The 56,807-nt window shown below is 69.6% G+C and carries 51 protein-coding genes and 1 pseudogene (1 of these 52 running past the window's edge); 21 read left to right on the top strand and 31 right to left on the bottom strand.

Annotation, left to right across the window (positions count from 1 at the left end; genetic code table 11):
- Positions 1–300, top strand: a pseudogene (locus KY572_RS00005) (hypothetical protein); the annotation flags it as partial.
- A gap of 33 nt (positions 301–333) precedes the next feature.
- On the opposite strand, the gene KY572_RS47670 reads toward KY572_RS00005, so the two are convergent.
- The 3 genes from KY572_RS47670 to KY572_RS00020 all read right to left on the bottom strand — a co-directional run bounded on the left by KY572_RS47670 (position 334) and on the right by KY572_RS00020 (position 4,699).
- Entirely contained in the window at positions 334–3,036 is a 2,703-nt protein-coding gene (locus tag KY572_RS47670; RefSeq protein WP_317987778.1) for a type IV pilus twitching motility protein PilT, read from the bottom strand.
- Positions 3,037–3,040: 4 nt separating this feature from the next.
- Complete coding sequence (locus KY572_RS00015; RefSeq protein ID WP_224240054.1) at positions 3,041–3,436, bottom strand: DUF6812 domain-containing protein; 396 nt, start codon at positions 3,434–3,436, stop codon at positions 3,041–3,043.
- A gap of 177 nt (positions 3,437–3,613) precedes the next feature.
- On the bottom strand, positions 3,614–4,699 hold the full coding sequence (locus tag KY572_RS00020) for a putative NPN-dependent ornithine cyclodeaminase (RefSeq protein WP_224240055.1): 1,086 nt from the start codon (positions 4,697–4,699) through the stop codon (positions 3,614–3,616).
- A 202-nt stretch (positions 4,700–4,901) separates the two neighbouring features.
- On the opposite strand from KY572_RS00020, the gene KY572_RS00025 reads away from it, so the two are divergent.
- A complete protein-coding gene (locus KY572_RS00025) occupies positions 4,902–5,216 on the top strand; it encodes a hypothetical protein (protein WP_224240056.1) in 315 nt (104 codons plus the stop codon).
- Between the two features lie 74 nt (positions 5,217–5,290).
- Positions 5,291–6,031, top strand: a complete 741-nt coding sequence (locus tag KY572_RS00030; RefSeq protein ID WP_224240057.1) for a hypothetical protein — start codon at positions 5,291–5,293, stop codon at positions 6,029–6,031.
- A 12-nt stretch (positions 6,032–6,043) separates the two neighbouring features.
- On the opposite strand, the gene KY572_RS00035 is transcribed toward KY572_RS00030, so the two are convergent.
- Positions 6,044–6,595 carry a protein-tyrosine phosphatase family protein gene (locus tag KY572_RS00035; RefSeq protein ID WP_224240058.1) on the bottom strand — a complete coding sequence of 184 codons (552 nt, stop codon included), beginning with the start codon at positions 6,593–6,595 and terminating at the stop codon, positions 6,044–6,046.
- Between the two features lie 221 nt (positions 6,596–6,816).
- On the opposite strand from KY572_RS00035, the gene KY572_RS00040 reads away from it, so the two are divergent.
- Positions 6,817–7,506 carry a LysM peptidoglycan-binding domain-containing protein gene (locus tag KY572_RS00040; protein WP_224240059.1) on the top strand — a complete coding sequence of 230 codons (690 nt, stop codon included), beginning with the start codon at positions 6,817–6,819 and terminating at the stop codon, positions 7,504–7,506.
- A gap of 122 nt (positions 7,507–7,628) precedes the next feature.
- Here the strand turns inward: KY572_RS00040 and KY572_RS00045 are convergent, their stop codons facing one another.
- Positions 7,629–8,846 (bottom strand): metallophosphoesterase, encoded by a 1,218-nt coding sequence (locus tag KY572_RS00045; RefSeq protein ID WP_224240060.1) that lies wholly within the window; start codon positions 8,844–8,846, stop codon positions 7,629–7,631.
- A gap of 167 nt (positions 8,847–9,013) precedes the next feature.
- Between KY572_RS00045 and KY572_RS00050 the strand changes: the two genes are divergently transcribed.
- Positions 9,014–9,157: a hypothetical protein gene (locus KY572_RS00050; RefSeq protein WP_224240061.1), complete on the top strand. Its 144-nt coding sequence runs from the start codon at positions 9,014–9,016 to the stop codon at positions 9,155–9,157.
- 5 nt (positions 9,158–9,162) lie between these two features.
- Here the strand turns inward: KY572_RS00050 and agmC are convergent, their stop codons facing one another.
- The 3 genes from agmC to KY572_RS00065 all read right to left on the bottom strand — a co-directional run bounded on the left by agmC (position 9,163) and on the right by KY572_RS00065 (position 12,681).
- A complete protein-coding gene (gene agmC, locus KY572_RS00055) occupies positions 9,163–11,238 on the bottom strand; it encodes an adventurous gliding motility protein AgmC (protein WP_224240062.1) in 2,076 nt (691 codons plus the stop codon).
- A 45-nt stretch (positions 11,239–11,283) separates the two neighbouring features.
- Entirely contained in the window at positions 11,284–11,793 is a 510-nt protein-coding gene (locus tag KY572_RS00060; protein WP_224240063.1) for a hypothetical protein, read from the bottom strand.
- A gap of 108 nt (positions 11,794–11,901) precedes the next feature.
- Entirely contained in the window at positions 11,902–12,681 is a 780-nt protein-coding gene (locus tag KY572_RS00065) for a class I SAM-dependent methyltransferase (protein WP_224240064.1), read from the bottom strand.
- Positions 12,682–12,763: 82 nt separating this feature from the next.
- Here KY572_RS00065 and KY572_RS00070 point away from each other — a divergent pair, with 82 nt between their 5' ends.
- The 3 genes from KY572_RS00070 (at position 12,764) to KY572_RS00080 (ending at position 15,394) form a co-directional block, all read left to right on the top strand.
- Entirely contained in the window at positions 12,764–14,059 is a 1,296-nt protein-coding gene (locus KY572_RS00070; RefSeq protein ID WP_224240065.1) for a citrate/2-methylcitrate synthase, read from the top strand.
- A gap of 291 nt (positions 14,060–14,350) precedes the next feature.
- On the top strand, positions 14,351–15,085 hold the full coding sequence (locus KY572_RS00075; protein ID WP_224240066.1) for a hypothetical protein: 735 nt from the start codon (positions 14,351–14,353) through the stop codon (positions 15,083–15,085).
- Between the two features lie 9 nt (positions 15,086–15,094).
- Positions 15,095–15,394 carry a hypothetical protein gene (locus KY572_RS00080; RefSeq protein WP_224240067.1) on the top strand — a complete coding sequence of 100 codons (300 nt, stop codon included), beginning with the start codon at positions 15,095–15,097 and terminating at the stop codon, positions 15,392–15,394.
- Here KY572_RS00080 and ychF read toward each other — a convergent pair whose 3' ends face one another.
- From ychF to KY572_RS00115, 7 genes are all read right to left on the bottom strand, one after another.
- Entirely contained in the window at positions 15,395–16,504 is a 1,110-nt protein-coding gene (ychF, locus tag KY572_RS00085) for a redox-regulated ATPase YchF (RefSeq protein ID WP_224240068.1), read from the bottom strand.
- Positions 16,505–16,555: 51 nt separating this feature from the next.
- On the bottom strand, positions 16,556–17,086 hold the full coding sequence (atpF, locus tag KY572_RS00090; protein WP_224240069.1) for a F0F1 ATP synthase subunit B: 531 nt from the start codon (positions 17,084–17,086) through the stop codon (positions 16,556–16,558).
- Between the two features lie 149 nt (positions 17,087–17,235).
- Positions 17,236–17,466 carry an ATP synthase F0 subunit C gene (locus KY572_RS00095; protein ID WP_224240070.1) on the bottom strand — a complete coding sequence of 77 codons (231 nt, stop codon included), beginning with the start codon at positions 17,464–17,466 and terminating at the stop codon, positions 17,236–17,238.
- Between the two features lie 149 nt (positions 17,467–17,615).
- Complete coding sequence (atpB, locus tag KY572_RS00100; RefSeq protein ID WP_224240071.1) at positions 17,616–18,680, bottom strand: F0F1 ATP synthase subunit A; 1,065 nt, start codon at positions 18,678–18,680, stop codon at positions 17,616–17,618.
- Positions 18,680–19,084 carry a hypothetical protein gene (locus tag KY572_RS00105; protein WP_317987779.1) on the bottom strand — a complete coding sequence of 135 codons (405 nt, stop codon included), beginning with the start codon at positions 19,082–19,084 and terminating at the stop codon, positions 18,680–18,682. Before KY572_RS00105 ends, atpB begins: the two co-directional genes overlap by 1 nt.
- On the bottom strand, positions 19,081–19,266 hold the full coding sequence (locus KY572_RS00110; RefSeq protein WP_317987780.1) for an AtpZ/AtpI family protein: 186 nt from the start codon (positions 19,264–19,266) through the stop codon (positions 19,081–19,083). The genes KY572_RS00105 and KY572_RS00110 overlap by 4 nt, the downstream gene beginning before the upstream one ends.
- A 298-nt stretch (positions 19,267–19,564) precedes the next feature.
- The gene (locus KY572_RS00115) at positions 19,565–19,906 is read right to left on the bottom strand and encodes a VOC family protein (protein ID WP_224240073.1); all 342 of its coding nucleotides are present in this window, start codon (positions 19,904–19,906) and stop codon (positions 19,565–19,567) included.
- Positions 19,907–20,048: 142 nt separating this feature from the next.
- Between KY572_RS00115 and KY572_RS00120 the strand changes: the two genes are divergently transcribed.
- The 4 genes from KY572_RS00120 to KY572_RS00135 all read left to right on the top strand — a co-directional run bounded on the left by KY572_RS00120 (position 20,049) and on the right by KY572_RS00135 (position 27,871).
- Entirely contained in the window at positions 20,049–20,546 is a 498-nt protein-coding gene (locus KY572_RS00120; RefSeq protein WP_224240074.1) for a YbhB/YbcL family Raf kinase inhibitor-like protein, read from the top strand.
- A gap of 88 nt (positions 20,547–20,634) precedes the next feature.
- Positions 20,635–23,259, top strand: coding sequence for a GAF domain-containing protein (locus KY572_RS00125; protein WP_317987781.1), 2,625 nt, complete (start codon positions 20,635–20,637; stop codon positions 23,257–23,259).
- 135 nt (positions 23,260–23,394) lie between these two features.
- Positions 23,395–26,307 (top strand): extracellular catalytic domain type 1 short-chain-length polyhydroxyalkanoate depolymerase, encoded by a 2,913-nt coding sequence (locus KY572_RS00130; RefSeq protein ID WP_224240075.1) that lies wholly within the window; start codon positions 23,395–23,397, stop codon positions 26,305–26,307.
- A gap of 430 nt (positions 26,308–26,737) precedes the next feature.
- Positions 26,738–27,871, top strand: coding sequence for a cytochrome c peroxidase (locus tag KY572_RS00135; RefSeq protein ID WP_224240076.1), 1,134 nt, complete (start codon positions 26,738–26,740; stop codon positions 27,869–27,871).
- 19 nt (positions 27,872–27,890) lie between these two features.
- Here the strand turns inward: KY572_RS00135 and KY572_RS00140 are convergent, their stop codons facing one another.
- A complete protein-coding gene (locus KY572_RS00140) occupies positions 27,891–28,856 on the bottom strand; it encodes a hypothetical protein (protein WP_224240077.1) in 966 nt (321 codons plus the stop codon).
- A 58-nt stretch (positions 28,857–28,914) separates the two neighbouring features.
- Between KY572_RS00140 and KY572_RS00145 the strand changes: the two genes are divergently transcribed.
- Positions 28,915–29,607 carry an HAD hydrolase-like protein gene (locus KY572_RS00145; RefSeq protein ID WP_224240078.1) on the top strand — a complete coding sequence of 231 codons (693 nt, stop codon included), beginning with the start codon at positions 28,915–28,917 and terminating at the stop codon, positions 29,605–29,607.
- Between the two features lie 167 nt (positions 29,608–29,774).
- Here the strand turns inward: KY572_RS00145 and KY572_RS00150 are convergent, their stop codons facing one another.
- From KY572_RS00150 to KY572_RS00185, 9 genes are all read right to left on the bottom strand, one after another.
- On the bottom strand, positions 29,775–30,701 hold the full coding sequence (locus KY572_RS00150; protein ID WP_224240079.1) for a hypothetical protein: 927 nt from the start codon (positions 30,699–30,701) through the stop codon (positions 29,775–29,777).
- Between the two features lie 38 nt (positions 30,702–30,739).
- A complete protein-coding gene (locus KY572_RS00155; RefSeq protein WP_224240080.1) occupies positions 30,740–31,642 on the bottom strand; it encodes a bile acid:sodium symporter family protein in 903 nt (300 codons plus the stop codon).
- 238 nt (positions 31,643–31,880) lie between these two features.
- Positions 31,881–32,993, bottom strand: a complete 1,113-nt coding sequence (locus KY572_RS47675) for a sensor histidine kinase (protein WP_224240081.1) — start codon at positions 32,991–32,993, stop codon at positions 31,881–31,883.
- Positions 32,990–33,664 (bottom strand): response regulator transcription factor, encoded by a 675-nt coding sequence (locus KY572_RS00165; RefSeq protein WP_224240082.1) that lies wholly within the window; start codon positions 33,662–33,664, stop codon positions 32,990–32,992. The genes KY572_RS47675 and KY572_RS00165 overlap by 4 nt, the downstream gene beginning before the upstream one ends.
- A gap of 60 nt (positions 33,665–33,724) precedes the next feature.
- Positions 33,725–35,515: an ABC transporter ATP-binding protein gene (locus KY572_RS00170; protein WP_224240083.1), complete on the bottom strand. Its 1,791-nt coding sequence runs from the start codon at positions 35,513–35,515 to the stop codon at positions 33,725–33,727.
- Between the two features lie 67 nt (positions 35,516–35,582).
- Complete coding sequence (locus KY572_RS46910; RefSeq protein ID WP_263451260.1) at positions 35,583–35,705, bottom strand: hypothetical protein; 123 nt, start codon at positions 35,703–35,705, stop codon at positions 35,583–35,585.
- Positions 35,698–36,192, bottom strand: a complete 495-nt coding sequence (locus tag KY572_RS00175; RefSeq protein ID WP_224240084.1) for an SRPBCC family protein — start codon at positions 36,190–36,192, stop codon at positions 35,698–35,700. The genes KY572_RS46910 and KY572_RS00175 overlap by 8 nt, the downstream gene beginning before the upstream one ends.
- A 2-nt stretch (positions 36,193–36,194) precedes the next feature.
- Positions 36,195–36,662: an ArsR/SmtB family transcription factor gene (locus KY572_RS00180; protein ID WP_317987782.1), complete on the bottom strand. Its 468-nt coding sequence runs from the start codon at positions 36,660–36,662 to the stop codon at positions 36,195–36,197.
- Positions 36,601–37,578, bottom strand: a complete 978-nt coding sequence (locus KY572_RS00185; RefSeq protein ID WP_224240086.1) for an AraC family transcriptional regulator — start codon at positions 37,576–37,578, stop codon at positions 36,601–36,603. The genes KY572_RS00180 and KY572_RS00185 overlap by 62 nt, the downstream gene beginning before the upstream one ends.
- 76 nt (positions 37,579–37,654) lie before the next feature.
- Between KY572_RS00185 and KY572_RS00190 the strand changes: the two genes are divergently transcribed.
- The gene (locus KY572_RS00190; RefSeq protein ID WP_224240087.1) at positions 37,655–38,104 is read left to right on the top strand and encodes a nuclear transport factor 2 family protein; all 450 of its coding nucleotides are present in this window, start codon (positions 37,655–37,657) and stop codon (positions 38,102–38,104) included.
- The gene (locus KY572_RS00195) at positions 38,101–38,991 is read left to right on the top strand and encodes an NmrA family NAD(P)-binding protein (RefSeq protein ID WP_224240088.1); all 891 of its coding nucleotides are present in this window, start codon (positions 38,101–38,103) and stop codon (positions 38,989–38,991) included. Before KY572_RS00190 ends, KY572_RS00195 begins: the two co-directional genes overlap by 4 nt.
- Before the next feature lie 68 nt (positions 38,992–39,059).
- On the opposite strand, the gene KY572_RS00200 is transcribed toward KY572_RS00195, so the two are convergent.
- Genes KY572_RS00200 through KY572_RS00210 form a run of 3 tightly spaced genes read right to left on the bottom strand, consistent with a single transcriptional unit; the run spans position 39,060 to position 41,569 of the window.
- A complete protein-coding gene (locus tag KY572_RS00200) occupies positions 39,060–39,452 on the bottom strand; it encodes an iron chaperone (RefSeq protein ID WP_224240089.1) in 393 nt (130 codons plus the stop codon).
- A 12-nt stretch (positions 39,453–39,464) separates the two neighbouring features.
- Entirely contained in the window at positions 39,465–40,145 is a 681-nt protein-coding gene (locus tag KY572_RS00205) for a hypothetical protein (protein WP_224240090.1), read from the bottom strand.
- A gap of 32 nt (positions 40,146–40,177) precedes the next feature.
- Positions 40,178–41,569, bottom strand: a complete 1,392-nt coding sequence (locus KY572_RS00210; RefSeq protein WP_224240091.1) for a DOMON domain-containing protein — start codon at positions 41,567–41,569, stop codon at positions 40,178–40,180.
- 89 nt (positions 41,570–41,658) lie between these two features.
- Between KY572_RS00210 and KY572_RS00215 the strand changes: the two genes are divergently transcribed.
- Both KY572_RS00215 and KY572_RS00220 read left to right on the top strand, forming a co-directional pair.
- The gene (locus tag KY572_RS00215; protein ID WP_224240092.1) at positions 41,659–42,198 is read left to right on the top strand and encodes a DUF1697 domain-containing protein; all 540 of its coding nucleotides are present in this window, start codon (positions 41,659–41,661) and stop codon (positions 42,196–42,198) included.
- A gap of 15 nt (positions 42,199–42,213) precedes the next feature.
- Positions 42,214–43,527 carry a DUF418 domain-containing protein gene (locus tag KY572_RS00220; RefSeq protein ID WP_224240093.1) on the top strand — a complete coding sequence of 438 codons (1,314 nt, stop codon included), beginning with the start codon at positions 42,214–42,216 and terminating at the stop codon, positions 43,525–43,527.
- 9 nt (positions 43,528–43,536) lie between these two features.
- On the opposite strand, the gene KY572_RS00225 is transcribed toward KY572_RS00220, so the two are convergent.
- Entirely contained in the window at positions 43,537–50,181 is a 6,645-nt protein-coding gene (locus KY572_RS00225; RefSeq protein WP_224240094.1) for an Ig-like domain-containing protein, read from the bottom strand.
- Positions 50,182–50,336: 155 nt separating this feature from the next.
- Here KY572_RS00225 and KY572_RS00230 point away from each other — a divergent pair, with 155 nt between their 5' ends.
- Complete coding sequence (locus tag KY572_RS00230; RefSeq protein WP_224240095.1) at positions 50,337–52,256, top strand: two-component system sensor histidine kinase NtrB; 1,920 nt, start codon at positions 50,337–50,339, stop codon at positions 52,254–52,256.
- 33 nt (positions 52,257–52,289) lie between these two features.
- Here the strand turns inward: KY572_RS00230 and KY572_RS00235 are convergent, their stop codons facing one another.
- Both KY572_RS00235 and KY572_RS00240 read right to left on the bottom strand, forming a co-directional pair.
- Entirely contained in the window at positions 52,290–53,000 is a 711-nt protein-coding gene (locus KY572_RS00235) for a hypothetical protein (RefSeq protein WP_224240096.1), read from the bottom strand.
- Between the two features lie 25 nt (positions 53,001–53,025).
- Positions 53,026–53,988, bottom strand: a complete 963-nt coding sequence (locus KY572_RS00240) for a hypothetical protein (protein ID WP_224240097.1) — start codon at positions 53,986–53,988, stop codon at positions 53,026–53,028.
- A 214-nt stretch (positions 53,989–54,202) separates the two neighbouring features.
- Here KY572_RS00240 and KY572_RS00245 point away from each other — a divergent pair, with 214 nt between their 5' ends.
- The 3 genes in view from KY572_RS00245 to KY572_RS00255 are tightly spaced (each overlapping or abutting the next) and all read left to right on the top strand, a layout consistent with a single transcriptional unit that may run on beyond the window.
- On the top strand, positions 54,203–55,345 hold the full coding sequence (locus tag KY572_RS00245) for a two-component system sensor histidine kinase NtrB (RefSeq protein ID WP_224240098.1): 1,143 nt from the start codon (positions 54,203–54,205) through the stop codon (positions 55,343–55,345).
- Positions 55,342–56,541 (top strand): response regulator, encoded by a 1,200-nt coding sequence (locus KY572_RS00250; RefSeq protein WP_224240099.1) that lies wholly within the window; start codon positions 55,342–55,344, stop codon positions 56,539–56,541. The genes KY572_RS00245 and KY572_RS00250 overlap by 4 nt, the downstream gene beginning before the upstream one ends.
- Positions 56,538–56,807: the 5' portion of a hypothetical protein gene (locus KY572_RS00255; protein WP_224240100.1), read on the top strand. 114 nt of this gene lie beyond the right edge of the window; only the first 270 of its 384 coding nucleotides appear in the window; the start codon lies at positions 56,538–56,540; the stop codon falls past the right edge of the window. Before KY572_RS00250 ends, KY572_RS00255 begins: the two co-directional genes overlap by 4 nt.

The following is a 56,807-nucleotide window of genomic DNA, read 5'->3' on the forward strand; positions in this document are numbered from 1 at the left end:
CCCCGCCTGGACTGGCACCTGTGGCGCTCGCGCTGGGGCAAGGACATCACCCACGAGCAGCGAGAGACGCTCGTCCCCGCCCTGGGCGCCTGGCTCGGTCGCTACCTGGTGGACCTGCTCGGTGGCCGTTGGGTGCCGCGCCGCAAGCTGGAGGAGGCCGCCGTCATCATCGGTGACAGGGCGTGGCTGCCCTTCCTCCGCGCTCGCCACGCCCTCCATGGCCTGGATGCTCCGCTCGACCACTCCTGCACCCAGCTCTTCCGCGAAGCCCAGCGCCACGCCCGTCAGCAGGCCCACTGAAGCGCCAGGGCCGCCTCTCCGCCCGCGCCCGCCTCACTTCGTGGGGGCAGGAGTCTCCGTCGAGCCCGCCGCCGTTCCCGCGCCCGTGACCGGCGGGTCCGCCTTGAAGCCCGCGCGCTCCAGCATGGCGCGCAGCTCGGCGCGAGCCACCGACTTGCTCAGCGCCTCGTTCGGCTCGACCACCTTCTTCTTCACCAGGTCGAGCAGCGAGTCGTTGAGCGTCACCATCCCCTGCCCGCGCGAGGTCTGCATCACCGAGGGAATCTGGAACGTCTTCCCCTCGCGGATCAGGTTGGACACCGAGCCCGTGCACAGGAGCACCTCCTGCGCCGCCACCCGCCCGCCGCCGATGCGCTTGCACAGCGTCTGCGCGATGACGCCCTTGAGCGACTCCGACAGCATCATCCGGATCTGCGGCTGACGGTCCGCCGGGAACTGGTCGATGATCCGGTCCACCGTGGACGCCGCAGTGTTCGTGTGCAGCGTCCCGAACACCAGGTGCCCCGTCTCCGCCGTCTCGATGGCGGTGGCGATCGTCTCCAAGTCTCGCATCTCGCCTACCAGCACCACGTCCGGGTCCTCGCGCAGCGCCGCTCGCAGCGCGTTCTTGAAGGACTGCGTGTGGACCCCCACCTCGCGCTGGTTCACCAGACAGCTCTTGTTCTTGTGAACGAACTCGATCGGGTCCTCGACCGTGATGATGTGGTCCTCACGGTGGCGGTTGACGTAGTCGATCAACGCCGCCAGCGTCGTGGACTTGCCGCTGCCCGTGGGGCCCGTCACCAGCACCAGCCCCTTGGTGAGGAAGCACATGTCCAGCACGTGCCGGGACAGGCCGATCTCCTCCGCCGTGCGGATCTTGTTGGGGATCTGCCGCAGCACCGCGCCGATGCCCTTCCGGTCCTCGAAGACGTTGACGCGGAAGCGCGCCGCCGTCGTCTCATAGGCGAAGTCCGTGTCGTGGAGGTCCTCCCACTGCTTGCGGTTCTTCTCCGGGGCGATGCTGAAGATCATCGCCTTGAGGCGCCCGGGAGTGATGAGGCCGTACTCCTCGATGGGCACCATGTCGCCGTCGATGCGCATGTGCGGCAGCGTCTCGCTCGACAGGTGCAGATCCGACGCGCCGCGGGCCAGCATCGCCTCCATCAAGGCGAGCATCTGCGCCTCGGCGTCCTTGCGGTGGTCCTCCACCTCCTCGGCGGTGAGAGGGGCCGCGGCAGGGCTCGGGGCATCGGGAGCAGACGCCGGAGCCAGGGCAATCGCCGGCATGGGCGCGGGCGTGAGCGCCCGAGCGGGCGCGGCGGCGGCGGCGGCGATGGACAGCGGAGGCTGCGTCGCGGGCACGGAGGCAGCGGCGGGCGCCACCGTGGCCACCGGCACGGAGGCGACTGGCACGGGAGGCTGCGTCACGGGCGCCGCGGCTACGGCGGGCGCCACGGAGACAGGCACCGGAGGCTGCGTGGCCGGCACCGCGGCGGCAACTGGCGCTGCTGCGACCGGCGCAGGCGCTGAGACAGGCACCGGGGGAAGCGTCGCTGGTCCGGCGGCAGCCACCGGCATGGCGGCAGCAGCCACGGCAGGCGAGGCCGCGACAGGCGCCGGAGCCACTGCCGCGGGAGCGGCATGCACGGGCGACGCGGCAGGCACCGGCGGCATCGTGGCGGGCCCGGCAGGGACGGCGTGCACGGGCGACGCGGCAGGCACCGGCGGCATCGTGGCGGGCCCGGCAGGGACGGCGTGCACGGGCGACGCGGCAGGCACTGGCGGCATCGTGGCAGGCCCGGCAGGAGCAACAGGCGCGGGCGAAGCGATCGGCATTGCCGCCACGGGTGAAGCCGCCGCGCTCGAAGCACTCGAGCCCGCAGCCGTCGCGGCCGTGCCGGGCAGCGGTGGATGCGTGGCAGGCCCGACGGAAGCCGCGGGGGCCACCGCCGCAGCCGGCACCGGAGCGCCAGGCAACGGAGGATGCGTGGCGGGCCCAGCAACCTGCGCCATCGGCCGAGCGGAAGCGGGCACGGCGGCAGGCGCGGGCACACCCGGCATGGGAGGAATCGTCGCGGGCCGAGCCGGCGCGGTGCGTACGGCCGAAGCCGCCGCCGCGGGAGACACTGGAGCCTGTGGAGCCCCCACCCCGGCAGCCTCCGCCAGCGCTCCCGCAGGAACCGGCGCGGGAGTCACCGCGACAGGCCGAGCCACCGCTGCCACGGGAGCCGCCGGCGCGGGTGGCACGATGACCGGAGCCGCCGGAGCCACCGGCGCGGGAGGCGTGGAGAGCACGGGCGCGGAGGACATCTCCAGCCAGTGCGTGTCCGAGACCAGCTCCAGCCCAGGCTCGGCCGTGTCCGGAAGGACGGGCGCCGGCTCGGAGGCCTGGGCCGCCATCTCGAGCATCTCGTACGGCGAGGCCAGCTCCAGCTTCTCCTCCACCGCGGGCGCGGGCGGCTGGATGATGGACACCTTCACTCGTCCCTGGGCGTTCTCCAGCGTCACCTGCACCTGCCCGGCGGGCGCGGCGTAGGGGAAGACGGTGGTGCCCTCGGGCGGGAAGCTGGCCCGCTGCTCGGCGGGCACCAGCTCGGAGATGGCCCCGAGGATCTGCTGGGTGGTGAGGTTCTGCTTCAACACCGGCAGGAGCCCGGCGGGGGTGCGCATGTTCACACCGCCACCGGTCTCGATGAGCAACTCCTGACCGGATTCCTTGAAGAGCTTCTCGATGATGGGATCGAGCCTGGCCATGGCGTCAGCGGGAGAGAGCTTCCACGTATGCGACGTGGCGTTTGTTGACCAGCGCCACCATGTCCCCCTGCAGCAGCCGGAGGAAGGGTGGCGCGTCGTTGAGATAGTCGGTGAGCCGCGAGCGTCCCTCGGGCTGCACGTAGGCGAAGAGCCCCTTGAGCCGCTGCCCGTCCACGAGGCGGATCTCCACCGCGTGCTCGGTGCGCATGGTGAGCCTGTCCACGTCGCGCAGCTCGTGCCGGGCATCCACCCGCGCCACCGCCACGGCGACGCTGTTCACGAAGGCCATCGCCTCGGTCGCCACGTCCTGGACCGGGATGAACTTCGTCTCGGCGTTGAGCAGATCCGACAGCCGCTCACCCTCCGCGCCGGCCAGGGGCTCGGCCAGAAATACGGCCACATCTCGCGCCTCCCCACCGGGGAGGACGAGCTGAGCCATCACGCGGCGTTTGGGGACTCGTAGCTCTTCCAAGGGGCTGAGCTTTTTGTAGCACGTTGAGACATCCCCCCCAACCCCGCCCTGCCCGGATCGTCGGACACCGCACCAGGATACGCCAAAATTACAGGGCGGGTCGACTCATGGCTGGGCGGCCAGCTGGCGCTCCACGAAGAGCCGGAGGATGTGCAGGAAGTCCTGGGCGTTGGTGACGACGCCGAAGGCCTGGTGCGTGCCCCGGTCCTTCAGCTTGCTCACCACGAACTCGGACGAGTCCACGCAGATGGTGGCCAGCTCGCGCAGCGAGCCATCCGGCTCGGTGACGAACGCGGGCAGCATGTTGCCGGTGGCGATGGCGTGCAGCGCCGTGGCGATCATCACCGCCAGGGTGGCCTTCACCGTGTGGCGACGCATCGCGTCCTGCGCGGCCAGGTTGTCCGTCACCACGTCCGGCAGCGGCCCGTCGTCCCGGATGGAGCCCGTCAGCACGAAGGGCACCCGGTGCGCCACGCACGCGTGCATGATGCCGTCCTTGATGACGCCCTGCTCCACCGCCCTGGCGATGGAGCCCGCCGCGCGCACCTGATTGATGGCGCGCATGTGCAGGCCGTGGCCCCCGGACGTCGCCTCGCCCGAGCCGCTCATCCCCAGCGTGGTGCCGAAGATGGAGGCCTCGATGTCATGCACCGCCACCGCGTTGCCCGCCAGCAGCGCGCCCACGAAGCCGTTGGCGATGAACCACGTCATGTCCATGCGCGCCCGCGAGTGCACCAGCGCCGGCCCCGTCACCCACACCGGGTAGCCGCCCCGCCGGCGCTCCTCCACCAGCAGCCGGGCCAGGTGCGCGTAGTCGATGGGCTTCTCGCGCGACACCTCGCTCGTCATGAACTTGAACTCGCCCTGCGCGCCACCCGCCAGCCACGAGGCGTGCACGTACACCCCCTGGCTCCCGTCCTCCGCGTGGCCCATCGCCACCCGGTCTCCCTGGCGCACGCGCCGCCCCTCGCGCGTCCACAGCTCCCCATCCGCGCCCAGCACCAGCGCGCTGTCCATCCGCGGCTCGCGGGGCATGCGCCAGCGCCCGCCCACGCGCACGTAGGTGGGCAGGTTGGTGGTGGTGAAGAAGCCCTCGGGGAGGACACCGTCGGCCGGCGCGGGCTCGAAGCGGGCGTCCGGGGCCCGCGCGAAGCGCTCGGCGGTGAAGTCGGGATGGGGGATGGTGCTCACCCCGGGAAGATGGGACGGACGCCCACCCGGTTCAAGCACCGCGTGGCGTGGCGCCTCCCAGGCGGCCAACCCCTCGGACTTCCAGGGGAACTCCCTCCGGAAAGCCGCGCGAAATTCCCGCCCGCAACTTCCGCCGGGGCCTCGGGTTCATGCCGGCACAGACGATGCCGGCACGACCGGCGCGAACCCGAGGAGAACGATCATGATGAAGAGCATCTCTCTGGCTGTGGCGGTGGTGGTGGGCCTGATGATGGCGGCTCCAGCCGAGGCGGCCGGGGCGGACCGGCGGCAGGTGAGGCAGCAGGCGCGCATCGTCCAGGGCGTGAAGAGCGGCGAGCTGACGAAGGCCGAGGCCGCGCGGCTCGAGGCGCAGCACGTGGCCATCAAGAAGGAGATCCGCCAGGAGCGCGCCGATGACGGCCGCCTCGACGCCTCCGAGCGCGCGAAGATCGCCCACGAGCAGAACCAGCTCCACCGCCGCATCTACGTCCAGAAGCACGACGGCCAGTCGCGCTGATCCCCGCGCGCGGCGGTCCCTCCCGCGGCAGGGGTGGAGCAAACCCCCGCCGGAGCATGTAGAATCATGCCGCCGTGGAACGCTCCCGCCCCGCTCCTCCTCACGCGTCCGCCAAGTCCGGCGTGGACTCCGTGCCGCAGCCGCTCCCCTCCTTGAACGAGCTGCTGGATGAGGTGCGCGCGCCCGGCGCCAGCCGAGCGGACGTGGATGCGCTGATCGCGGGCCTCTCCCGGCCGCTGCCCGAAGGCCAGTCTCCTCGCGAGCGCGCGGATCTGCTGCTGGCCCTCATCGAGGATGAGCGCCTCGCGGACTTCACCGGCCGGGACGGCCGCACGGTGCGTGGCGCCGCGGTCCAGGCCCTGCTGGAGCTCGGCTACCCCTACGCCCTCGAGGTGCCCCCCGAGGCACTCGCCGCCAAGGACTCCGTCTCCGAGGAAGAGGGGCAGCCCGTCGTCCCGCTGCTCTCCACCAGCAATGGGAAGTGGGGCTTCGGGCTCCTCATGGGCCTCGGGGCGCTGATGCTGCTCCCAGCGCTCTACATGTCCGTCCAGGCGGACTCGATCGCGGCCCTGCTGGTCTTCCTGACCCTCGTCTCCTGCCTCACCTTCCTGCCCGCGGGCATGACGCTGCTCGGCCACAACATGGGCAATCGCGTCATCAAGGGCATCGGGTCCTTCTGGCTGATTCTCTGCAGCCTGCTCTGGCTGGGGCCCTCCATCGCCATGCTCGGCAGCGGCAGCCTGGTCGGGCTGCTCCCCCTCGTCACTGGCAGCGTGTCCCTCATCGGCACCTGGCTCATGAACTCGAAGTCCTGAGCAGGCATCACCTCACTCCTTGCTGGTGAGCGCTCGGCGCAGGTGGCTGTAGGCGATGTCCGCCAGGGCATCGAACGTCGGCAGCTCCCACGAGAGCCGGTGCTGCGCCCGCCAGTCCTCCGCCCAGAACAGGAACACCTCGAGCTGCTCGGGGCTGGGAGACACCTGCCGCCGCGCCCGCTTCGCCCGGCGGAGCGCCTCCAGCGGACTGTCTCCCTGCGCCACCAGCACGCACAGCGCCAGCATCGCGCTCCGGCCAACGCCGTGCTCGCAGTGGATGTACACCTTGTGGCCTCGCTCCAGGTGCTGCGTCACCCACCGCACCCCGTCGCGCAGCATGGGCAGGCTGATCGCGCGCAGATCCAGGGTGGGCAGGTGCAGCAGGGTGATGCCGTGCTCGCGCAGCACGTGCTCGTCGTCACACGCCTCCACCCGCACATCCACCACGTGGCGGATGCCCAGCCGCAACGCCAGGTGCTCCGCGGCCTCGATGGGGAAGCGCCCCCCCACCGCCACCTGCGGCGTCACCCAGTCGAGGTTCAGCTCCCACTGAGATTCACCCATCCAAAGGGCCCCCTCACCCCCGTGTGCCTGCTCCAGCGTAGGCCGCCTGCCCGGCTCCGGCAGACCCGCCCCGGCATTCCCGAATCATTTCAGACACTTAGACGGCACAGGACCGACTTGGGCTGAAATGTGGGGAAGAAACATCTGAATACGCAACTTGTGGGACTCAGGTTTCGAGAATCTTTTCGAAAATCTTCTCGCGGCCTGGAGTGACCACCTCAATGAGCTACCGGATTCAGTCTGGCGACACCCTGTCGAAGCTGGCCCAGCGCTACAACACCTCCGTCAGCGCGCTCATGAAGGCCAACCCCCAGGTGAAGGACGCCAACAAGATCTTCACGGGGAAGATGCTGAACATCCCCGGCTCGCGAGATGAGTTCGTCGGCAGCACCGGTGGCGGCAGCCGTCCTGGGAGCACCCCTGGCGCGGCGGGCCCGCAGGGCCCCGTGAACGCGGGCCCGGGCACGCGCGGCCCCGGTGGCAGCCCGTTCGACATCGCCCAGTCGCACCTGGGCAAGAACGCCGGCTCGCTGAAGCTGGAGCAGAGCGGCGTCGGCGCGGACATGGAGGACTGGGTCCCCAACAACGTCAACTGCGCCAACTTCGTCTCCGCGTGCCTCGAGCAGGCCGGGCAGATCTCCAACGCCCAGCACAACAACTCGGTGATGGGCCTGCAGGCCAACCTGGACAAGGACCCGAACTTCAAGCGCGTCTCGCTGGCCGATGCCAGGCCGGGCGACGTGGTGAGCATGAAGACGCCGGGTGGGCAGCACGTGGTGATGTTCGCGGGCATGAAGGACGGCAAGCCCCAGTTCATCGGCTCCAACAACGTGAACCCGGATGGTTCTCAGCGGATCAGCCTCTCCTCGATGAACTACCCCATCATGTCCATCCACCAGTATCGCGGCTGAAGCCATCATCCCCCACTTCAACCGCCCATCATGGGGCTCCCGTCTCATCCCAGCGGGAGCCTCGTGTCATTTCTGGAGTCCGGCAGGCCGAGCGCGCTCGCCCCGCGGGGCTGGAGCGGCGCTCACTCCGCCACCAGGGTCAGCTCGGTAATCTCGGGCGCGGGCCCCAGGCGCAGCGGAGGTCCCCAGTAGCCGGTGCCACGGCTGGTGTACACGCGGATGCCCGCGATGTGCGCCAGCCCGCGGATGACGGGCTGCTGGAGCTTCACGAAGAACATGAAGGGGAAGAGCTGGCCGCCGTGCGTGTGCCCGGACAGCTGCAGGTCCACGCGCAGCCCCTGGGCCAGGAACGCCGTGCGCGGCTGGTGCGCCAGGAGCACGCGCGGCACATCCTCCGGAGCCCCCTCGAGCGCCAGGTCCGGCCGGCACGCGTGGGCTGGATCCATGCGCCCGCCCTCGTGGTCAGTCACCCCGGCCACCACGAGCCGCGCCTCGGAGCGCTCGATGACGCGGTGCTCGTTGTGCAGCACGGTGAGCCCCAGCCGCGCCACCTCGGCGGCCCACGCGGCGCCTCCGTGGTAGTACTCGTGGTTGCCGGTGACGTAGTAGACGCCGAGCGGCGCGCGCAGCCCGGACAGCGGGGCCACCTCGTCGCGCAGCGTGCGCACGCTGCCGTCCACCAGGTCTCCCGTCACCGCGATGATGTCCGGCTCCAGCGCGTTCACCTGCTCCACCACGCGGCGCAGGAAGTGCCTGTCCAGCGTGGGGCCGATGTGGACGTCGGAGATCTGCACCACGCGCACGCCGTGCAGGCCCTGGCCCAGCTTCTGGACGGGAATCCGCAGCCGCTCCACCCGCGCGCGGCCGCGGGCGGTGAGGAAGGCGACGGCGAGCGCCGGCAGCACCACCGCCACCACGCCCGCCGCCTTGCCCCGCGCGAGCGCCTGGGCGTCGGGCGCCGAGCCCAGCAGGCCCCACACCGCGCCGAGCAGGTCCGCCACGAGCGTGGCCGTGAGCAGCAGCCCGAAGGTGCCCAGCCACAGCATGGACGTCCAGTACAGCGCCTGGTTCAGCGCGGTGGGCCGGCGGCGCGAGGCCACGAAGCCCATGGGGATGGAGAAGAAGAGCAGCGCCAGCGCTGCGTAGCCGAGCGCCTCCCACGGCTGCCCCAGGTTCGGCTCCGACACCAGCCGCAGCCCGAGGTAGCCATGCAGGCCGCCCACCAGGCCCACCACGAACACGATGGCGACCATGCCTCGGATGATGAGGCCGATGGGAACCTGGCTCAGCGGGACACCGTCGTGCTGCTCGCGCTCCAAGCCCTGAGAGGACTCCGCCATCCGTCGCTCCATCCGCGGCGCAGGCCCTGCCGCCAGACTCGAGTACTCCAGCATAACGAGGAGCCCGGAGCGGCGCCCGAGATCCAACCCGGCAGCTCACGGCGCCGGGAATAAGGGACGCGGCTCGGCCCCGGTGCTGAAGCGGGACCAGGTGACGGGCATCGTCGGTGGCGAGCAGCCGGTACGAGGGCTGGCGCTCGTGCGCAGGACGCATCGAGAGTCCGGTGTACCTCGAGCTGCCTCCCACGCTCGCCGAGGGAGGGGACGCGCGGACAGTGGCGGCCCTCGGCCTCATCCTCGGCACGCCCTGAGCGGCCTACTCCCGCCGCCGCAGCCGCGCCGCGCCCAGCCCGACGAGCAGCGCCAGGGCGCCCATCCCCGCGCCCGGAGAGGCGCCACAGCCACAGCCCGCCTCGAGCACCTGGGGGGACTTCACCTCGAAGCGAGTCTCGCCGGAGGAAGCGCCCGCGAAGCCATTCTGGTCCCAGGCACGGACGATGGCGCCGTGAGCGCCCGGCGCGAGCTTCTGCGCATCGGTGAGCGTGTAGCGGAAGCGCCGCTGATCATCCAAGGGCACGCGGGCCACCTCGGCGCCGTCCACCTCGATGCTCACGGAGGCTCCGCTGGGGCTCATGCCCGCGAACGAGGTCAGCGCCTCCACCGCCTCGTCCTGCATGGGGACGACCAGGATGGGCGCGTCTCCGAACAGGCCTCCATCCCCGGTGGAGCCTCCATCCGGGGTGAAGCCTCCATCCGGGGTGGAGCCTCCATCCGGGATGCCGCCATCGCCTGGGTCTGCTCCCACGTCGAACTGGTTGACCGTGGAGCGCGGGCTGTAGGCGCCGAACACCTCCGCCGAGGCCTGCAGCGTGTGCGCGCCCGGAGCCATGTCCAGCGGCGGCTCGTACGTGAACACGCCCGAGCCGCCCGCCACCACCCGCGTGTAGGCCTCGCCATCCAGGAACAGGTGGACGACGACACCAGGATCCGCCGCGCCCTCGATGTGAGGCCGCCGGGGCAGCCCCGTGGCCCCGTTCGCGGGCTGGGTCAGCGTGGGCGTGGCAGGCACCTGGTACGGCAGCGGGTACTGCTGCTCGTCGCCCTGGGAGTCGCCGCTGTTGACGGAGTCCGGTCCCGCCCCATTGGTGTCGCCCGTCACCGTCGACTGTCCGCCGAGCCCGGCGACGACCGAGGTCTGACAGCTGATGGGATTGCCTTGCAGGAAGATGATGCCGCCGCCGCCCCCTCCGCCGGGGCCGGACGCATTGTCGGGACTCAGGGCGTCTCCTCCCGCCCCTCCCGACGCCCGCGCCAGGTTGCAGCTCAGCCCCTGCGCGGTACGCAGGGAGATGAAGCCTCCCGCGCCACCGCCTCCAGCTCCGTCATCGAGCGAGGACGCGGTGTACGTCCCCGTGGCGCCCATCGCGCTGAACAGACCCGCGCCGGAGATCTCCGACGCGCGGATGAGGATTGCTCCTCCTCCGGCGCCGCCCGCCGTCTTGGCATCCACATGCCCACCTCCGCCGCCGCCTCCACCTCCGAAGAGGAGCTGCTCGTAGGGCAGGTAGGCCACGCGCGCTCCGCCCAGACCGCCCCGCTCACTGTTGCTCTCGACGGTGAACCCGCCCTTGCCGCCGATGCCGGCGTGGCCTCCTCCGGCGCCCCCGGAGTTGTGGCACACACCGCTCCCGCCGCCGTTGGCCAGGTTGCCCCGCCCGGACGCGGCGCCGAAGCGCCCGGCCACCACGCTCTCTCCTTTATAGGAACCGCCGTTGCCGGCAGCCTCATCGAGCGAGATGCATTGCTCGAGGTTGGGGTGGTTCACGAAGGCGCCGCCGCGAAAGCCCGCGCCATCCGCGACGATGGCCCCCTCCACGGTCACCCGCCCCGTGGCCAGCAGGGCCACGATGCCGCCCACGCTCCCATTCCAGGGCAGGGCCCTCACGGACGCTCCCGCGCTCACCCGGAAGGTCGTGTACTCGGGCACGCTCACCACCTGCGACACGTTCGCCGCGTAGCTGTGCTGCAGCGGAGCGGTCAGCACCAGCCCGGTGTCGCGCACGCTCTCCACCCGTGCGTACTCGAAGCGCCCCACGGGGCCGCTGCTGAGGTTGATGGGGCGCTGGTCTCCCGAGACGGGCGCGGGCTGCAGGCCCGCGGCCTGATGGATGAGCACCAGCCCTCCCACCGTGAAGAGTCCTGAGTTGGTGAGGGTCAGCTCCTTCGTCCCCGCCGGCGCGCTGAGGGTGAGCTGCCCGTAGCGGTTGATGACCGTGTTGGGAGCATCCACCCGCAGGGAGCCATTCCGGCCTGTCCCCAGCCCGAAGGTGTCCGGCTCAGCCAGCGCCGCTCCCGAGACGAGCAGGCCCAGCAGGAAGAGTTGGATCCGCATGGGGCCATGCTGCCCCAGCTTGCCAAGGGAGGTCGAGCCTGGGGGTCAGCTCCTCGACGATCCCTCGGCGATCGGAGCCAGGTCGCGCGCGTTCACGGGAGCGAAGAAGGACTGGCGCAGCAGGCGCGGCAGGGCTCGCTTGTCCACGCACAGCAGCTGGAGCGCATCCATCCACTCGCCGAGCACGGCGATGGCGCGGACGTCCGGGGCTTCCCGGTAGAGATCATTCATGTTGTGGACGAGCGCGCTCAGGTCCTCCACCTCCCAGCGCTCGGTGTTCTCGCCGACGAGCACGTGCAGCTCCAGCGTACGGCGCTCACGCACATCCACGAGCTTGAAGCCCCGAGCCGCGCCACCCATGGCCTGGGTGAGCGGGCCGACGAGCTCGTCCGGCCGCACACCCAGCGCGACGGAGAGGCCCCCGTGGAGCAGGCCGGCGTCGCACAGGCGCAGCAGGGACACCTCTGGCGGCTCGCCGGGAACGAGCACCTCGGTGACGGCCGCGCGGTCCTTCAGGAGCCGCTCTCGGGCCAGCAGATCGGGCAGGGAAGCCATGGCGCGCACCCTACCCCCGCCGCGACGGAAGCGGGATGGCGCAGAGCGCTCCAGGCACCGGCAGGCGACACACCCCGACGTGGGGATGGGCCAAGGGAAGGCCCTGGCTCAAGGGCGTGTGGCCAGGAGGGCGAACACGCGGTGGGGAATGGAGAGCGGATCCCGCGGAAAGCGCGCGGAGAGGAGCGCGGCGTGAGCCTCGTCGAAGCGGGCGACCTGGTCGTTCGGGAGCGAGCCTCCCACCTTCGCGCTCGCGCGGACGCGGCCTCGCCAGCCCTCGTGGGTGTAGGGCACGTCCACGTCGAAGGAGAAGGACTGCAGGCGGACGAACCCGGCGGCGCCCGCGTCCTGGAACCACTGAGGGTAGAGGCCCATGCCGTGCCCGTACCGGACGTAGGGCTGGAGGGGGCCGGGGTTGAAGGTGTCGATGAGCGCCTCGGTGGCCTCCACGACGTTCCCCGGCAGGGAGAGCCAGTCGAAGTGGGCGATGACGAGCCGGCCTCCAGGCACGAGCAGCCGCAGGGCCTCCCGGGCCGCGGCGGGCCGGTCGAACCAGTGCCAGCACTGGCCGGCGGTGACGAGCTCGAACGCGCCGGAGGTCTGCTCGGTGCGCTCGGCCGGGGCCCGCCGGTAGTCGATGGAGAGCCCCTCCTCGGAGGCGAGCCGCCGGGCCGTCTCCAGCATGGGCTCCGAGATGTCGAGCCCCGTGACGGAGCACCCGTGTCGCGCGAGCCCTCGGGCCAGCGTGCCCGTGCCCGTCCCGAGGTCCACGGCGCGCAGCCCGGGCCGCAGGACGCCCTCCTTCACGAGCCGCTCGAAGAAGGACTCTGGGAAGCCCGCGCGGTGCTTCGCGTAGTCGTCCGCCGTCCGCCCGAAGTCCGCCTGCATGACCGTCCTCCCTGCCGCTCCGAGGTTCATCTCGACAGCAAGTCGAGTCGAGTCGACAATTCTCCCGGAGGCTTCGACAGGCATGGTGAAGCGGAGCGATGGCCGGGCTCAAGCTCGATTCGATGATCGACATGAGGAGCTGATGACGGCGGCCCAGGCGTCGGCGCTGCTGGGCGTGAAGCGGGCGACGCTCTACACGTACGTGAGCCGAGGGCTCGTGCGGTGTGTGCCCGAGCCGGGCACCAAGGAGAACCGGTACGTCCGCGCGGACCTGGAGCGGCTGAAGGCGCGGCACGACGCCCGGGCGGGGCACGCGGCGGTGGCCTCGGGAGCGCTGCGCTGGGGCGAGCCCGTCATCGACTCGTCCATCTCCCGCGTGGGGGCGGAGGGGCTGGCCTATCGCAAGCACCTGGCGGTGGAGCTGGCGGTGCAAGGGCGCTCCTTCGAGCAGGTGGCGGAGCTGCTGTGGACGGGCGAGCTGCCGGACACCGCCATGCAGTGGCCAGCGCCCGAGCTTCCGTTTCCCCCCTCGTCGCTGGTGGGCCTGCTGCCCCGGGATGCGCCTCCGCTCACCGTGCTGTCGGCGGTGATGCCGCTGCTGGCGGCGGCGGACCCCGTTCGCTTCGCCGCGCCTCCGGAGCAGGAGCGGCTCCGGGCCCGACGCGTGCTGCGTCAGCTCGGAGCGTGGGTGGGCGGAGCTCAAGGGGCGTCGCGGGTGGCGCAGGCGCTGAAGGAAGAGACGGTGGCGGCCTCGCTGGCTCGGGCGCTGGGGGTGGAGGTGAGGCGAGCGGTGGAGCCCCTCAACCGGGCGCTGGTGCTGTGCGCGGACCACGAGCTGAACGTCTCCACCTTCACGGCGCGCGTGACGGCCTCCTCCGGAGCGGACCTCTATGCGTGCGTGAGCGCGGCGCTGGCGGCGCTCTCGGGCCCGCGGCATGGCGGCGCCTGCGACCGCATCGAAGCGCTGATGCAGGAGGTGGGGCGCCCGGAGCGCGCGGCCACGGTGGTGCGCGAGCGGCTGCGGCGGGGCGAGTCCGTCCCGGGTTTCGGACATCCGCTCTACCCGGAGGGAGATCCCCGCACGCCTCCGCTGCTGGAGGTGGCGTGGGGCGTGCGGCCGGAGCCCACCGCGGTGCGCATGGTGCGCGCGGTGGTGGAGGCCATGGCCGAGGCGGGGCACCCGCCACCCACGGTGGACCTTGGACTCGTGGCACTGTCGGCGGCGCTGGGGCTGCCTCCGGGCGCGGCGGCGGCGGTGTTCGCGGTGGGGCGCGCGGCGGGCTGGGTGGCCCACGTGCTGGAGCAGCGTGAGCAGGGCCACCTGCTGCGCCCACGTGCGAGGTACGTGGAGCCGCCTCCCCACCAGTCCACCCCCTGACCGGTCGCTGCCTGTCCGAACTGGTCTGCTTGTCATACCAGTTGGGTACCGGCCCGCGCACAGGGGGCCTCCCTGGCCGGGCAGTCCTTGGCGGAGGCGCCTCCCGAGCACCGGAGTACATCTGCTGGGGCCGATCGTTCACCGGTTGTCATGGTTCCCCACACACAGCGCGAGGTGGCGGACGCTCCCGCGGCAGGCTCCAGCAGCCCGCACTCCCCTCCCGGAGCAGCGACACCAACATGAGGACCGACGCACGGGCGGTCGGGGCCCGCGCCGCACCAGGAAGACACCATGCCTCGTTCCTATCGCTGGCCACATCCCCTGCTGCTGAGCCTGCTGCTGGGCCTGTCATCGGCCTGCTCGGAGTCCATCGACGGGCCCGACGGGCGGCGCGATCTGCTCTTCACCTTCGACGGGAGCACGCAGGGCTGGAGCTCCGGCTTCACGGACCTGGCGCCGATCCAGGAACCGAGCGTCGACTTCCTCTTCGAGCGCCGCGAGCTCCCCACCGAGACGCAGCTCATGGGAGGCGCGCTCTTCCTCTCGGGAAGGAACGTGAGCGACGACCTCTTCATGTTCGTCGCGCACCCGGTGGAGGACCTGAGGCCCGACACGCCCTACTCGCTCGTCTTCGAGCTGGAGCTGGCGAGCAACGCGGCCACGGGCTGCACGGGCATCGGCGGCGCTCCGGGCGAGAGCGTGTTCCTCAAGGTGGGAGCCGCGAGCGTCCAGCCCGCGCGCGTGACGAACGAGACGGGCCACTACCGGCTCAACGTGGACAAGGGGAACCAGTCGGAGGGCGGCGCCAACGCGCAGGTAGTGGGAGACATCGCCAATGGCTCGACGGACTGCACCAGCCCCACCTACCGGCGCATCACCCGGGACAACCGGGACGACCCGCTCCGCATCACCTCGAACAGCGAGGGTCGGCTCTGGCTGCTGGTCGGCACGGACTCGGGTTTCGAAGGCAACACCGCGCTCTACTTCGACACGATTCGTGTCGTCCTCGAGCCGGCCGAGCAATAGGGTGGACCCGTGACGACCACCCGCTCCTATCCCCCCTGGCTCATCGTCTCGCGGATGCTGGGCACCGCGGCGCTCATCGGCGCGCTGGCGGTGACGCTCAAGCCCGGCGTGGCGCCGCCCCTGCTCGGGCCCATCTTCATCTTCGCGTTCCTGGTGCTGCGCCTGGGCAGCGAGTGGACGCTCGCCATCCGCTACCCGGACGAAGAAGGCCGCCACCGACGCTCGGCGATCCTCAATACGGTGATCGCGCTCGTCGTGACGGCCTTCTGGTTCTACGCCCGCAGCCGCGGGCTGGGGCGCTGGGGCTGACTACACGTTGAAGCGGAAGTGCATGCAGTCGCCGTCCTGGACGACGTACTCCTTGCCTTCCACGCGCAGCAGGCCCTTCTCCTTCACGGCGGACTCGCTGCCGAGCTTGATCAGGTCCTCCCAGCGCATCACCTCGGCCTTGATGAAGCCGCGCTCGAAGTCCGAGTGGATGACGCCGGCCGCCTGGGGGGCCTTGTAGCCCTTGTGAATGGTCCAGGCGCGGCACTCCTGCTCGCCCACCGTGAAGTACGTGAACAGGCCCAGCAGCTTGTAGCCGGCGCGCACCACCTTGTGCAGGCCCGGCTCGCTCAGCCCGGCGCTCTCCAGGAAGCCCGGCCGCTCCTCCTCGGGCAACTGCTGGATCTCCGCCTCCATGGCCGCGGCGAGCACCACCACCTCGGCGCCCTCCTTCTGGGCCATCTCCTTCACGGCGCGCACGTGCGGAGACTCATCCTCCTTGCCGATCTGCCCCTCGGAGATGTTCGCCACGTACAGCACCGGCTTGTCCGTGAGCAGGAACAGCTCGCGGATGGCGGCGCGCTCGTCGTCCGTCAGCTTCTGTCCGCGCACGGTGATGCCCGCGTCCAGGCCAGCCTTGACCTTGTCCAGCAGCGTCAGCTCCGCCTTGGCCTCGTCGCCCGCCTTGCCGCCCATCTTGGCGTTGCGCTGGGCGCGCTCGCGGCGCTTCTCCACCGTCTCCAGGTCCTTGAGGCACAGCTCCGTGTCCACCACGTCCCGGTCCCGCACCGGATCCACGCCGCCCTCGACGTGGGTGACGTTGTCATCCACGAAGCAGCGCAGCACGTGCAGCACCGCGTCCACCTGGCGGATGTTGGCCAGGAACTGGTTGCCCAGGCCCTCGCCCTTGGAGGCGCCTCGCACCAGGCCGGCGATGTCCACGAACTCCAGCGAGGTGGGGATCTTCTTCAGGGGCTTGATGAGCACCGACAGCTTGTCCAGCCGCTCGTCCGGCACCGGCACCACGCCCACGTTCGGCTCGATGGTGCAGAACGGGTAGTTGGCCGCCTGAGCACCGGCGGCGGACAGCGCATTGAAGAGGGTGGACTTGCCCACGTTGGGCAGCCCGACGATTCCGATGGAGAGACCCATGACGGTTCCTTGGAACAGCTCCGGCGGCGGGCTGCTTCCCGGCGAGCCGGGCTAGGCGCGCGGGGTACCGCCCGGCGTGGGCAGGCCCTTGACGAACTGCTCGGCCAGCGCGCGGTGCTTGGCGTCATCCATCCGCTCGGCGATGAGCTTGCCCGCCACCTCGACGGCCAGGTCCACCGCCATGGCGCGGATGTCCGCGACGGCCTTGGCGCGCTGGTCCTCGATCTCGCGCCGGGCCTGGGCCTTGAACTCCTCGGCCTCCTTGCGGCTCTTGGCCATCAGCTCCTCGCGGTACTTCTCCACGTCCTGCTGGTTGCGGCGCATCATCTCCGCGGCCTCCTGGCGGGCCTGGGCGATGGCCGTCTTCTGCTCGGCCAGCAGCTTCTCGGCCTCGGCGCGCTCGCGCTTGGCGCTCTCGATGGCGCTGGCGATCTGCTTCTCGCGCTCCTCGACGAGCGAGAGGATGGGGCCCCACGCCTTCCAGCGCAGCACCACGAGGACGAGGATGAAGGTGATGAGGGTCCAGAAGATGAGGCCCGGGCGGACCTCCAGGAAGCTGGCGGCGAGGAGGAGGGTGTTCATCGAAGTCATCCTTCGCGGAAGGGCGGGAGGGTACGGCGAGAGTTCACGACGTCGGAGGCCTGGGGCCTCGTGCTCCACGGGGGGAGCGGGCCGCGGCGCGGCGCCCGCGGAGAAGCGCGAGCGCCGGACCGGGGTTGCTGCCTGCTCGACTAGGTCTTGGTGGCGAGCAGGATGCAGATCACCAGCGCGAACAGCGTGGCGCCTTCGATGAGCGCCGCGGCGATGATCATGGAGGTGCGGATGTCGCCGCCGGCGGCCGGCTGACGGCCCGTGGCCTCCATGGCGGAGGCGGCCAGCTTACCGATGCCGAGGCCGGCACCGATGATGGCGAGGCCGGCGCCAATGCCGGCGGAGAGGAACGCGAGAGCGAGGTTGGTCATGGGAGCACTTCTTCTTTCTTCGTAGGTAGGACCCGCTTGTGGGGGGGTCGTCGTCCCTTTTGGACTACCTCCGGCGACCTTTCGAATCGCCGGGTTCTTTCCGGGGCGCCCGCTGCTACCGGAGGCCCCGCCAACTCAGAGGAGCCTGCTCAGACGTGGTGGCCGCGGCCGTGGTCGTGGCTCACCGCGCCCTCGTGGTGGCCCTCGCCGTGCTCGTGGGCGTGGTCACCGTGGTGGCCCATGGCCACGCCCATGCCGATGAAGAGCGCCGAGAGCATGGTGAAGACGTAGGCCTGCACGAAGGCCACGAACAGCTCCAGGAAGTAGATGCCCATCGCGAAGGGCACGGCCACCAGGCCCACCGCCGCGCTGTTCATCATGAAGATGAGGCCGAGCAGGAAGAAGATGACGATGTGGCCCGCCAGCATGTTGGCGAACAGACGCATCGTGAGGGCGAAGGGCTTGGTGAACAGGCCCAGGATCTCCACCGGAATCATGATGGGCCACAGCGCGAAGTGCACGCCGCCGGTGAGGTGCGCCAGGTAGCCGCCGAAGCCCGCCGCGCGGATGCCCGCCACCTGGGTGAGGACGAAGGTGCACAGCGCCAGGGCGCAGGTGACGGCGATGTTGCCCGTGGCCGTGGCCATCCAGGGGAACAGGCCCAGCATGTTCATGAAGAGGATGAAGAAGAACGCGGTGAGCAGGAAGGGCACGTAGCGCGGGCCCTCCTCCTTGCCGATGTTCTTGATGGCCAGCTCGTCCCGGACGAAGAGCACCAGCATCTCGAAGATGTTGGCGCCCGCCCCGCGCGGCACCAGCTTCGACTTGTCGCGGTTGCTCCAGATGAGGATGGAGCCGATGAGCAGCAGCGCCGCCAGCCACATCATCACCGTGTGCTTGGTGATGGACAGGTCCAGGCAGCCGGCCAGCAGCCCCGGGTGCGCCGCGCCGTGTCCGCCCTCGGCCGCGCCGTGCTCGCCCGCGGGCGCCGCGCAGGCCCCCTCCTTCAGGGGGATGAGGATCTGCGGCAGGTGGATGGTCACGTGGTCGTGGCTGAGGGGAATCTCGAACTCGTACTCCGGCGAGTCCGCCACGTGGTGCATGATGAAGCCGGCCACGTCCTCCTTGGGTTGATCGCCCGCCGCGGCCGACGGCTCCGCGGCCAGCGCGATACCGGCGAACAGACTGGCGAACAGGACCATTGCCTTGCGCATCACTCGTCTCCGCTCGCCGCGCTCTTGGAGGCGGCGTTCACGTAGCTGATCTCCACCCACTGCAGCACAAAGTAGACGCCGAAGAAGCCGACGACGAATCCCCACGGCCCCATTCCCCGCGACACCATCGCGTACAGCCCGGCCCCCACCGTCACCGCCCGGAGCGCGAACACCAGGCCCACCACCTTCAGCGCCGCCGGGAGGCTGCGCCGCACCGCCCTTCGCTTCAGCGCCAGCGACACCACCCCGGTGAGCGCAGCCAACCCCGTGCCCCACAACGCCGGCCACCGGTGCTCGGGCGCCTGCGGCAGTCCCGCCGCCAGCGCCATGCCCACCACCGCCACCCCCGCCGCCACCATCGCGTGGTTCTGGAAGGTCTCCCCTGCCCCGGCCGTGTCCTTCACTTCTTCTTCCCCAGCCGGGTCATCTCATGCAGGAACCCGTAGAAGCCCACCACGGTGCCCACCACGCTCAACCCCACCAGCATCCAGGGCTTGGTCCCCAGCCACCGGTCCAGCAGCAGCCCGCCGATCACCCCCACCGCCGTCCCGCCCACCATCTTCCAGACCGCGGAGATGTAGGGCATGGCCGCCCTCATCTGCCGGGCGCTCGGGCCCAGCTCGCTGCCTTCCTGCCCCTCTCCACCCTGTTCCCGGGGCTCCTCTGCCATCGGACGCCTCACCAACTCCCGGGAAAGCCTGAGGTTTCCGCCGCCGCCGCCGCCGCCAGAATCCACGCGCGCGCGCCGCTTAGCACTGAAGATGCGGCATGCGCAACCGCTACCGTCGGCGGGGGGGGCCCAGGTACCAGTCCGGGTTAGGGCTGCGGGAAGCGCAGGTTGGGGAACGGGAGGGCCCGTCGGGCTCGCGGGGCCGCTCGCGCGGCTAGCGCGGCCAGCCCACCCTCACCAGCGTACCGCTCGGATCCGAGACCGCGAACTCCCGGATGCCCCAGGGCTTGTCCTCCGCCTGGCGGCCGAAGCGGGCGGCGAGCGCGTCCACATTCTGGGCGTAGAAGTAGACGCCGTAGGGGTTGCGTTCGGGGACCACCCAACCCGGGACCGTGCCGGTCAGATGGACGCGCGCCCCACTCGGGTCCCGCAGGATGCGGTAGCGCTCCGCGGGGTAGATCGACTCCGCCTTGAAGCCCAGGCGCTCATAGAAGGCCTGGCTCTCATCGAGGTCATCGCAGGGAATGATGGGGACGAGGCCATGCTCCAGGTCCATCGGCGAGGCTCCTTGGTGGCTTCACTGCGCCTGACTCTAGACCAGGGGCGCGAGCCCACGTCCCGCTACTTCCACAGTCGCCATCACCGCCCCACCAGCGCCAGCTTGAGAAGGGACTCCCTGCTCATGGGAGGAGGACACCATGCCGAAGCCACTCCACCTCACCTCGCCCCGCTTCCAGGACGGCGAGACCATCCCCATCGCCTTCACCTGCGAGGGAGAGGACAGGTCCCCGCCCCTCCACTGGGAAGAAGTCCCCCCCGGGACGCGCAGCCTGGCCCTCGTCGTCGAGGACCCCGACGCGCCGGATCCTCGCCACCCCCAGCGCACCTGGTGCCACTGGCTCCTCTACAACCTGCCTCCCGGCACCCGGGACATCCCCGAGGGCGCACGCCCCGACATGCTGCCCAGAGGAGCCCTCGAGGGACTGAATGACTGGCAGCGCCCCGGCTACGGAGGCCCGTGCCCGCCCATCGGCCGCCACCGCTACTTCTACCGCCTGTACGCCCTGGACACCGTGCTGCCAGACCTGGGCTCGCCCACTCGCGACCAGCTGCTCGCGGCCATCCGAGGCCACGTGCTCGCGGAGGCGGAGCTGATCGGCACCTACGAGAAGACCCACCCCCACGTCAGCGCCTGAGTCTCCGCCACCCGGCCAACAGTGGGGCCCCCCCGAGTCGGGACGGTCGCTTCCCCTCGGAGGGTCCCGGGTGCGATGTTTCGCGCCTGTGACGACGTCCAGTGAAGCCGGCACGCAGTACCGGCACTTCGACGCGATGCCCCTCTGTCTTGGAGTCATCCGGGACGGGCGGGTCATCTACGCCAATGCGTCGCTGCTGGACCTGCTGGGGCGCCCCACCGGGGAGCTGATCGGGCGCTCCGTTCAGGAGCTGCTCCGGCGCTTCCCCGAGGGCGAGGCGCTGCTGGAGCGCCACACGCGCCGCATGCGCGGAGAGGACGTGCCCTCGGTGTTCGAGCTCCTGCTGCGCACCCCCGCCGGGGAGCGGCGCGTGGAGGTGTCCATCTCCGTCGAGGGGCAGGACGCGCTGCTGCTCGTCCGGGACATGAGCGCCCGCGCCCACCACCGCACCGTGCTCCAGCGGCTGGCGGAGCTGGGCGCCAGCCTGCCCGGCATGGGCACCGAGAAGGAGGTGCTCACCCGCGTCTTCGACGGGCTGGTGGAGCTGGGCTTCACCTTCGCCTACGTGATGCCGGTGGGCGAGCGGGCCCTGCTCGAGCGGCTGTACGTGCCCCCCGAGCTCTCCGAGCCGTCCATGGAGCGCGCCTGGAGGGAGGGGATGACGGGCCTCTGGTCTCCCCTGCTGGAGCGCACCTGGCAGGAGGGCTCGGCGTATGCCCCCGAGTTCGCCCGGGAGGCCTTCCACTTCTTGAGGGAGGAGCTCCCGGACCGGCTGCGCAAGCGCCTCACCGAGGCCCGGCTCCACGTCATCGGCGTGCGCATCGAGGTCAGCGGCATGCGCCGGGCGGTGCTCGTGGTGGCCACGCCCTGGCTGCGCGAGGAGGAGCTGCCCCCGCTGCGGCTCTTCGGCGCCCAGGTGTCCGCCGCGCTGGACGCGGCGCTCACCATCTCCCAGCTGTCCGCGCAGAACACCTCGCTGGCCGCGCTCAACCGCCTGGCCTCCACGGCGGCCACCGCCCGCGAGCCCCGGGACTTCTTCGGCCCCGGCACCAAGGAGATCACCCGGCTGCTGGACTGCCAGGCGCTGGGCCTCTTCCTGCGCAAGGACGGCTCCGAGGAGATGGAGCTGGTGTACGCCCAGGGCCTGGACGCCATCAGCGCCGAGCAGTACGGGCGGATGCCGGTGCGCGGCAGCATCTCCGGCCAGGCCATGGAGCAGGGCTCGGCGCTGGTGCTGGAGGCCGAGTCCTGCACCGGCCCCACGCGCCAGCACATGCTGCGCCAGGGCTACTCCACGGTGGCGGTGGTGCCGCTGCGGGTGCGCTCGCGCCTGGTGGGCACGCTGGTGGTCGCCTTCCGTCAGCGCCGCGGGCTGTCGCACCTGGAGCGCGAGACGCTCCAGGCCATGGGCGCGCACTTCGCCGCCGCCACCGAGTCCCACCGCCTGCTCACCGAGGTGCGCCGCCGCGCGGATGATCTCGCCCTCATCCACGAGGTGAGCCGGAAGATGGTGGCCACCCTGGAGATGGATCTGCTGATGCAGATCGGCGTGGAGGGCCTGGCGCTCATCGCCCGCTCGCCGGACGCCGCCCTGCTGCTGCTGGACGCCCAGGGCCAGCGGCTGGAGCTGCGCGCCTCCGTCCACCACAAGCCGGAGCTCCAGGGCCTGTCCGTGTCCATCCGGCCCCAGGATGGCTCGCTCTCGGCCAGGACGCTCCAGACGCGCATGCCCATCATCGTGGAGGCCGCGGAGAAGGATCCGAGCCTCCACCGGCTGGCCCAGGAGCTGGGCATCACCGCCGCGCTGATGCTGCCCCTGGTGGTGCGCGAGCGCGCCATCGGCGTGGCCATCATCCTCGAGACGTCCGGGCCGCGCCGCTTCACGGACTCGGAGGTGGAGCGCGCCTCCGCCATCACCAACCAGCTGGCGCTGGCGCTGGAGCAGGCCCGCCTCATCGAGGACCTCAAGAAGAGCTACGCGGAGCTGGCCCGCACGCAGGAGCAGCTCGTCCAGCGCGAGCGGCTCGCGGCGCTCGGCGAGCTGGCGGCGGTGGTGGCCCACGAGGTGCGCAACCCCCTGGGCGCCATCTTCAACTCCGTCTCCTATATCCGCCGCCTCATCGGCACCTCCAACCCCGCGCTGCCGCTGGTGGAGATCGTCGCGGAGGAGGCCGACCGGCTCAACCGCATCGTGGACGACCTGCTGCACTTCGCGCGGCCGCCCTCGCCCTCGCCCACGCCCATCCCGCTGCGCAAGCTGCTGGAGGACTCGGTGCGCTCGGCGCTGACGGACGCCACCGGCAAGGTGGAGGTGGAGTGGGACCTGGAGGCCGACGTGCCGGTGCTGGTGGACGAGCGGATGATCCGCCAGGCCTTCCTCAACCTCGCCCTCAACGCCGTGCAGGCCATGCCGCAGGGCGGCACCCTGCGGGTGGGCGTGTGCCGCGCGACGGGCCCGCGGCCCGAGGTGCAGGTGGAGTTCACCGACACGGGCACGGGCATCCACCCGGACCTGCGCTCGCGCATCTTCGAGCCCTTCTTCACCACCAAGGCCAAGGGGACGGGGCTGGGCCTGGCCATCGTCAAGCGCATCGTCGAGTCCCACGCGGGCCGCGTGACGCTCGAGTCCGAGCCGGGCCAGGGCACCACCTTCCGCCTCTTCCTCCCCTGCGAGCCCGAGGCCGCCCAGGCGCCGCTCCAGGCCGAGGCCTGACGCACCCGGACGAGAACCGCGTCGACTCGCCGCGTCGTGAAATCCCTCGTGGTGAAGTTGACGTCTGATTCAGGAATCAGGAGATCATTTCACGCGAAGTGCTACCGTCCGCGCCGCATTCACAAGGGAGGGCTCATGCGGAAGACGCGTCCTGGAAGTCTCGTCTGTGGACTCCTCGCCCTGGCTGTTCTCGGGTGCGAGGGCCTGGCTCCCATCGAGCCGCCGCCGGAGGAAGGGCTCGAGCCGGTGCAGCTCCAGAGCGCGCTCACGGCGGTGACGGGCTTTGGAACCAACCCCGGCAACCTGAAGATGTGGAAGTACGTGCCGGCCGGCGCCCCCGCGAACGCGCCGCTGGTGGTGGCCATGCACGGCTGCACCCAGACGGCGAGCGGCTACACGTCCACCGGGTGGAACGCGCTGGCGGATCTGCTCAAGTTCCACGTCGTCTACCCGGAGCAGGTGAGCGGCAACAACCAGAACGCCTGCTTCAACTGGTTCGAGCCCGGAGACATCTCCCGGGGCCAGGGCGAGGCGCTCTCCATCAAGCAGATGGTGGACAAGATGAAGGCGGACCACTCCATCGACTCCAGCCGCGTGTTCGTCACCGGCCTGTCGGCGGGCGCCGCGATGACGTACGTGATGGCCGCCACCTACCCGGACGTCTTCTCCGGCGCGGCGGTGATGGCGGGCATCCCCTACAAGTGCGCCACCTCGATGACGGACGCCTTCTCGTGCATGAGCCCGGGCTCGGACAAGACGGCCACGCAGTGGAGGGACCTGGTGCGCAACGCCTACTCCGGCTACACCGGCCCCTACCCGCGCATCTCCATCTGGCACGGCACCTCCGACTACACCGTGAAGAACACCAACATGGCGGAGGCGGTGGAGCAGTGGACCGCCGTGCACGGCATCGACGCGACGGAGGACGTCAGCGAGACCGTGGCCGGCTACCCGCACAAGGTCTACAGGGACACGGCGGGCAGGGCCCTGGTGGAGACGTACGCGCTGACGGGCATGGGGCACGGCACGGCCGTGGACCCCGCCTTCCGGTTCCCCGGCTCCAGCGTGGCGTGCGGCACGGCGGGCGCGTACGTGCTCGACACGGACATCTGCTCCACCTGGTACGCGGCGAAGTGGTTCGGGCTCGACAACTCCGACTCGGCCGCGCCCTCCGTGAGCCTCTCGGCGCCCGCCAACGGCGCCTCCGTGAGCGGCACCGTGCAGGTGACGGCCAACGCCTCGGACAACGTGGGCGTCTCCAAGGTGGAGTTCTTCATCGACAACACCCTGGTGGGCACCGACACGGCCTCGCCCTATGCGTACACGTGGAACAGCGCCGCGGCGACCAACGGCACCCACGTGCTGCTGGCCAAGGCCCATGACGCCGCGGGCAACACGGCCTCGTCCGCCTCCGTCTCCGTCACCGTCACCGGCGGCATCTCCGACACCACGCCCCCCACCGTGAGCCTCACCTTCCCCACCGCCGGCTCCACCGTGGCCGGCGCCGTGGACATCACCGCCACCGCGTCGGATGACACCGGCGTGACGAAGGTGGAGTTCCTCGTCGACGGCGCCGTGGTGGGCCAGGGCGTGTCCGCGCGGCAGGCCGGCCCCTACGCCTTCACCTGGAACACCACCGCGTACGCCACGGGCAGCCACTCGCTGCAGGCCCGCGCCTCGGACGCCGCGGGCAACACCGCCCTGTCCGCTACCGTCTCCGTGACGGTGGATCAGGGCTCGGTGCGCTTCACCGAGCGCTTCTCCAACAACGGCCCGGACAACGCGGGCTGGAGCCTCACCGAGTGGGCGCTGGACGCCAGCGACCAGACGGGCACCACCGGCAGCAGGTCCATCCTCGGCTCGGCCACTCCCTCCTTCGGCACCGCCACCCGGACGGCGAGCGTCAGCCTGACGCTGCCCTCCAACGCGCGGCTGGGCTTCTGGCGCAAGGTGGAGCTGTATGGCGCCAACACCATGGCCACCGCCTCCTTCCGCGTCATCGTCAATGACGGGACCGACCATGTGGTGGACTCGGTGACGAAGAGCGGCCTGGGCTCGCTCACGGAGTCCACGTGGACGCAGCGCGCGGACATCGACCTGTCCCCGTACGCCAACCGCACGGTGACGCTGAAGTTCGTCGTCACCGCGACGGACACCGGCTCCAACACCAGCCGCGCCAAGGCGTGGGTGGACAGCATCACCGTGGGCCCGCCGAGCGCCTCCGCGGACACCACGCCTCCCACGGTGAACGTGACGGCCCCCGCCTCGGGCGCCACCGTGAGCGGCACCGTCGACGTGCAGGCGAGCGCCTCGGACGCCGCGGGCGTGAGCCGCGTCGAGTTCTACGTGGACGGCGCGCTGGCCGACACGGACACCGCCGCCCCCTTCGTCTTCACCTGGAACACGGCGGGCGTGGCCAACGGCAGCCACTCGCTCATGGCCAAGGCCTACGACGCGGCGAACAACATCGGCACCGACAACGACACCTCGGTGACGGTGAGCAACACCAGCGGCGGGACGACGACGACCGTCTCCTTCACCAGCATCGCGGCGGAGGACGGCTACGTGAAGGCCAACGCGGACGGCTCGTCCCCGGCGGTGGGCACCTTCAGCACGCCGGCCGTCGGCAAGGGCTCGGACGCCAGGCACAACCGGGCGTTCTTCTCCTTCGACACCTCCTCGCTGCCCGACACCGCCACGCTCGTGCGCGCCTCGCTCAAGGTGACGTTCTCCTCCGGCATGGGGGACCCGTGGGCGGACCCCTCGGGCAACACCCTCAACATCGACTTGAAGAGCGGGACGTTCGGCGCCGCCACCACCGAGACGACGGACTTCACCGCCGCCGCCACCTCCTCCGGAGTGGCCAACCTCATCAAGTTCACCACCGGCGCCCAGAGCTCCACCGACTTCAACGCCGCCGGCCTGGCCGCCATCAACAAGACGGGCAGGACGCAGGCGCGCCTGCTCTTCGCGCAGAACCCCGGCGGCACCTCGTACCTCTTCCTCACCGAGGGCAGCGGCGCCGTGCTGACGGTGGAGTACCGCTAGCCAGGCGTGACGCGGTGGGCCGCGCTCACGGGCCCGGATGGCGCGCTGCGCCGACGAGCACTCCGCTGAAACATCCTCGTCGAGATGCGCTGCTGATCCGGGCCCTCGCCCCACTGTCCTGTTTTCGGACAGCCATGGTACACGAGTTATCCACTGTTCCCGGAATTCTGGACTGAGCCTTAACTGGCTGTTTTCTCACGCACTTTTTGAGAAAGGAGTGGTTTGCTCCTAAAAACCTACAATACAGCCAAATCGAGATGGTGCAGCCTTGTCGTAGTCATTCATCCACCTACCTTGGCACCATCGAATCGAGAAGGTGAATTGTTTCAGGGGTTTGCGCGGAAACCCTGGAAGGGCTCGGGTTGGCACGTTGCCTGCTTTACGGAGGCGCGACCCCAATTCCCCGCTGGGGAGGAAAGCCCCCTCCATCATGAATCCGTTCTCGCTGAAGCGGTTCACCCTGACCTCTCTGATGATGCTGGCCGCCGCAGGCTGCGGTGGCCCGACGACGCCGGACGAGCAGCCGCAGGTGGAGGAGACCGAGGTCGAGGAGACCTGGGATGCGGAGCAGGAGGCGACGCTGGCCAGCACGGTGCACGGCGCCTACCTGTTCACCAAGGAGACCTTCAAGGGCAACGGGCGCACCTGCGCGACGTGCCACACGCTGAGCACCGGTGGCCTGACGCCGGCGCAGGCGCAGGCGGCCTGGCAGCGCAACCGCAATGATCCGCTCTTCCGCGCCATCGACAGTGATGCGGGTGACGGCAAGAGCTACTCGCGGCTGCTGAACGACGCGACGGTGACGGTGGACGTCCCGATGGCGCCGAACATCCGGCTGGCGGCCAACCCCACGGCGCGCACGGTGAAGCTGCGCCGCGGCATCCCCAGCACGCTGGACAGCCCGCGGTTCGACCCGGTGGTGATGTGGGACGGCCGCGAGCCGACGCTGCAGTCCCAGGCGATGCACGCCATCGCCGGCCACGCGCAGGGCGGCCGCGTCCCGACGCAGCAGGAGCTCAACGCGCTGGTGGACTTCGAGAAGGTGCTCTTCTCCTCGGCGAAGATGGCGGCCTATGCGCTGACGGGGACGCCGCCGCCGCTGCCCGCGGGCAAGACGGCGTCCGAGAAGCGTGGCGCGGCCTTCTTCGCGCCCAACGCCGTGTGCGGCCACTGCCACTTCGGCCCGCTGCTCAACCAGATGACGGAGTTCAACCCGCAGGGCCTGCCGGCGGGCACGCGCTTCTCCTCCGCGGGCGTGTCCGAGGGCAACCTGGGCGCCAACCCTCCGCAGGAGTTCATCGTCACCCTGCCGAACGGCGCCGAGGTCCCCGTGCTGTCGCCTGACCCCGGCCTCATGCTGCTGACGGGCGATCCGGCGCACTACGGTGTCTTCAAGATGGTGTCGCTGCGCAACCTGAAGAACACGGCGCCGTACTTCCACGACAACTCCGCGAAGAACCTCGACCAGGTGATGGTGCAGTACAAGCTCCTGTTCGACTTCCTCGGCGTGCCGCTGTCCCAGCAGGACATCGCCGACATCACCGCGTACATGAAGCTGCTGTAATCACCTCGAGGCGAGGGCCTCAGCGCGGTAGCAGCAGCGCGCAGGCCCTCGACATCGCCCTCGCGACCCGGCGCATGAGCTCCATGCGTCGGGTCTTTGTTTTTGCGGGCTCCGGCGGCGCGCTCCAGTCGAAGGTCCGGAGCCGAGGCAGGAAGCCCTGGCGGACACAGCCCTCCAGGCTGAAGACGTGGAGGTCCGCGCACCGTCGCCGGGCCAGGAGCAGGTCCCGCGAGAGCTCCTCCCAGGACAGGGGTGGCGCCGCGCCCGCGCCGGGGAGCTCCACGCCCCCGCCCGTGCTGCCCACGCCGACGGAGCCCGCCTGGGCGGCGTAGCTCTCCAGCAGGCTCGCCCCATGGGGGCGCACGAAGCTGGAGTAGAGCATCAGCACCTCGCGATCGGCCGGCAGGTCCACCACGCCCAGCAGCCGCTGCAGCAGGGTGGAGCCCGCCTGGCGCTCGTCGACGATGAGGGGGAGCTGGTAGGTGTCCACCCGATAGCCGTCCTCGCGGATGCGCGCCATCAGCGCGAGGTACGCGTCCCGGGCCTGACGCAGCCGCTCGCCCCGCCGCAGTCGCCGCAGGAGCACGAGCAGCTGGCGCCAGCGCCGGGACAGCAGCTGGCGCAGCTCGTGGAGATCCGGCTCGATGTCCAGGCCCACGCCGTCCCAGCGAAGCTGGTGCGCGGCGGTCCACTCGCGAAAGGCCGCGTAGCGGGCGGCGGCCTGGGGAGCGTTGTCCAGGTTGAACCAGTAGCCCTGCTCGGTGGGCAGCAGCTGCCAGGCGATGACGGGGATGCCGGCCGCGTGGAGGCGTCGCACCACTCCGGCTCGCTCGGGGGCGAGGTCCACCAGGCCCAGGCTCACGGACGCCTTCAGCGCCACCAGGTGCTCGAGCACCGCCGGCTCCTCGAAGAGGGCCTGCAGGGGCTCGGCTGCCAGCTCGCAGAAGAAGGTGAGGCGCGGGGGCGTCATCGCGGCTCGCATCATCGGCCCATCGCCTCGAGGTCTGCTATCTGTTCGCCGACGCGTGGGACACGGAGGCGCGATGACCGGGGCTGCGGGACGACAGGCGATCTTCTTCGATCTGGACGGGACGCTCACGGACCCCTTCGAGGGCATCACCTCCTGCTTCCAGCATGCGCTGGCGGAGCTGGGGCGTCCCGTGCCAGCCGCGGCCGAGCTGGCGGTGTTCATCGGTCCCCCGCTCCGCCAGGGCATGGCCACCTTGCTCGGGACGAGTGAGCCGCCGTTGATCGAGCAGGCGGTGGCGCTCTACCGGGCGCGCTACTCCGCACAGGGGGCGCTGGAGAATCGGCTCTACGACGAGGTGCCGGGGATGCTGCGCGCGCTGGCGGAGAGCCAGTGGCGGCTCTTCGTGGCGACCTCGAAGCCTCGCGTGTTCGCCGAGCGCATCATCGACCACTTCGGCCTGCGTGCCTTCTTCGCCCATGTGTACGGGGCCGAGCTGGACGGCCGCTTCGACAACAAGGGCGAGCTGCTGGCGCACGCGCTGGAGCGAGAGGGCCTCGAGGCTTCAGCGTGCATCATGGTGGGCGACCGGGCGCAGGATGTCCGGGCGGCCCGACAGAACGGGCTCGTGCCGGTGGGCGTTGCCTACGGGTACGGCTCTCGCGAGGAGCTGGAAGAGGCGGGAGCGGTCGCCATCTGCACCAGCCCCACCGAGCTGGTGAGCTGGATCCAGGCGCGGACTCCGCAGGAAGCAATCAACGACTCTTGATGGAGTGTCTTACAAATCTGTGGAATAGCCGTACCCGTTCGTCCCGAGTGCGCCGAGGGGCAAGACCTCGAGCCAACTGGTCCTACAACCATACCAGTTGGCCCAGAGCGCGCCCGCCAGGGGACCCCTCGAATGGGTTGAGTGAAGGGAGCCGTGTGCCGAGGGCGTTACTTCACGTCCAGCAGGTCCGACTGGAAGGAGAAGGCCAGGAGCAGGTAGGGCATGGCCCGGCTCACCTCCTGGCCGGTGCGGAAGCGGTGCTGGAGGTACCACGCGACGTTGAGGAGCACGGCCGGCTTGTTGAAGGCCGTGTAGCCCTCGTCATAGAAGATGTAGGCCGCCAGCAGGCCGACGCGGTGGTGGCCGTTCTCCTCGGACAGCGCTTCGTTGGCGACGAGCTGGCGTGAGGAGTAGCGGGGCTCCACCATCGAATAGCGCGCGCCCACCACCAGCGGCGGCATGCCCATGAAGAGGACATCCAGGTCGTTGGTGAGCACCACACCCCTGCCGGGCACCAGCGTGTCGAGCGTCTGCTCGTACCAGACGCGGTCCCCGTCGCGCAGGTTCATGCGCCAGAACTCGAACCCGAAGCGGTTGCGCACCGCGACGGGGCCCACCCGGAGCTGCACGAGCGGCTCGACCGCCAGCCGCATGCCCGAGGTGCCGTAGTTCATCCCCGCGGCCTCGCCCGCATCCAGCGTCTCCTGGGAGTAGTCGGCGTTGGCCGAGGGGAGCGACTGGAGCAGGCCGAACGTGGAGAAGAAGCGGATGTACTCGGCCGACAGCCGCAGGTTGAAGATGGAGAGGGGCTGGATCTCCGCCACGGGCCCCACCTTGATGCCCGCGGGGTTGAGCCGGGGATAGGTGCCCAGGAAGAAGAAGTTGTCCCGGAAGAGTGCCCCGTCGTTTCGGTAGAGCACCGACTGGTAGCCCACGCGCGCCTGGGCCTCGAGCCCCAGCGGGTTGAGGCGCGCCGCGAGCAGCCCGTTGACGACGACCCGGCGAGAGGGCACCTCCGGCACGGGCGCGGAAGCCTGGGCGAGGGCCTGGGCAGGCAACGAGAGACAAAACACGAGCAGGACAGCGCGGGTCATGGGGGCTTCTCCGAGGGAGACGGCGGCGCGGGCAGCGCTCAGCTGCGCGAGGCGGTGGTGGAGGGCGCGACCGCCGAGGAGCGCTGGAGCGCGTTCACCACGTAGCCGAACAGGGCCGCGGTGAAGAACATGAGGATGCTGTAGACAGCCGGCGGGATGGCCATGGTGCTGTTGTTGAGCATGAGCGGGCTGTAGGCGATGGCGATGGCCAGCGTGCCATTGTGGATGCCGATCTCCATGCCGATGGCGATGGCCTGCTGCTGGCTCAGCCGGAGCAACTGCGGCACGAAGTAGCCCACCAGCATGCTGGCGACGTTGAAGGCGAGCACCGCCACCCCCACCTGCCGGAAGTAGGTGCCCATCACGGCGCGCTCGTTGAACACGGTGGACGCCACCACCAGCACCAGGAAGAGGGCCGACAGCACCTTCACCGGCTTCGTCAGCCGCTCGGACACCCGGGGCCACTTCTTGTTCAGCACCATGCCCAGCGCCACCGGCCCCAGCACCACCACGAACACCTGCGCCACCTTGCTGAACTGGAGCGGGATGGCGCGGCTCTCACCAAGGAAGTGCTCGAGCGAGAGGTTCACGATGAGGGGCAGCGTCACCACGGTGAGCACGCTGTTGATGGCGGTGAGGGTGATGTTGAGCGCCACATCCCCCTTGGCCAGATGGCTATAGAGGTTGGAGGTGACGCCGCCAGGCGAGGCCGCCAGCAGCATCAGTCCCACCGCCAGCTCCGGCGACAGCCCGCTCAGCTTCGCGATGGCGAAGCACACCCCGGGCAGCAGCACCATCTGGCAGACCAGGCCCACGAGCACCGCTCGCGGAAACGTCAGCACTCGGGTGAAGTCGGCCACCGTGAGGGACAGCCCCAGTCCCAGCATGATGATGCCCAGGGCCACGGGGAGGAAGACGGTCGTGAGGATGCTCGTTTCCACGTGTGCGTGACCTCCTGCCTACCCAGGAGGTCTCATCCTCGCACAATCCATGTTCTCGAAGCGATCCTGCCAACTTGTCCTTCTTTCTTCGAAGACTGGCTCCAGTCTGGCAGTCCCCTCGGCCCTCTTCGGGTCTCGTCCCCTCTGAGAATCGCCCTGGCGAGCAAGTTGCACGGCTGACGCGCAGCGGCATTTCCCAGAGCGGTGAACGTGAAGCTGAGCAGCGAGGGGTTCTCGGTCAGGTGCCAGTGCCTCTCATCTGCTCGGGCAGCGCCGCCGAGGGGAGGCTCACGGTGAAGCAGGAGCCTCTCCCCAGGCCTTCACTCCGGGCCTCGATGTGCCCGCCATGGAGCTCGACAATCTTCCGGGCGATGGAGAGCCCCAGCCCACTTCCACCCGAGGCGTCCACGCGGCTGCGGGACTTGTCCGCCTTGTAGAAGCGATCGAAGACGAAGGGCAGATCCTCGGGCGCGATGCCGATGCCCGAGTCCGAGAGCCGCACGACGGAGTGTCCGTCCTCGAGCCGGAGCGCGATGCCAATCTTCCCTCCGGGCGGAGTGAACTTGATGGCGTTGTGGACGAGGTTGGTCCACACTTGGTTCAGCATGTCCTCATCCGCGGACTGGAGCACCGCTTCGAGGTCCGCCTCGACGTCGATGCCCTTGCCCGTCCACTGAGGCTCGGCCGCCAGGACGACGTCTCGGAGCTGGGTGTCCAGCCGGTAGCGCTTCGGGGCCGGGGCGTGCGCCTTCGAGTCCAAGGAGCTGAGCCGCAAGAGGTTCTCACTCAGTCGCGAGAGACGCCGGCTCTCGGCCTCGATGGTGGCGAGGTAGTGCTGGCGGGTCTCCTCGGGCAGCCCACCCTCCCGCAGGGCCTGGGCAAAGCCCCGGATCGACGTCAGGGGAGACTGGATCTCGTGGGAGACGTTGGAGATGAACTCCTGGCGCATGGTCTCCATCCGCTGGAGCGCCTCGGCCATCTGGTTGAGATCGACGGCGACCTTGCGGAACAGGTTCGCCGGAGCGTTCTCGCCCACCCGGTCGAGGGGGACGTTCACGGAGAAGTCGCCCCGGGCGATGCGGCTGAGCGCGTCGCTCATGAGGTGGAAGAAGTCCAGCCGCCGCCCGACCAGATACCGGGCGACGAAGTACATCATGAGGCCGAAGAGGACCAGCGTGAGCACCAGATCGAGCAGCCCCCGGACATAGGGGGTCAGCCGGACTCCGAGCGCCGTCAGGGCGAGCCCCTCGAGCCACGACACGACGGTCCACTCGAGCGCCAGCCCCACGATGACCGCCAGCGCCGTCAGCAGCGTCCGGCGGCGACGCGAGTCGATGAGCGGCGCCTTCACGGCGTGAGCTCCAGCCGATAGCCCAGTCCCCGGATCGCGGTGATGCGGTAGCCGAAGCGCGCCTCGGGGAAGCGTTCGCGCAGACGGTTGACGTGGACGTCGACCGTGCGGTCCGTCCCCTCGAAGTCGGAGCCCCAGACGGCCTGGATGAGCTGCTCCCGGGTGAAGGTCTTCCCCGGCGAGCTGCCCAGCTTGAAGAGGAGCTCGAACTCCTTGAGGGGAATGGTCAGGCTCTGCTCTCCGGCCTGGATCAGGTACGTCTTCCGGCTGAGCACGAGGCCGCCAATCTGCACGGTCTGCGAGGCCTCGATGTGGTAGCGCTTGAGCAGGGCCTTGACCCGGGCGACGAGCTCGGCCGGCTCGAAGGGCTTGACCAGATAGTCGTCGGTGCCGAGCTCGAAGCCCTTGAGCTTCTGCGACGTCTCCCCCTTCGCCGTCAGCATGAGGATGGGCAGCTCCCGGCGGCGCTTGAGCTCCTGGCAGAGCTGCCAGCCATCCATGTTCGGCATCATCACATCCAGCACGACCAGGTCCGCCCGCGTCCGCTCCAGGAGGCGCAGGGCCTCCCGGCCGTCCGGGGCCTCGACCACGTCGAAGCCCGAGGCCCCGAGGAAGTGTCGGACCACCTCGCGGATGTGCGGGTCGTCATCGACGACCATGATCCTCGCCATGCCTTCTCCTGGGTTCGCATTCTACAAGGAGCCCTCCGCCCGTCGCGGGGGCGCCACCGGTCAGGCGCGGGCCTCGACGCCCTCATGTGGACGCAGCTGCTGCTCGGCGAAGGTCCGGTAGAGCTCGTGGCTCCCCACGAGCTCGGAGTGGGTGCCACGCCCCGTCAGCTGGCCCTTCTCGACGAACAGGATGAGGTCGGCGTCCATCACCGTCGACAGCCGGTGCGCGATGATGAGCGTGGTGCGGCCGCGCATCAGGTTCTCCAGGGCCAGCTTGACGAAGTGCTCCGAGGTGCTGTCCAGGCTGGAGGTGGCCTCGTCCAGCATCAGGATGTCGGGATCGCGCAGGAGCGCTCGGGCGATGGCGATACGCTGCCGCTGCCCGCCGGAGAGCTTGACGCCCCGCTCGCCCACCTCCGTGTCATAGCCGTGGGGGAGGCCGCGGATGAACTCGTCGGCGTAGGCCAGCCGCGCCGCCTCGGCCACCTCCTCATCGCTCGGCGTCCGCTCCAGGCCATAGGCGATGTTCTCGCGGATGGTCCCCGCCATGAGGGGACAGTCCTGAGGCACGTAGCCAATGCGGCGCCGCCACGAGGCCATGGAGAACTCCTGGATCGGCTTCGAGCCGATCAGGATGGCGCCGGACTCAGGCTCGTAGAAGCGCTCGAGGAGCGAGAAGAGGGTCGTCTTCCCCGCGCCGCTCGGCCCGACGATGGCCGTCACGGTGCCTGGCTCCAGGCTGAAGCTCAGCTCCCGGCTCACGGGCTCGCCCGGCAGGTAGCTGAAGCTCACCCGCTCGAAGCGGATGGGCAGGCGGGCCGCCTCGAGGTGGACGCCCTCCTCCGGCTTCTCCTCGGGCGTCTCCAGCAGGGTGATGATGCTCTGCGTGGCGCCGCGCGCCTTCTGGAGCTGGACGAAGAAGTGGGTGATCTGCCCGACGGGGAAGATGGCCTGGATCAGATACAGGATGAACGCGACCAGCGCTCCCGCCGAGAGCTGACCCGACGAGACCAGGAGCCCGCCGTAGCCGATGACGAGGACGAGCAGGCCCATCATCACCAGGGCCATCACCGGCCCGATGATGGCCTGGACACGCCCCTCCTTGAGGCCGAGCTGGAAGAGCCGCTCGATGTTCTCCCGGCCCTTGCGGTACTCGCGCGCCTCCGCGTTGGAGGCCTTCACCAGGCGGATCTCCGAGAGCACCTGGGCCAGCAGCGAGGTGAACCGGGCGTTCTCGTCCATCGTGCCCATGGCCACCTTGCGCATGGTGCGCGCCAGGGGCACGAACACTCCGAGGCAGACGGGCAGGGCCACGAGCATCACCAGGGCCATCTTCCCGTTCAAGGCGATGAGGAGGCTGACCGCTCCGACCAGGGAGATGATTCCCGAGACGAAGCCCGAGAGGTTGTCGGTGATGAGCGCCTTGACGACCGCGGTGTCGTTGGCCATGCGGGAGATGAGGTCTCCAGCGTGGTGCGCATCGAAGTACCGGACCGGCAGGGCGAGCTGCTTCCTCCACAGCCGATCGCGGATGCCGACGACGATTCGCTGGCCGACGAGCGTGAGCAGGTAGATCGAGGTGGCGCTCGTCACGGCCTGGAGCGTGAAGGCGACGCCGATCAGCGCCATCTGGCGGTAGTCGAGGGCCGCCAGCGAGAAGGCGTCCACGAGGTTCTTGGTGAACAGCGGAACGACCAGGCTCACCACGGTCGAGCTCACGCTCAGTGCCAGGGCGGTGCTGAGCAGGGGCAGCGAAGGCTTCGTGGTGGCGATCAGGCTCAGGAAGCTCTTGAAGCTCGCGGCGCCCTGGGTGGGTTCTTCGTCCATCATCCGGGGGTTCTTGGGGTCCATGCGCGGGACCCTACGCCCCGTTTTTAAACGGATGATAAACCGCGCACGGAGCCCGAGCCGCCTGTCCTCAACCCTCGCCGAGCAGCCCGCTCTCGCGCAGGACTCCACAGATGAGACCGTAGTGGAGCCCACGGCCCGTGAAGCGCATCTCGAACACGAGCCCCCGCAGGTCCGCCACCTCCCTAGGCATGCGCGGCGGATGCGCTCGGCCCAGCAAGCACTGTGTCGAGCTGGGGCATGGCCGCGCGCAGCCCTTCTTCCATGCCCTTTGCCACCGTCTCCATGGCTTCAACGCTCGAGAACCGCGTGACGCAGGTCATGCGAGAGCCCGTCGGCGTGGTCTCGAAGGTGAACTTCATCGCCGCCGGCATGTTCTCGTCCTCGGCGTTGTCTTCGCCGTCCTTCGCCTCGAACGAGCTGATGGGATTCACCGCGGTGAACTTCCAGGAGCCGCTCCACTTCTCTCCATTCGGCCCGGAGAGGAAGTACTCGGCGCGACCGCCCACCTTGAAGTCATGACGCGTGAAGGTGGCGGGCCAGGTGGGTGGTCCCCAGAAGCGCTCGAGCTGGCGCGGGTCGGCAAAGGCCTCCCAGAGGCGCTTCTGCGAAACGGGATAGTCGCCCACGACGGTGAGGGTGAGCTTTGCGACGTCCTTGGTGACAGAGGTCAGCGGCATGATCATCTTCCCTTCGGTAGAAGAACATCGTCGAGCTGCGCCATGCGCTGGCGCCAGATGGATTCGAAGTAGTCGAGGAGCTCGCTGGCGCGCTGGAGCCGCGCGTGGTTGGTGGAGACCAGCTGCTCGCGGCCGTTTGCACGCTTCTGGATGAGCCCCGCGCGCTCGAGCACGGCGACGTGCTTTTGCACGGCGGCGAAGCTCATCTCGTACCGCGCGGCAAGCTCGGACACCGACAGCGATTCCGTGAGCGACCGCGCCAGGATGTCGCGCCGCGTGCCATCGGCCAAGGCACGGAAGATCTGGTTGAGCGTCTCTTCGCTCTCTTGTCGATGTACAACCATATGGTTGTAGGTTAACCATCGCCCGTTCGTTTTGGCAAGGTCTCTTCGCTGGACCGCGGTTTGATCAGGGCAAGTCGCGGCGTCCCATGGACTGGGCCCGCCGGTACGCTCCGGGCCCGACGCCATGCCACCGCTTGAACGCCTTGTTGAAGGCCACGGCGCTGACGTAGCCCACGCGATCGGCAATCTGGGGAAGGCTGTCGCTCGTCTCGCGCAGCCACTGCGCCGCCTTGGTCATCCTCCACCGGGCGAGGTACTGCAGCGGTGGCTCCCCCACGAGCGCATGGAACCGCGCCGCGAACCCCGAGCGTGACATCCCCACCGCCGCCGCCAGGCTCTCCACGGTCCAGGGCTCGCGCAGCCTGGCATGCATCAGCCCGAGCGAGGCGCCGATGCTGGGGTCCGCCAGCGCCTGCAGTCCCGCTCCCGCGCCCTTGGAGGCCGCCGCCTGTCTGCGGAACGCCTGGACGAGCAGGACATCCGCGAGCCGCCCGAGAATGATGGCGCTGCCCTGCTCGAAGGCCGAGCTCTCGGCGGTGATGAGCTGCACCGTCGAGGCCAGCCAGGGAGCAGCCCGCGCATCGTTCGTGGAGAGATGGATGGCGGAAGGGAACGTGGAGAGCAGGGGGCTGTGAGCGCCCGCGCTGAACTGGAAGCAGCCGGTGATGAGCAGGCTGCTCGCACCGTCGCCGCCCAGCCGGAGCGGCGCCGACAGCGAGCCACGCAGCTCCTCCGGGGGGATGAAGTCCCGAGGCAAGAGGGCTTTTCGGGCTCCATCGTCGAGCACGTGGGCCGAGCCATGGGGCACCAGCACCACATCTCCCGCGGACACCAGGAGGGGCTCCTCCTGCCCGTCGATCCGGAGCCGCATGCTGCCCCGCGCCAGTACGTAGAAGGCCGAGCTCGGCTTCTTCGGCATGCGTATCGCCCAGGGCGCTGCCAGCTCGAAGCGGCCAAAGAGGAGGGTGGTGAACCGCATCGTCTCCAGCACGTCCGAGACGACGTCGGTGTGGCCGTCCAGATAGCCTGGACGCTCAGGCAATAGATTTGGACCCGCAGGCATTGAGAGTCCATAACTTCTGGAGCATCTCTTGGCCATCACAAACCAGGAGCTCTCCATGACTCTCGCCTCATCCTCTCGCAACGCTGGCGTCCTGCTGGACGCGCATCTGGCACTCATCGGCACCGACATCGAGCGCTGGCTCGAGCTCTTCGCCGAGGACGCCATCGTCGAGTTCCCCTATGCCCCGTCCCTCGGCGTGCCCGCGCGCCTGGAGGGCAAGGAGGCCATCCGCCGGTACTTCATCGAGACGCCGAAGCACTTCCTGGGGTTCGTCTTCACGAACCTCCGGCGCTACCTCACGACCGATCCGGAGGTGGCGCTCGCGGAGGTCCACGGCGCGGCAACCATCGCCATGACAGGGCGTCCGTACGAGCAGGACTACGTCATGCTGGTGAAGGCGCGGGACGGGAAGATTGCCCTCTACCGCGAGTACTGGGACCCCATCCCGGGGCTCAAGGCCTTCGGCGGCGAGGCGAACCTGCAGCGCATGGTGAGTGCGTCATGAGGCCCTCTCGAAGCAGGAACCCGGCGCGTGTCCTCGTCACCGGGCCCACGGGCAACACCGGACGTCACGTCGTCTCTCGCCTCAAGGAGCTTGGCCTCACCGTCCGGGCCGCGAGCCGGAGCGCCCCTCCGCCGGACAGCACCCTCGAGCACGTGCGCTTCGACTGGGCCGACACGTCCAGCCACGAGGAGGCCTTGTCCGGTGTGGACCGGATGTACCTGATCGCCCCCGTCCTGGTGGAGGACCCTTCCCCCATCATGCTGCCCTTCATCGAGCGCGCGCTGGAGCGCGGAGTCCGACGGGTCGTCGTGCTGAGCGCCTCCGTGGTGCCGGAGGGAGCGCCGGGCCTGGGGACCGTGCACCGGATGCTCCGTGAACGCGCGCCCGAGTGGACCGTGCTCCAGCCGTCGTGGTTCATGCAGAACTTCGTGAGCCCTGGGCACCACCACGGGGCCAGCCTCCAGCGAGACGGGCTGCTGATGACGTCCACGGGCGAGGGCCGCGTCGGGTTCGTCGACGCCCAGGACATCGCGGAGGTGGCCGTCCGGGCGCTCGCGGATGAGTCCTCCCATGACACCGCGCACGTCATCACCGGCCCACAGGCGCTGCGATACGACGACATCGCGGCGGTGCTCTCCAAGGTGGCCGGGCGCCCGATACGACACAAGCATGTGGACCCCGACGAGGCCCGGCGTCACATGATGAGCGCGGGGATGCCAGAGCGGTATGCACGGTTCCTCGTCCAGCTCGACGAGTCCATCCGGGAAGGCGCCGAGGCCCGGGTGACCGACACCGTCTCGCGCGTCACCGGCCGTGAGCCCCGGTCCTTCGAGGCGTTCGCCAGGGCTCACGCCGCGTTCTTCGCGACTCCTCCCAGCGGTGGGTGACGAAGCGCTCCCAGCGCTCGAGGGAGCGCGCCCAGTCCTCCGCCATGTGCCTGGACATCGAGCGTTCCTCACTTCGTCTTCTTCTTGGACCTGGCTGCTGCTCGCTCCAGGTTCTCCTTCACCCTGAACTTCACGATCTTGCTCAACAGCCCGAACGGGATGGGCTCACCGTAGGGGAACTTCAACGAGCCCTTGGGCCCCGCATACGGCGCCATCTCGTCCGAGAGGGCTCCGTCTCCCGTCGTCGTGTCGAAGAATCCGATGTGCTTCTTGTACGCGGCGAAGAACACCAGGTTGCCCTCCAGCAGGAAGGCCGGCATCTCGTACTTGATGGCCTCCTCCGCCTTGGGCGCCGCCTTTCGGACCGTCTTCCGGATCTTCTCCAGCTGCTCCTGGACGTCGGGTGGAAAGGCCGCGATGTACTCGTCGATCGTCTTGGGTGCTGCACGAGCCGTCTTCATTTCATTCCCCGCTCATCCTCGGAGCCGCCAGTCCGGAAAGTGCAGCTCGAGCCAGGCCTCGTAGGGTCGGATCTCTCCCTGCGACAGGTAGGCGGCGTAGCACCGCACCTGGCGTCTCCAATACTCGAGCATCCGAGCATACCGGTCCTCCCACCCCAGGCGGCGAATCAATCCCTCCAGGCGCTCCAGCTCTTCGAGCATCTCGCCGCACTGCTCGACACTCGCCCCGTTCATTCCGTACAGGACGCCCATGGGTAGCTCGTGCATGGCGTGGTGGAACCACGCCGTGAGGTGCTCCACGAGGGGCACGGTGACCCGGACGTCGTCTGGACTCCACTCCGCCGCCCTCCTCAACATGGCGAAGGAGGTCTGCGCGTCCGGAGGTAGCTGTTCCCAGAGCCGGCCCGCGTTGCTGTAGCGCCTCATCAGCCATGCGAACCACCGGGCGGCGTCCGCATCGCGGCGGGCGTACCTCCGCAGCAGGACCGGATAGATGAGGTCGCGCAGCAGCGGGTAGCGCATCTGCGGAATGCCGAGCTCGCGTGGCACGGGGTTCCTGTCGATGAGCTCCTCGCAGACCGACACGACCCACTGCTCCTTCCACTCCTCCGGGTACTGGCGAAGGGATGCGGCGAGCTCCTCGGCAACCTGGAGGGCCTCCTTCCGGCGACCGCGCGCGTCCAGGGACAGCATGCGCTCCCATCGCTCCTGGTCCTCTGGCGCCATCATGGCTTCGAGGTGCAGCCGTCAACCTTGGGAACGAACAAGGGCGGGTACTCGGTGGACGCCCGGAAGGTCTGCGTGGCCGCTACCAGTGACTGTTGCCGGCCGTCCTCGGCGTCGGAGTAGCGGAGGGTCAACTTCCGGGTGGAGTCCGTGCCCCACAGCGCCTGCCGAGGTAGCTCGCACTGGACCCGGAGCTCGTTGGCCGCACGGGGGGCCTGCCTCGCCGTGGGGCGTGTCCACGAGCACCGAGCCGCTTCCAGGGGCTCCTGGACATCCTTGCCGCCCGGCTCACGCCAGCGCTCCACGCGCGCGGCCCCCTTGGGCAACAGGAGCACCGAGAGCATCGTCCCCCGGGCCGGTCCATCCTCGGCAAGGAGCTCGAGGTGATCGCAGCTCACGGCGGCCCGCTTGCCATCCGCGCAGGCCTGGAGCTCCAGCGTGTCGTCGACCACGGTGGTGATCACCTGAAGGTGCTCGGCCGTCAGCGCCAGCTGCCAGCGCGCCGCCGCGTCCAGGGGGCCATCCCAGGAGAAGATGCCATAGGTCACCTGCCGGAGCCGTGATGCATCCACGGGGGTGATCTGACGCGTGTCCTTCCAGGAGGCGGCGCTCTCGGGAATCTCGCCAGGCTCCGAGGTCCGTCGGAGCCGATCGAGCAGCAGCGCGTGAGCCCCCAATCCGATATCCCCGGAGCACCCGTTCTTGCATTCCGACCCTCCGACGTCGACGGACTTCTCCGAGAGATAGGCTGTCGGTCCGTAGTAGCCGAAGGGCTGCGGATACAGCGCGAGCAGCTCCATCTTCTCGGAGCCCCGGGCCTGCCACATGAAACAGGAGGCCTCCTCATCCTGGCTCTGGACGCTCACCAGGCAGCCGCGCCGGTTGCAGGTGCCCTTCGCGGTGACGAACTGGCTGGCGCAGGCTGGGCCGGCTTTCTTGCACGCCGCGATCGCCGCCCTCAGCGTCCGCTGGGGCGCATCCGAGGTGCGAGGTTCGGGCTCCTCCTGCTCCGATGGGGACTCCCAGACCATGACACCCATCTCCTGCTTGAATCGCCCGCGCTCATCCAGCACGAAGTAGGGCGGTGAGCCGATGGTCCCTTCGCCTGGCCCGGTGATCTTCCCCTGGGGATCACGCAGGATGACCCAATAGCTGGCGTGGCCGCTCATGCAGCAGGAGCTGACGACGCGCGCGCACCACCCTCCCTTGCAGACAGGCGGGCCCGCCGCGTCCTCGCGGTGGAAGAAATCGTCCGGGCCCGCATCCGGAGCGGGTGCCTGAGCGCTGGCGGTCCAGGACACGCCGAGCAGCACCAGCACCGCTGCCACCATCCACAGCGACTGTCGTGGGCTGGAGCGAGGGAAGCTCTGGAAGTCGTGGTGGCGGGGCATGGTCGAGGTACTCCTCTTCTACTACGGCCGGCCCTCCTCGCGGATGAAGCGGCAGGTCGCGGGCCGGCCGTGTGCTAGGACGCACGGCCATGACCCGGTACATCGCCCTGCTGCGCGGCATCAACGTAGGTGGCAACAAGAAGGTCTCGATGGCGCAGCTCCGCAAGGTGCTGGAGGGGCTCGGCTACACCGACGTGGCCACCCTCCTTCAGAGCGGCAATGCCGTCTTCACGAGCAAGGAGAAGAGCCCGGCGAAGCTCATCAAGCAGATCGAGGCCGGCATCGTCGAGGGGTTCGGCTTCGAGGTCTCCATCATCCTCCGGACGCGGGATGAGCTGGCCGCGGTGATCGACGCCAACCCGCTCCCGGGCGCGGACGACGCGCCCACTCAGTTCACCGTGACGTTCCTGTCCGACGTCCCGGATGCGAAGCGGATCCAGCAGATCGACGCGGCGGCGTACCTGCCGGACGAGTTCCGCTGGACCGGGCGGGAGATCTACGCCCGATTCCCAAACGGCATGGCGAGGTCCAAGCTGGCCACCCTGCTCAGCGGGCTCCGCCTGGGAGTCACCCCGACGGCCCGCAACTGGAACACCGTCAAGAAGCTCCTGGAGCTCGCCGACCGTTGAACCCCTCCCAAGCCCATGAGCGTCTCCCTTCCCGCTGACTCCGTGCCGGCCGCCCCCGCTCAACCGCTGGACAGCGGCGAGCGTCTGGTCCTCCTCGACGCGCTGCGAGGGTTCGCGCTCAGCGGCGTCTTCATCTCCAACGTCTACATGTGGTTCAGCGGGCTCGCGTTCATGTCGCGCCCCCAGATCGAGGCGCTCAACCGCGAGGCGTCCGTCCTGGACGGCGTGGCGCGCTTCGCGACGATGTTCCTGGTGTTCGGGAAGTTCATCACCCTCTTCTCGTTCCTCTTCGGCCTGGGCTTCGCCGTGCAGATGGGTCGAGCCGAGCAGCGCGGCACGTCCATCGTCCCGCTCTATGCCCGCCGCCTGGGCATCCTCGTGGCCATTGGCCTCGGCCACATGTTCCTCATCTGGTTCGGTGACATCCTCACCTCCTACGCCCTCATGGGCTTCGGGCTCCTCCTGTTCCGGAGCCGCTCCGACAAGACGCTGCTCCTGTGGGCCTGCGTCTTCATCTTCCTGGCGCCTGTCGTCACCGGACTCGTCCCGCAGCTGCTGGAGCCGCGCGGCTCGGCGGAGGCCCTGGCCGCCGCCGCCAAGGAGGCCTCGGAGCGCTCCGCCGCCACCAAGGCCCAGGTGCTGGAGGCGTTCACCCATGGCAGCTACCTCGATGCGGTGCGAGTCGGCGCCGTCGGCTACGTGCGGGAGTTCCTCAAGCTGCACCTGCTCTTCCTGCTGCCCATCCTCGGCAGGTTCCTCCTGGGCCTGCTGGCGGGCCGCCACAGGGTCTTCCACGACGTGGTCCAGCACCGGCCCTTCTTCCGCAAGCTGCTCCTCTGGGGATTCGTGGCGGGGGCGATTGGCAACGGCGCCAGCATCCTGGTGACCCAGCTCGTGAGCCGCAAGGTGTTGTCCCCCGCCTCCCTGCCCTGGCTGCCCCACGTCATGAGTCCGGTGCGGACGCTGGGCGAGCTGGGCCTGGCGGCTGTCTACGCGGCGGCCTTCGCCCTGCTCTTCCAGCGCGCCTTCTGGCGGCGCGTGCTCTCGGTGCTCGCGCCGGCTGGCCGCATGGCGATGACGAACTACCTGTCCCAGAGCGTGATCAGCGTCCTCATCTTCTATGGCTACGGGCTGGGGCTCATCGGCAAGGCCCGGCCCGCGCTGTGCGTGGGGCTCTGCCTGGGGATCTTCACCGTCCAGGTGCTGGTGAGCCACCTGTGGCTGTCACGCTTCCGCCTCGGCCCCGCCGAGTGGCTGTGGCGCTCGCTCACCTACGGCAAGGCCCAGCCCATGCGCCGCGATCCCGGTACGGCCGAGATCGCGGTGTAGCCCGGCGGCTCAGTTCACCTTCAGGGAGATGGCCGCCGACGTCGTGACGTTGCCCGCCGCGTCATAGGCCTTGGCCGTCAGCGTGTGCCATCCCTTCGGCACGGTCAGCAGGCCCCAGCTCACGCTGTAGGGCGCCGTGGTGTCCGTGCCGATGACCGCGCCCCCGTCGTAGAACACCACCTGGGTGACACCGACGTTGTCACTGGCGCTCGCCTGGATGGTGGTGCTCAGGAACGCCGATGAGCCGTTCGCCGGAGAGGTGATCGCCACGGTGGGCGCGGTGTTGTCCACCGTCACCGTGCGGCCAAGGGACCAGATGGAGTTCCCTGCCAGATCATAGGCCCGAGAGGTGAGCGTCACGCTGCCATCGGCCTGAGCCGTCGTGTCCCAGCTCACCGCATACGGCGCCGTGGTGGCCGTGCCGATCAGCGCCGAGCCCGCGTAGAACTCGACCTTTTCCACTCCGAGGTTGTCGCTGGCGGTGGCGCTGACCGGGACAGTCCCTCGCACGCGAGCGTTCTGCGCGGGAGTGCCGAGGGTCGTCGTCGGCAGGGTGTTGTCCACCGTCACCTCCACCGCGGCGGAGGTGACGACGTTGCCCGCGCTGTCGTAGGCCTTCACCGTGAGCGTGTGGGCGCCGTCCGTTACGCCCGCCTGATTCCAGAGCAAGCTGTAGGGCGCGGAGGAGGACGTGCCGATCCGCGTGGCCCCATCGTAGAACTCGACCTTCGTCACCCCTGAGGAATCGCTGGCCGTGGCCGCGAGCGTGGCGCCGCTTCGGAGGAATGCTCCCTGCGAGGGTGAAGTGAGTGCCGCATCGGGCAGGGTGTTGTCGACGGTCACCCCCACCGCCGCGGACGTGCGCACGTTGCCGGCGCCGTCGTAGGCCTTCGCGGTGAGCGAGTGGGCACCGTCCGCCACCCCGGCGCTGTTCCAGCCCACGGCGTAGGGCGCGCTGGTGTCGGTGCCGACCAGCGCCCCGTCCGCGTAGAACTCGACCCTCACCACCCCAGCGGTATCGCTGGCCGTGGCGCTGACCTGGACCGTCCCGCCCACCCGGGCGTTCTGCGAGGGAGCGCTGATGGCCGTCGTCGGCAGGGTGTTGTCGATGGTCACCCCCACCGCCGCGGAGGTGCCGACATTGCCGACGATGTCATAGGCCTTCACCGTGAGCATGTGGGCTCCGTCCGTCACGCCCCACGTGCTCCAGTTCATCGAATATGGAGGCGTGGTGGACGTGCCGATCAACGTCACGCCGTCGTAGAACTCGACCTTCGTCACGCCCAGGCCGTCGCTGGCGGAGGCCTGGAGCGTGGCACTGCCTCGGATGGCCATTCCCTGCGCGGGTGAGCTGAGCGCCACGCCCGGCTGGGTGTTGTCGATGGTCACCCCCACCGCGGCCGAGGTTCCAGCGCGGCCGCTCGCGTCGTAGGCCTTCGCGGTGAGCGTGTGGATGCCGTCCGCCACCGAGGCGCTGTCCCAGCTCACGGCATAGGGCGCGCTGGTGTCGGTGCCGATCAGCAGTCCATCCGCGAAGAACTCGACGTGCGACACCGCCACGTCATCCGAGGCCGTCGCCGTCAACGAGAGCACGCCCCTCGCCTTCGTATTGCTGGAAGGCGCGGTGAGCGCCACCACCGGGTCCGAGTCCACCGCGAAGATGAGATCGTCCCGCTCGTCATAGGAGCCGGAGCTGCAGGCCGTACCGTTGCCGGCGCCCCTGCGGATCTGAGCCCGAACCGCCTGCAGGAAGCCCATGGGCAGCACGTACTCCGTCGAGAAGACCTGGCCCCCGCTCGCGCTCGGCGTGAACGTGGTCAGGTACGTCCATGAGGGCTGGGTGGCAGTCCCCGTGTAGAACAGGTCGACCGCATCCGCGGCGGTGTCGTGGATGTAGGCGTAGACGTCGACCCGGACGCGCTGCCCCTGGGCGAGGAGCCCTCCACTGACGGACGACAGCTTGATGCGGTGGATCGCCTCCATGCCGGAGACGGGACCGTCCGAGCAGCTCCAATGGATCGTATTGGTCCCGTGGGGCTCCGAGGTGTGCCGGCCCGCCACCAGCGTCACGGTGTCGCAGACGGCGTTCACGGTGGCGCACTTCGGCGCGAAGAGCACCGAGTCGTATACGGCGCTCCCGGGCTGGCTCGTGGTCACGGTGAGCGAAGCGCTCGTGCCCATGTTGTTGGCTCCGTCATAGGCCTTCGCGGACAGGGTGTGGCTCCCGTTCGCCCACGAGCCGCTGTCCCAGACCGCGCTGAACGGCGCCGTCGTGTCGCTGGCGAGCACCACTCCGTCCACGAGGAACTCGACCCGGGCCACGCCCGTCGCGTCCGTGACGTCCACCTCGAGGGAGACCTGGCCATTCAGCGTCGCCCCGCTGGCCGGAGAGGTGAGCGCCACGGTCGGGGCCGCGTTGTCGACCGTCACGTTCACCCCCGCGGAGGTGGCGATGTTGCCGTAGGTGTCCGTGGCCCGCGCGGTCAGCGTGTGGCCGCCGCTCGTCGCCGTCCTCGTGTCCCATTGGAAGCTGTAGGGAGCGGAGGTGTCCGCGGCAACCCGCGTCCCATCCACGAGCAGCTCGACCTGGCTCACCCCGTAGGCATCGCTGGCGCTCGCCGAGATGGTCGCAGTCCCTCCCAGCACGGCCCCGCTGCCCGGCGCGGTGATCGAGACGGACGGAGGCGTGGCGTCCACCGAGACGGTCACCCCTACCTGCGCCGAGGTTCCCACGTTGCCGGTGGCGTCGTAGGCCCTGGCGCTCAGGAGGTGCTGGCCCTTCGGCTCGCTCGTCGTGCTCCACGCGTAGCTGAAGGGCGCGGTGGTATCGGAGCCGAGCAGCCGGGTGCCGCTGTAGAACTCGACGCGGGTGACCCCCAGATTGTCCGTGGCCTCCGCGGAGAGCGTCACCGTCCCGCTCACCCTCACACCTGCGGCGGGAGCCGTGAGCGTCACCACCGGCGCCATCAGATCGTTGTCCGCCGTCACCGTCACCGGCTCGGAGAGCACCTCGTGCCCGGCCGCGTCGCGGACTCGCGCTGTCAGCGTCCGGGGACCGTTCGGGCCGCTCCGGGTGGCCCAGCTCACGCTGTACGGAGCCGAGGTCGCCGTACCGATCAGCGTCGCTCCTTCATGGAAGTCCACGGACACCACGCCGAAGTTGTCGCTCGCCGCAGCCGTCAGCGTGACGGTCCCCGTCACGGTGGCCCCACTGCTGGGAGCCGTGATCGACACCTGCGGTGGAACGGAGTCCGTCTCCTGGCCGACCGCGAAGACCACGTCGTCACGGTCGGTGTACTCGGGGTACGGGTTGTTCGCCGCCTCGTTGCAGGCTCCCTCCCCTCCAATGAGCTTGAAGACCGCGCGCACGGCCTGCAGGCCGCCCTCTGGCAGGACGTACTCCGCCGACAGCGTCGTGAGCTTCTGGTCGCTCCCGCTCGGAGGCTTGACGCTGGTGATGAACGTCCACGAGGGCTGGGTCGCGTTCGTCGCGCCATAGAGGTAGAGGGTGTTGTAGGCGGCGTTGAAGACCCACGCATCGACCTCGATCCGGACCCGCTTCCCGGCCGCCAGGGCCGTGCCATCCTCTCGGATGATCCGGATCCGCTCGATGGACTCGTCGTAGCGATAGGACCCGGCGGGGCCGTCGGCGCATCCATCCAGCGTGTTGGGGCTGTTCCTCTCGGGGCCGAGCAGCGCCCTGCCCTTGACGAGGGTCCGGGTGTCACAGTGAGCCAGCACCGTGTCGCACCGTGGCACCTTCAACACCGGATCGAACCGCGCGTTGCCCGGGTGGCTCGTCTCCACGGTCACGGGCGCGCTCGTCGTCCGGTTGCCTCCCACGTCCTGGGCGATGACGGTCAGCGTGTGGCTGCCGTTGAACACACTCTCCGAATCCCAGGAGATGGCATACGGCGCCGTCGAGTCGGCCTCGATGAGATCGCCGTCCACGTAGAACTCCACCTGCTGGATGCCCCGGTCGTCGCTCGCGGTCGCCTCGAGGGAGACCGTGCCGTTCAAGGCCGCTCCTTCCGAGGGCGTGGTGATCGCGGTCTGGGGAGGGAAGTAATCGTTGTCCACCAGCACGCTCACCGTGCGGATCGTGACGTTGTTGGACGCGTCGGTGGCCCTCACGGTGAAGGTGTGCACTCCGTTGGGCACCGTGCGGCTGTTCCATCTGTAGCTGAACGGCGAGGTGGACTGGGGCGAGAAGAGCGGGGTGTTGTCCACGATGATGTCGACGCGCACCCTGCCCCTGTCGTCGCTGGCAGTGCCCGTGACCCAGACGAACTGGTTCACGATCGCTCCATCCAGCGGCTGGTCGAGCGACACTTGCGGCGGCTCGTGATCATTGTCGACGACGACCTGGACAGGCGCCGAGACCGTGACGTGCCCCACCGCGTCATACGCACGAGCCGTCAGCGTGTGGGTGCCGTTGGGAGCCGTCCAGCTGTTCCAGATTCCCGAGTAGGACGGGTGGTAGTCGGTGATGATCAGCGTGTCTCCGTCGTACACCTCCACGCGCTGCACGCCGAAGTCGTCGCTGGCCGCCACCTCGATGAGGTAGTTGCTCGACGGCGGATATCCCTGGGACGCCGATGAGATCGACACGGTCGGCGGGGTGAGGTCCGCCACCTCCGGACCCACCGAGATGAGCAGGTCGTCATGATCGTTGAGGGAGCCCGGAACACAGGCCGAGCCGTTCCCCGCCCCCGAGCGGTACACCCCGCGGAGGACATGCCTCCCACCCGCCGGCAGCAGGTACGTGGTCGACAGCACCTGGGTCCCGAACTCCCTCGGCGTCAGGGTGTCGACATGGGTCCAGGTGGGGTTGCCGGGGTCGGCCGCGAGGTAGAGCTCCAGCGTCTCCTGCTGGTGGTTCATGCTCGCGAAGACCGTGGCCTGGACCTGCACCTCCTTGCCGGGAATGAACGCGGTGCCGTCGGCCCGCGAGACGACGAGCCGATCCAAGGAGGGGGTGAAGCGCGAGCTGCCCGCCGTCCCGTCCTCGCAGGCGCCGCCCAGGGTGTTGGGCTGATGGGGCTCGGGCCCCACGCTCCCCCGTCCCTCCAGCAGCTGCATCGAGTCACACCGGTTGCCCACGGCCGCGCACGCAGGCACGCCCCACACCGGATCGAACGTCGCGTTCTCCGTGTTCGCGACCGTCACCGTCACCGGCGCGCTCTCCTCCGAGTTGCAGTTCGTATCGAAGGCCCGGGCGGTGAGCACCCCCGAGCCGTTGGGCTCGGTCGCGCTGTCCCAGGCCAGCTCATAGGGCGCCGTGGCATCCGAGCCGAGCGAGCGGCCGTCGAGGAAGAACTCCACCGTCAGTCCCGGCGCGTTGTCCGTCGCGGTGGCGGCCAGCGTCACCGTGCCGCTCAGGTTCGCACCGGAGGTGGGGGCGGTGACGGTGACTTGCGGCGGCGTCTGGTCCGCCCCGGAGCAACCTTCCGTGTACAGGAGCCGGCGCGTCGTGTTCCCGGGCGCGGCGACCTTGTCCTGCGTGGCGCGCCGGAGGAGCTCCGCCTTGACCTCCGCGGGCGAGGCGTCCGGATGCTCCTCCAGGATGAGCGCCGCCACACCCGCCACGTGCGCGCTCGCCATCGAGGTGCCGCTGAGGGTGGTCCACTGGTTGTCGCTGCCCCCGAAGGCCGAGACGATGTCCTGGCCCGGCGCATAGAGGTCCACGCAGGGCCCGTAGTTGGAGAAGTCGGCCGGCCAGTCGAGGTGGCTCTGGGTCGCCCCGACCATCACCGCGAAGGGCTTCCCCGTCGGCAGGCGGTAGCACACGTCCATGTGATCGTTGCCCGCGCCCATCGAGTAGAAGACGCCGGCGTTGATGGAGCGGGCAAGCGCGTCACCCACCGCTCCCTCCCAGCTGCCGCCCAGGCTCAGGTTGGCCACCGCCGGCTTCTGGTGGTGCGCGGTGACCCAGTCGATGCCAGCCACCACCCAGGAGGTGAGCCCCACGCCCAGGCAGTTGAGCACCTGCAGGGAGTGCAGCGTCACCCCCTTGGCCACGCCGTACTCGGCGCCGCCGATCGTCCCCGCCACGTGCGTGCCATGGCTGTTGCAGCTGCCCGTATTGTTGGCGTCCCCGAAGATGGACCACTCGGCGTGCGCCCGCCCCCCGAAGTCCTGGTGGGTGGTGCGGATGCCATCATCCAGGACGTAGACGTGAACCCCACTGCCAGTGAGGCTGTAGTGGTACTGGCGGTCCAGGGGCTGAGCCCGCTGGTCGATGCGGTCGAGCCCCCAGGACACGAACTCCTGTGTGGCCAAAGCGGAGACTTCGGAGTCCTCCTCCACGTAGCGCACACGCGGGTCCTTGCTCAGCGCCAGCGCGGCGGCCTCCGGCATCGTCGCGGCAAAGCCCTGGAGGGCATGGGAGTACACTCGGTCCACCGTGGCCCCATGAGGCGCCGCGAGCTGCCTGGCGAATGCCGCCACCTGCGCCCCGGCCACGACCTTCTCCTCCAGGACGACGATGTATCGCCCTCGCACCGCCTTCTCGGCCTTCCGCAGCCGGCTCCCCACCGCGAGGGACTGGGCCTGCGTCTTCACGGCCTCCGGCTCGGTCAGCCCGGTCCCCAACGGGAACTCGCACGATGCGAGTACGAGTGCTGCCACCAGCAGTGTCATCAGGTTCCGCACGGGCCCCCCTCGAGGGTCGAGAGCTGCGTCCTGATGTATTGAAGAAATCCCGGGAAATTGGATCGCCCGGCGTGCAGAAAATGACGAACGGCGCGTCATCATGAAACACGTGTTTCACCGCGTCACGGCTTCCAGGCTTCGAGAGCACCTCCCTCATGGCTCCCCCCTCCTCGCCCGACATGCCCCCGTCCGCCTCGCCGTCCCCTGGTCCCGGGGAGCGGTCCCCCTCGCGTCCCGAGCCTCGCTCCTGGTTCCTGCGGCTGCTGGACTCCATGCTCTCGCAGCCGCTGCGCGAGGGCTCGCCCGCGGAGCTCGTGCGCCACCGCATCATGGTGGGCGCCGCCTTCTTCCTGCTGGTGTTCGATGTGCCGTACCTGGCGTGGGCCCTGTGGCTGAACGCCGCTCCGTTCGTGGGGTTCTTCGTCGGCGTCGGCTACCTGAGCACGCTGCTCCTCGCGCGCCGCAGCCGCCAGCCCACCGCTCCCGCGATGGTGCTGCTGCTCACGCTGGGCTGCGGGCTCGTCACGGGCCTGTTCCACTCCAAGAACCCCTACGGGGGCACGCATGCGGCGGCCATGTTGCTGCCCGCCCTCGCCGTGTACCTGCTGAAGCCACGGCAGACCTTGCTCATCACCCTGCTACTGAGTGCGACCCTGGGCGTCGGCTACCCGCTCTATGTCACGCACAAGGCGGCCGCGGCGGGCACCAGCCCTCCGGCCGATCTCTGGTTCGCGCACACCTTCGCCAGCCTCGCGTTCGTGGGGGCCTGGGGGCTGGGCCTGCTGCACAGCGCGGCCAGGGACGCGGCGCAGTCCACCCTGGAGCGGGCGCTGAAGGAACTGCGCGAGAGCCAGAGCAAGCTCAGCGCCCTCATCGAGAACACCGATGACGTGGTGCTCTCCGTGGACACCCAGGGCCGCGTCATCACCGCCAACGCGTCCGCGAGGAATGCCTACCAGTACACCTTCGGCGCCACGCTCGAGGTGGGACGACCGCTCTTCTCGCCGGGCTCGATGGGGGAGCTGGGCGGGGTGTGGGGGCCCCGCCTGGCCCAGGTCTTCCAGGGCCAGCGCCTGCGCGTGGAGGAGGAGCTCACCGTGGGGGACAGGCGCATGGTGGTGGACGTCAGCGTCAGCCCCATCCCGGGCGAGGACGGGCGCGCCGTGGGCCTCACCCTGTTCAGCCGGGACGTCACCTCGCGCAAGGAGGCCGAGGCGCGCCTGGGCGAGATGCACCGCACGCTCGTGGACGTCTCCCGCCAGGCGGGCATGGCGGAGATCGCCACGGGCGTGCTCCACAACGTGGGCAACACGCTCAACAGCGTCAACATCTCCACCGCGCTGCTAACGGATCGCGTCCGCCAGTCCCGCGTCTCGGGACTGGCCAAGGCCATGCAGCTCTTGCGCGAGCACGACCCGGACTTCGGCGCCTTCCTCAGCCAGGATCCGCAGGGCCGGAAGCTGCCGCGCTACCTCCTGGCGCTGTCCGACCAGCTCCTGGAGGAGCGCGAGTCCATCCTGAAGGAGCTCAACGCGCTGAGCGAGAGCGTGGACCACATCAAGTCCATCGTCAGCATGCAGCAGAAGTACGCGCGGTCGGCCGGGGCGGTGGAGGATGTGGCCGTGCCCCAGCTCATCGACGAGGCGCTGCGCCTGCACGCCGTCTCCTTCGAGCGGCTGGGCATCCGCATCGAGCGCGACTACTCGCAGGTGCCGATGGTGTCCCTGGATCGTCACAAGCTGCTGCAGATCCTCGTCAACCTGCTGAGCAACGCGCGGGATGCCCTGGTGGCCAGCCCGCGCGAGGACCGCGTCCTCACCATCCGCGTGAAGCGGCCGGCGGAGGACAGCCCGCTGCGCATCGAGGTGGCCGACAACGGGGTGGGCATCTCCCCGGAGCATCTGGAGCGCCTGTTCACCCAGGGCTTCACCACCAAGAAGGAAGGCCACGGCTTCGGCCTGCACATCAGCGCGCTGGCCGCCGAGGAGATGAAGGGACGGCTGTCCTGCAGCAGCCCCGGTCCCGGCCAGGGCGCCACCTTCACGCTCGAGCTGCCGCAGGAGCCCTCGGCGTAACCGCTCGCCACCGACAGCCCGCTCCTGGAGGACTCAGCCGCGCGCGGTGACGGTGAGCACCACCATGCCGTAGACCTCGGGCACGCTCACCGTCAACCGCTTGTCGCCGATGTCCCACGAGCGCTCGCGCATCGGCGGCCCGGCGTTGCCGCTCTTCTCCAGCACGAAGCGCAGCACCTCCGCCACCGGCGTCTCCTCCGCGAACGCTCCCGTGAGGAAGCGCCGCACCATCTGCTCCTGCGTCTCCAGCTTGCGCGTGGGCGCCTCGAGCCGGTCGAACAGCATGAGCCGCGCCATCTCCAGGTTGTCGCGGCTGCCGCCCAGGTGGAGCTGCGCCATCATCTCGTCCGCGTACTGGTGGTACTCCAGCGCGTGGGCGGGGCTCGGCGGCGCGTCGTGCATGTACGGGAAGAACGTGTCGAACTGCTCCGCGAACCGCGCGTAGGGAACGCGCATGGGCCGCAGCTCCTGCTCCTGCCGGGGGCTCTCGGTGGGCATGGCTCCCGCGCCGGCCCACTCGGGAGCAATCGGCGCGGGCTCGGCCGCGGTGGGAGGCGCCGCGGCAAGCCGAGGACGCTCCGGCATGGCGCAGGAGGACTTCGCGGGAGGCGCGACGGGAGGCGCGGCCCGGGCCGCCTCCTCCACGGGCGCGGCGGACTCGGCGGGGGCCGAGAGCAGAATCCCCAGGCCGATCAGCAGGACCACGGCGGTCCCCAACAACCCCAGCTTCGACGTGCGTGACATGTTCGTTCTCCCCGTGTGCGGGTGATCAGTCGAAGAGCCCGTAGACCGGGGTGGTGCAGGTGCTGCCGGCGCCGGTCTGATACGCGCCCGTGTTGTTGGGGCCGGGGTTCATGCCGCCGGTGAAGATGTGGCCACAGTCCGAGCGCTGCCACGCCGCCCACCACGTGTATTCATTCGGGTAGCCGATGTGCCAGAGATCATTGGTGAACGGCTGGTTGATGTAGCCCGACCAGAGCGGGTGGCTCGTCGGCTCGCCCACGTTGGTGAAGTAGCCCCAGGGCGTGAGGTTGGCGATGCGCTGCGCGCCGCCGCCACAGTCGTCGTCACAGGTGCCGCCCGCGTTCTCGCAGGCGCTCCCGCTGTAGTACTGGTGATGCTTGCCGGCGGACATCCACACCATGGGCAGCGGGCGCGCGTAGCCGGCCCCACCGATGTTGTTGTAGCTCGCCGAGTACGAGAGCCCTGGCGCGTTCGCCCACGCCCACCCGAAGCCCCACATGTCGATCCGGTCCAGCGCCCAGTTGACGCCCCCGTCGAACGAGACCAGCTCGTACACGCCTCGCTGCGAGTCCCCCGAGTGGTGATTGGTGCACCAGGTCGAGGCGCGGTAGCCTCCGTCCATCCGGAACAGGAACGCCCAGTTGACGCGCAGCCGCCGCGCGCCGGAGCACGTGGTGCAGCCCTCCGGCCGCACCTGGAAGAGCACTCGCGGCTCCCAGCTCTGGAGGCTCAGCTGCGAGGTGTTCGAGCCGTTGTTCTCCGCCTCGTCGAAGACGAAGTACGGGCGCCACGTGTCCGCCAGCCGGTGCTCGAGATCATCCTTGAGCCCGTCGCCGTCCTGATCTCGCGACGAGGCGGTGTAGACGTAGATGCTCTCCGGCAGGGAGATCCACCGGTTGGCGTCCGAGATCGACGCCTCGGCGGACTGTCCGAGGAAAAAGCAAGCGGCGGCCACCGCGAGCAGCGGCGCGCGAGACGACACCTTCATGTCTGGCTCCAGCGTGAGGACCAGCGGTCCAGCCCGCCGTGTCCGCCCCTGTTACGCCGGCCGCGCCAGATATTCCGGGGACTTTTCGCGGGCCTTTTCCGCTCTCGGATCCTGAGACATGACCCTCCCCACCCGACACACCGCGCGCATACCCAGACACGCTCCTGAAACCGTGGCGAGACGTGTTCACGAGGTTTATCGATGAGACAATAAGTTGATACGGCTGAACGAGTTCGTCCTGGCCCCACTCCTCCCCAGAAAGGAGTCCCCAATCGCCGCTACGACTCCTGCCCCACACGCCCCCTCATGGGAAACCCTCATCCTGAGGGCCATCCCGAGCTGTCTGCTCGCGGCCGACGCGGAAGAGCGGGTCGTCTACGCCAACGCGGCGGCCATGAAGCTCCTGGGCCGGGATGAGCGCTCGCTGATCGGCACTCCGCTGCGAGAGCTGCTGCCCTTTCCCTGGGGAGTGCCTGGCCAGTCCGCGCTGGAGCTCGGCAGCAGCGAGATGCGCTTCGACGTGAAGCTGACGCCCCAGGGTGGCACCGAGCCCCAGTCCATCGGGGTCTCCTTGCTCTCGCTCCCCGCCCACCTCTACCCGCCGGGCGGGTACGTCTGCATGTTCCGCAGCCTCACGGACTACCGACGCGTGGAGGCCGAGGCGCGCCAGGCCGAGCGCCTCATGATGATGGGCCAGTTGATGGCGGGGCTCGCCCATGAGGTGCGCAACCCGCTGGCCGCGCTCAAGAGCCTGTTGGAGGACGTGCTCCACGGCAGCAGCCCCGAGGCTCCCTTCCACGAGCACATGGTCCGCATGGAGCGCCTCGTCCGCCGGATGGAGAACCTGGTCAACACCTCGCTCCAGTTCTCCCGTCGCGGACAGGCCCGCAGGGCAAGGCACGCGCCGGCCGCGCTCGTCCACGCCGCTCGGGACGCGCTGGATCCCCGCCTGCTGCGCGCCCGGAGCCACCCGCTGGTGCTCGAGGTGCGCGACGACCTGCCAGCGGTGCTCTGCGAGGAGGGGCCCATCGTCCAGGTGCTCGGCATCCTGCTGACCAATGCGCTGGAGGCCGCGGGGAGCTCCGGGTGGGTGGGCCTGCGGGTGAGCACCACGGGCGAGCCGCCCGCTCGCGTCCTGTTCGAGGTCGAGGACGATGGGCCGGGCATCCCCGCCTCCCTGCGGACGCAGCTCTTCTCTCCCTTCTTCACCACCAAGCCGCAGGGCACCGGGCTGGGGCTGTCCATCGCCCTCAAGCTCGTCGAGCAGAACCAGGGACACCTGAGGTTCCAGTCGGTGCCTGGGCAGCGCACGGTGTTCACGGTCGACCTGCCTGTCGCCACGGAGGGCCCGCCATGAAGTCCCGAATCCTCATCGTCGACGATGAAGAGGACATCCTCTGGAGCCTCCAGAACCGTCTGGTGCGCACCATGCCCGGCGTGGAGATCCAGGGCTGCACCCACGGCCGGAAGGCGATGGAGCTGATCTCCCAGGAGGACTTCAACCTGGTCATCAGCGACGTGCGGCTGCCGGAGGTCTCCGGCATCGAGCTGCTCATCCACGCGCGCAAGCGGAACGCGCGGCTGCCCTTCATCATCACCACCGCCTACCCCACCGAGCAGATGCGGATGGACGTGCAGCGGATGGGCTCGGTGACCTACGTGGAGAAGCCGTTCGAGCTGGCGCGGCTGGCGTCGCTCGTCAACGAGCTGCTGGAGCACCAGCGCAAGGAGGGGTTCTCGGGAGCCGTGTCGCTCGACACGCTGCCGGACCTCGTCCAGCTCTTCTGCTTCTCCAGCACCACCGGAGGCCTGCGCATCTGGCACGGCGACCAGCGCGGCGCCATCTGGTTCGACCGGGGCACCGTCGTCCACGCCGAGGCCGGCACCCTCGAGGGCGAGGCCGCCTTCTATGAAATCCTCTCGTGGGAGGGCGGCGAGTTCGCGATGGAGCGCAACGCCGCGCCTCCGAAGCGCACGCTGGCCGAGAGCGCCACCGGGCTCCTGATGGAGGCCCAGCGCCGCATCGACGAGGCCCGGCGCGCTCCCTCGCTCACGGCCGGCGGCGCTCCCCCGGACGAGTGGGCCGACTTCACCGAGGCCCCCGTGGCGGCGCCCCCCGTGGAGCAGGTGGCGAGCTCGGAGCCACCACCGGCCAGGCCGGAGAGCGTGGAGCCGCGCGTGGCAGAGGCGCTGCTGGCGGAGGCGCTCCCTCGCGTGAGCGGCATGGCGGGCTTCGTGAGCCTGTCGATGCTGCACGTGCGCGGCGCGCGAGAGGGTGAGCCCAGCGGGCCGCAGCGGGATGCCGCCGTCCGGGCGTTCAGCGAGGCCCTCGCCGCCGCGGAGCAGCTGGCGACGCAGGAGGAGCGGCTCGAGGAGATGCTCATCACCGCCGAGCACCACCACCTCTTCCTCGCGGCGCGAGGGACTCACGGTGGCTTCTTCCACCTGGTGATGGAGCGCTCCGCCGGCAACGTCTGGCTGGCGCGACTCACGTTGAAGGAAGCAGGGCCTCACGCCCAGGCCTCGCAGGATCCCGCGGGAGGAAGTCGATGAAGAGCACGCTCAAGGCTTCTCTCGAGCGGCTGTCGGGCCTGGACGGCTACATCCGCTCGTGTGTCGTGGACGGAGAGAGCGCCACGCTGCTCGCCAGGCACGGCGCGTCCCCGCCGGGAGATCCCCAAGCCGCGACGGCCGCGCAGATTACCCTGCTCCAGGCCCAGCGCCGGGCGCTCCAGGCGTTCCAGCAGGACTCCTCCAAGCTCGCGGGCGAGCTGGACGAGACCCTCATCACCGTGGGCCGGTACTACTACCTCATCCGT

Origin of the sequence: Hyalangium gracile (assembly GCF_020103725.1) — a bacterium.
GTDB lineage: Bacteria > Myxococcota > Myxococcia > Myxococcales > Myxococcaceae > Hyalangium > Hyalangium gracile.

Coding starts and splice junctions, on each gene's coding strand:
- KY572_RS47670 (WP_317987778.1), bottom strand. CDS start 3,036: ATGGCCAGGCTCGATCCCATCATCGAGAAGCTCTTCAAGGAATCCGGT.
- KY572_RS00025 (WP_224240056.1), top strand. CDS start 4,902: ATGATGAAGAGCATCTCTCTGGCTGTGGCGGTGGTGGTGGGCCTGATG.
- KY572_RS00035 (WP_224240058.1), bottom strand. CDS start 6,595: ATGGGTGAATCTCAGTGGGAGCTGAACCTCGACTGGGTGACGCCGCAG.
- KY572_RS00040 (WP_224240059.1), top strand. CDS start 6,817: ATGAGCTACCGGATTCAGTCTGGCGACACCCTGTCGAAGCTGGCCCAG.
- KY572_RS00045 (WP_224240060.1), bottom strand. CDS start 8,846: ATGGCGGAGTCCTCTCAGGGCTTGGAGCGCGAGCAGCACGACGGTGTC.
- agmC (WP_224240062.1), bottom strand. CDS start 11,238: ATGCGGATCCAACTCTTCCTGCTGGGCCTGCTCGTCTCGGGAGCGGCG.
- KY572_RS00060 (WP_224240063.1), bottom strand. CDS start 11,793: ATGGCTTCCCTGCCCGATCTGCTGGCCCGAGAGCGGCTCCTGAAGGAC.
- KY572_RS00065 (WP_224240064.1), bottom strand. CDS start 12,681: ATGCAGGCGGACTTCGGGCGGACGGCGGACGACTACGCGAAGCACCGC.
- KY572_RS00070 (WP_224240065.1), top strand. CDS start 12,764: ATGGTGAAGCGGAGCGATGGCCGGGCTCAAGCTCGATTCGATGATCGA.
- KY572_RS00075 (WP_224240066.1), top strand. CDS start 14,351: ATGCCTCGTTCCTATCGCTGGCCACATCCCCTGCTGCTGAGCCTGCTG.
- ychF (WP_224240068.1), bottom strand. CDS start 16,504: ATGGGTCTCTCCATCGGAATCGTCGGGCTGCCCAACGTGGGCAAGTCC.
- atpF (WP_224240069.1), bottom strand. CDS start 17,086: ATGAACACCCTCCTCCTCGCCGCCAGCTTCCTGGAGGTCCGCCCGGGC.
- KY572_RS00095 (WP_224240070.1), bottom strand. CDS start 17,466: ATGACCAACCTCGCTCTCGCGTTCCTCTCCGCCGGCATTGGCGCCGGC.
- atpB (WP_224240071.1), bottom strand. CDS start 18,680: ATGCGCAAGGCAATGGTCCTGTTCGCCAGTCTGTTCGCCGGTATCGCG.
- KY572_RS00110 (WP_317987780.1), bottom strand. CDS start 19,266: ATGCCCTACATCTCCGCGGTCTGGAAGATGGTGGGCGGGACGGCGGTG.
- KY572_RS00115 (WP_224240073.1), bottom strand. CDS start 19,906: ATGGACCTGGAGCATGGCCTCGTCCCCATCATTCCCTGCGATGACCTC.
- KY572_RS00120 (WP_224240074.1), top strand. CDS start 20,049: ATGCCGAAGCCACTCCACCTCACCTCGCCCCGCTTCCAGGACGGCGAG.
- KY572_RS00130 (WP_224240075.1), top strand. CDS start 23,395: ATGCGGAAGACGCGTCCTGGAAGTCTCGTCTGTGGACTCCTCGCCCTG.
- KY572_RS00135 (WP_224240076.1), top strand. CDS start 26,738: ATGAATCCGTTCTCGCTGAAGCGGTTCACCCTGACCTCTCTGATGATG.
- KY572_RS00140 (WP_224240077.1), bottom strand. CDS start 28,856: ATGATGCGAGCCGCGATGACGCCCCCGCGCCTCACCTTCTTCTGCGAG.
- KY572_RS00145 (WP_224240078.1), top strand. CDS start 28,915: ATGACCGGGGCTGCGGGACGACAGGCGATCTTCTTCGATCTGGACGGG.
- KY572_RS00150 (WP_224240079.1), bottom strand. CDS start 30,701: ATGACCCGCGCTGTCCTGCTCGTGTTTTGTCTCTCGTTGCCTGCCCAG.
- KY572_RS00165 (WP_224240082.1), bottom strand. CDS start 33,664: ATGGCGAGGATCATGGTCGTCGATGACGACCCGCACATCCGCGAGGTG.
- KY572_RS00170 (WP_224240083.1), bottom strand. CDS start 35,515: ATGGACCCCAAGAACCCCCGGATGATGGACGAAGAACCCACCCAGGGC.
- KY572_RS46910 (WP_263451260.1), bottom strand. CDS start 35,705: ATGCCTAGGGAGGTGGCGGACCTGCGGGGGCTCGTGTTCGAGATGCGC.
- KY572_RS00175 (WP_224240084.1), bottom strand. CDS start 36,192: ATGCCGCTGACCTCTGTCACCAAGGACGTCGCAAAGCTCACCCTCACC.
- KY572_RS00180 (WP_317987782.1), bottom strand. CDS start 36,662: ATGGCGTCGGGCCCGGAGCGTACCGGCGGGCCCAGTCCATGGGACGCC.
- KY572_RS00190 (WP_224240087.1), top strand. CDS start 37,655: ATGACTCTCGCCTCATCCTCTCGCAACGCTGGCGTCCTGCTGGACGCG.
- KY572_RS00195 (WP_224240088.1), top strand. CDS start 38,101: ATGAGGCCCTCTCGAAGCAGGAACCCGGCGCGTGTCCTCGTCACCGGG.
- KY572_RS00200 (WP_224240089.1), bottom strand. CDS start 39,452: ATGAAGACGGCTCGTGCAGCACCCAAGACGATCGACGAGTACATCGCG.
- KY572_RS00205 (WP_224240090.1), bottom strand. CDS start 40,145: ATGCTGTCCCTGGACGCGCGCGGTCGCCGGAAGGAGGCCCTCCAGGTT.
- KY572_RS00210 (WP_224240091.1), bottom strand. CDS start 41,569: ATGCCCCGCCACCACGACTTCCAGAGCTTCCCTCGCTCCAGCCCACGA.
- KY572_RS00215 (WP_224240092.1), top strand. CDS start 41,659: ATGACCCGGTACATCGCCCTGCTGCGCGGCATCAACGTAGGTGGCAAC.
- KY572_RS00220 (WP_224240093.1), top strand. CDS start 42,214: ATGAGCGTCTCCCTTCCCGCTGACTCCGTGCCGGCCGCCCCCGCTCAA.
- KY572_RS00230 (WP_224240095.1), top strand. CDS start 50,337: ATGGCTCCCCCCTCCTCGCCCGACATGCCCCCGTCCGCCTCGCCGTCC.
- KY572_RS00235 (WP_224240096.1), bottom strand. CDS start 53,000: ATGTCACGCACGTCGAAGCTGGGGTTGTTGGGGACCGCCGTGGTCCTG.
- KY572_RS00240 (WP_224240097.1), bottom strand. CDS start 53,988: ATGAAGGTGTCGTCTCGCGCGCCGCTGCTCGCGGTGGCCGCCGCTTGC.
- KY572_RS00250 (WP_224240099.1), top strand. CDS start 55,342: ATGAAGTCCCGAATCCTCATCGTCGACGATGAAGAGGACATCCTCTGG.